Source organism: [Mycoplasma] gypis (assembly GCF_016924775.1).
GTDB lineage: Bacteria > Bacillota_I > Bacilli_A > Mycoplasmatales > Metamycoplasmataceae > Metamycoplasma > Metamycoplasma gypis.
In genome coordinates, this window is the sequence record NZ_JAFFTD010000001.1 from 1 (window position 1) to 57,671 (window position 57,671).

General features: G+C 27.8%; 44 protein-coding genes, 1 rRNA gene and 1 pseudogene (1 of these 46 running past the window's edge). 37 read left to right on the forward strand and 9 right to left on the reverse strand.

Features of this window, described 5'->3' with window-relative positions; genetic code table 4:
- Positions 1 to 227: 227 nt before the first annotated feature.
- The 13 genes from lgt (at position 228) to JV175_RS00065 (ending at position 18,273) form a co-directional block, all read left to right on the forward strand.
- The gene (gene lgt / locus JV175_RS00005) at positions 228 to 1,223 is read left to right on the forward strand and encodes a prolipoprotein diacylglyceryl transferase (protein ID WP_205498116.1); all 996 of its coding nucleotides are present in this window, start codon (positions 228 to 230) and stop codon (positions 1,221 to 1,223) included.
- Positions 1,223 to 2,149, forward strand: coding sequence for an NAD(P)/FAD-dependent oxidoreductase (locus JV175_RS00010; RefSeq protein WP_205498118.1), 927 nt, complete (start codon positions 1,223 to 1,225; stop codon positions 2,147 to 2,149). Before lgt ends, JV175_RS00010 begins: the two co-directional genes overlap by 1 nt.
- 155 nt (positions 2,150 to 2,304) lie before the next feature.
- Positions 2,305 to 4,509, forward strand: a complete 2,205-nt coding sequence (gene mip, locus JV175_RS00015; RefSeq protein WP_205498120.1) for an Ig-specific serine endopeptidase MIP — start codon at positions 2,305 to 2,307, stop codon at positions 4,507 to 4,509.
- A gap of 14 nt (positions 4,510 to 4,523) precedes the next feature.
- Positions 4,524 to 7,751 (forward strand): putative immunoglobulin-blocking virulence protein, encoded by a 3,228-nt coding sequence (locus tag JV175_RS04220; RefSeq protein WP_205498121.1) that lies wholly within the window; start codon positions 4,524 to 4,526, stop codon positions 7,749 to 7,751.
- Positions 7,738 to 9,141, forward strand: a complete 1,404-nt coding sequence (locus JV175_RS00025) for an MSC_0624 family F1-like ATPase-associated membrane protein (protein WP_205498122.1) — start codon at positions 7,738 to 7,740, stop codon at positions 9,139 to 9,141. The genes JV175_RS04220 and JV175_RS00025 overlap by 14 nt, the downstream gene beginning before the upstream one ends.
- Positions 9,131 to 9,646, forward strand: a complete 516-nt coding sequence (locus tag JV175_RS00030; protein ID WP_205498123.1) for an MSC_0623 family F1-like ATPase-associated protein — start codon at positions 9,131 to 9,133, stop codon at positions 9,644 to 9,646. Before JV175_RS00025 ends, JV175_RS00030 begins: the two co-directional genes overlap by 11 nt.
- A 1-nt stretch (position 9,647) precedes the next feature.
- Positions 9,648 to 10,565: an MSC_0622 family F1-like ATPase gamma subunit gene (locus JV175_RS00035; RefSeq protein ID WP_205498124.1), complete on the forward strand. Its 918-nt coding sequence runs from the start codon at positions 9,648 to 9,650 to the stop codon at positions 10,563 to 10,565.
- A complete protein-coding gene (locus JV175_RS00040) occupies positions 10,552 to 11,025 on the forward strand; it encodes an MSC_0621 family F1-like ATPase epsilon subunit (protein WP_205498125.1) in 474 nt (157 codons plus the stop codon). The genes JV175_RS00035 and JV175_RS00040 overlap by 14 nt, the downstream gene beginning before the upstream one ends.
- Positions 11,012 to 13,081 carry an MSC_0620 family F1-like ATPase-associated subunit gene (locus JV175_RS00045; protein ID WP_205498126.1) on the forward strand — a complete coding sequence of 690 codons (2,070 nt, stop codon included), beginning with the start codon at positions 11,012 to 11,014 and terminating at the stop codon, positions 13,079 to 13,081. The genes JV175_RS00040 and JV175_RS00045 overlap by 14 nt, the downstream gene beginning before the upstream one ends.
- Positions 13,081 to 14,619 carry an MSC_0619 family F1-like ATPase alpha subunit gene (locus tag JV175_RS00050; RefSeq protein WP_205498127.1) on the forward strand — a complete coding sequence of 513 codons (1,539 nt, stop codon included), beginning with the start codon at positions 13,081 to 13,083 and terminating at the stop codon, positions 14,617 to 14,619. The genes JV175_RS00045 and JV175_RS00050 overlap by 1 nt, the downstream gene beginning before the upstream one ends.
- Positions 14,619 to 15,980 (forward strand): MSC_0618 family F1-like ATPase beta subunit, encoded by a 1,362-nt coding sequence (locus tag JV175_RS00055; RefSeq protein WP_205498129.1) that lies wholly within the window; start codon positions 14,619 to 14,621, stop codon positions 15,978 to 15,980. Before JV175_RS00050 ends, JV175_RS00055 begins: the two co-directional genes overlap by 1 nt.
- A gap of 50 nt (positions 15,981 to 16,030) precedes the next feature.
- A complete protein-coding gene (locus JV175_RS04225) occupies positions 16,031 to 18,058 on the forward strand; it encodes an MIP family Ig-specific serine endopeptidase (RefSeq protein ID WP_205498131.1) in 2,028 nt (675 codons plus the stop codon).
- Positions 18,059 to 18,072: 14 nt separating this feature from the next.
- Positions 18,073 to 18,273 (forward strand): hypothetical protein, encoded by a 201-nt coding sequence (locus tag JV175_RS00065; protein WP_205498132.1) that lies wholly within the window; start codon positions 18,073 to 18,075, stop codon positions 18,271 to 18,273.
- A 196-nt stretch (positions 18,274 to 18,469) separates the two neighbouring features.
- Here JV175_RS00065 and rrf read toward each other — a convergent pair.
- A 5S ribosomal RNA gene (gene rrf, locus JV175_RS00070) occupies positions 18,470 to 18,573 on the reverse strand.
- Between the two features lie 127 nt (positions 18,574 to 18,700).
- Between rrf and JV175_RS00075 the strand changes: the two genes are divergently transcribed.
- Positions 18,701 to 19,609 carry a hypothetical protein gene (locus JV175_RS00075; protein ID WP_205498133.1) on the forward strand — a complete coding sequence of 303 codons (909 nt, stop codon included), beginning with the start codon at positions 18,701 to 18,703 and terminating at the stop codon, positions 19,607 to 19,609.
- A gap of 38 nt (positions 19,610 to 19,647) precedes the next feature.
- On the opposite strand, the gene JV175_RS00080 is transcribed toward JV175_RS00075, so the two are convergent.
- Together JV175_RS00080 and JV175_RS04230 are read right to left on the reverse strand one after the other, a co-directional pair.
- Entirely contained in the window at positions 19,648 to 20,307 is a 660-nt protein-coding gene (locus JV175_RS00080; RefSeq protein WP_205498134.1) for a uracil-DNA glycosylase, read from the reverse strand.
- Positions 20,297 to 21,136: a methionyl-tRNA formyltransferase gene (locus JV175_RS04230; protein ID WP_205498135.1), complete on the reverse strand. Its 840-nt coding sequence runs from the start codon at positions 21,134 to 21,136 to the stop codon at positions 20,297 to 20,299. The genes JV175_RS00080 and JV175_RS04230 overlap by 11 nt, the downstream gene beginning before the upstream one ends.
- A 283-nt stretch (positions 21,137 to 21,419) precedes the next feature.
- On the opposite strand from JV175_RS04230, the gene JV175_RS00090 reads away from it, so the two are divergent.
- The 8 genes from JV175_RS00090 (at position 21,420) to JV175_RS00125 (ending at position 31,443) form a co-directional block, all read left to right on the forward strand.
- Positions 21,420 to 22,646, forward strand: a complete 1,227-nt coding sequence (locus tag JV175_RS00090; RefSeq protein ID WP_205498136.1) for an AEC family transporter — start codon at positions 21,420 to 21,422, stop codon at positions 22,644 to 22,646.
- Between the two features lie 92 nt (positions 22,647 to 22,738).
- The gene (locus tag JV175_RS00095) at positions 22,739 to 23,707 is read left to right on the forward strand and encodes a lactate/malate family dehydrogenase (protein WP_205498137.1); all 969 of its coding nucleotides are present in this window, start codon (positions 22,739 to 22,741) and stop codon (positions 23,705 to 23,707) included.
- A 269-nt stretch (positions 23,708 to 23,976) separates the two neighbouring features.
- Positions 23,977 to 26,091, forward strand: coding sequence for a P68 family surface lipoprotein (locus tag JV175_RS04235; RefSeq protein ID WP_205498138.1), 2,115 nt, complete (start codon positions 23,977 to 23,979; stop codon positions 26,089 to 26,091).
- Between the two features lie 2 nt (positions 26,092 to 26,093).
- Entirely contained in the window at positions 26,094 to 27,071 is a 978-nt protein-coding gene (locus JV175_RS00105) for a thermonuclease family protein (protein ID WP_205498139.1), read from the forward strand.
- A 12-nt stretch (positions 27,072 to 27,083) separates the two neighbouring features.
- On the forward strand, positions 27,084 to 29,333 hold the full coding sequence (locus JV175_RS04240; protein WP_205498140.1) for an ATP-binding cassette domain-containing protein: 2,250 nt from the start codon (positions 27,084 to 27,086) through the stop codon (positions 29,331 to 29,333).
- 1 nt (position 29,334) lies between these two features.
- Entirely contained in the window at positions 29,335 to 30,366 is a 1,032-nt protein-coding gene (locus JV175_RS00115) for a carbohydrate ABC transporter permease (RefSeq protein WP_205498670.1), read from the forward strand.
- Positions 30,308 to 31,291 (forward strand): carbohydrate ABC transporter permease, encoded by a 984-nt coding sequence (locus tag JV175_RS00120; protein WP_205498142.1) that lies wholly within the window; start codon positions 30,308 to 30,310, stop codon positions 31,289 to 31,291. The genes JV175_RS00115 and JV175_RS00120 overlap by 59 nt, the downstream gene beginning before the upstream one ends.
- Before the next feature lie 2 nt (positions 31,292 to 31,293).
- Complete coding sequence (locus tag JV175_RS00125) at positions 31,294 to 31,443, forward strand: hypothetical protein (protein ID WP_205498144.1); 150 nt, start codon at positions 31,294 to 31,296, stop codon at positions 31,441 to 31,443.
- Between the two features lie 85 nt (positions 31,444 to 31,528).
- Here the strand turns inward: JV175_RS00125 and JV175_RS00130 are convergent, their stop codons facing one another.
- The 3 genes from JV175_RS00130 to JV175_RS00140 form a co-directional block, all read right to left on the reverse strand.
- Positions 31,529 to 31,939 carry a DUF4231 domain-containing protein gene (locus tag JV175_RS00130; RefSeq protein WP_205498146.1) on the reverse strand — a complete coding sequence of 137 codons (411 nt, stop codon included), beginning with the start codon at positions 31,937 to 31,939 and terminating at the stop codon, positions 31,529 to 31,531.
- Positions 31,914 to 32,387: a DUF4231 domain-containing protein gene (locus JV175_RS00135; protein WP_205498148.1), complete on the reverse strand. Its 474-nt coding sequence runs from the start codon at positions 32,385 to 32,387 to the stop codon at positions 31,914 to 31,916. The genes JV175_RS00130 and JV175_RS00135 overlap by 26 nt, the downstream gene beginning before the upstream one ends.
- Before the next feature lie 90 nt (positions 32,388 to 32,477).
- Positions 32,478 to 32,888, reverse strand: a complete 411-nt coding sequence (locus JV175_RS00140) for a hypothetical protein (protein ID WP_205498150.1) — start codon at positions 32,886 to 32,888, stop codon at positions 32,478 to 32,480.
- A gap of 89 nt (positions 32,889 to 32,977) precedes the next feature.
- On the opposite strand from JV175_RS00140, the gene hrcA reads away from it, so the two are divergent.
- From hrcA to JV175_RS00170, 6 genes are all read left to right on the forward strand, one after another.
- Positions 32,978 to 33,976 (forward strand): heat-inducible transcriptional repressor HrcA, encoded by a 999-nt coding sequence (hrcA, locus tag JV175_RS00145; protein ID WP_205498152.1) that lies wholly within the window; start codon positions 32,978 to 32,980, stop codon positions 33,974 to 33,976.
- A 3-nt stretch (positions 33,977 to 33,979) separates the two neighbouring features.
- Positions 33,980 to 34,813, forward strand: coding sequence for a nucleotide exchange factor GrpE (locus JV175_RS00150; protein WP_205498154.1), 834 nt, complete (start codon positions 33,980 to 33,982; stop codon positions 34,811 to 34,813).
- Between the two features lie 103 nt (positions 34,814 to 34,916).
- Positions 34,917 to 39,386 carry a PDDEXK-like endonuclease domain-containing protein gene (locus JV175_RS04245; protein WP_205498156.1) on the forward strand — a complete coding sequence of 1,490 codons (4,470 nt, stop codon included), beginning with the start codon at positions 34,917 to 34,919 and terminating at the stop codon, positions 39,384 to 39,386.
- A 208-nt stretch (positions 39,387 to 39,594) separates the two neighbouring features.
- Complete coding sequence (gene adhP / locus JV175_RS00160; protein WP_205498673.1) at positions 39,595 to 40,632, forward strand: alcohol dehydrogenase AdhP; 1,038 nt, start codon at positions 39,595 to 39,597, stop codon at positions 40,630 to 40,632.
- Between the two features lie 205 nt (positions 40,633 to 40,837).
- Positions 40,838 to 42,652: a molecular chaperone DnaK gene (gene dnaK / locus JV175_RS00165; protein WP_205498164.1), complete on the forward strand. Its 1,815-nt coding sequence runs from the start codon at positions 40,838 to 40,840 to the stop codon at positions 42,650 to 42,652.
- 115 nt (positions 42,653 to 42,767) lie between these two features.
- Positions 42,768 to 43,631: a Cof-type HAD-IIB family hydrolase gene (locus tag JV175_RS00170; protein ID WP_205498166.1), complete on the forward strand. Its 864-nt coding sequence runs from the start codon at positions 42,768 to 42,770 to the stop codon at positions 43,629 to 43,631.
- Between the two features lie 629 nt (positions 43,632 to 44,260).
- Here JV175_RS00170 and JV175_RS04250 read toward each other — a convergent pair.
- Positions 44,261 to 46,354 carry a DUF262 domain-containing protein gene (locus JV175_RS04250; protein ID WP_205498168.1) on the reverse strand — a complete coding sequence of 698 codons (2,094 nt, stop codon included), beginning with the start codon at positions 46,352 to 46,354 and terminating at the stop codon, positions 44,261 to 44,263.
- A gap of 120 nt (positions 46,355 to 46,474) precedes the next feature.
- Positions 46,475 to 47,668, reverse strand: coding sequence for a phosphopentomutase (locus JV175_RS00180; RefSeq protein WP_205498170.1), 1,194 nt, complete (start codon positions 47,666 to 47,668; stop codon positions 46,475 to 46,477).
- 72 nt (positions 47,669 to 47,740) lie between these two features.
- On the opposite strand from JV175_RS00180, the gene pyk reads away from it, so the two are divergent.
- The 3 genes from pyk (at position 47,741) to JV175_RS00195 (ending at position 51,384) form a co-directional block, all read left to right on the forward strand.
- Positions 47,741 to 49,135 (forward strand): pyruvate kinase, encoded by a 1,395-nt coding sequence (gene pyk, locus JV175_RS00185; protein WP_205498172.1) that lies wholly within the window; start codon positions 47,741 to 47,743, stop codon positions 49,133 to 49,135.
- A 1,293-nt stretch (positions 49,136 to 50,428) separates the two neighbouring features.
- Positions 50,429 to 50,662, forward strand: coding sequence for a hypothetical protein (locus tag JV175_RS00190; protein WP_205498174.1), 234 nt, complete (start codon positions 50,429 to 50,431; stop codon positions 50,660 to 50,662).
- Positions 50,663 to 50,697: 35 nt separating this feature from the next.
- Complete coding sequence (locus JV175_RS00195) at positions 50,698 to 51,384, forward strand: hypothetical protein (protein WP_205498176.1); 687 nt, start codon at positions 50,698 to 50,700, stop codon at positions 51,382 to 51,384.
- Here the strand turns inward: JV175_RS00195 and JV175_RS00200 are convergent.
- The gene (locus tag JV175_RS00200) at positions 51,365 to 51,709 is read right to left on the reverse strand and encodes a YigZ family protein (protein WP_205498179.1); all 345 of its coding nucleotides are present in this window, start codon (positions 51,707 to 51,709) and stop codon (positions 51,365 to 51,367) included. The genes JV175_RS00195 and JV175_RS00200 overlap by 20 nt on opposite strands.
- A gap of 83 nt (positions 51,710 to 51,792) precedes the next feature.
- Between JV175_RS00200 and JV175_RS00205 the strand changes: the two genes are divergently transcribed.
- The 6 genes and pseudogenes from JV175_RS00205 to fusA all read left to right on the forward strand — a co-directional run.
- Positions 51,793 to 52,698: an RluA family pseudouridine synthase gene (locus JV175_RS00205; RefSeq protein WP_205498180.1), complete on the forward strand. Its 906-nt coding sequence runs from the start codon at positions 51,793 to 51,795 to the stop codon at positions 52,696 to 52,698.
- Between the two features lie 67 nt (positions 52,699 to 52,765).
- Positions 52,766 to 53,704 carry a hypothetical protein gene (locus JV175_RS00210; protein WP_205498182.1) on the forward strand — a complete coding sequence of 313 codons (939 nt, stop codon included), beginning with the start codon at positions 52,766 to 52,768 and terminating at the stop codon, positions 53,702 to 53,704.
- Positions 53,694 to 54,734: a hypothetical protein gene (locus JV175_RS00215; RefSeq protein WP_205498184.1), complete on the forward strand. Its 1,041-nt coding sequence runs from the start codon at positions 53,694 to 53,696 to the stop codon at positions 54,732 to 54,734. The genes JV175_RS00210 and JV175_RS00215 overlap by 11 nt, the downstream gene beginning before the upstream one ends.
- Before the next feature lie 171 nt (positions 54,735 to 54,905).
- The gene (rpsL, locus tag JV175_RS00220; protein WP_205498186.1) at positions 54,906 to 55,325 is read left to right on the forward strand and encodes a 30S ribosomal protein S12; all 420 of its coding nucleotides are present in this window, start codon (positions 54,906 to 54,908) and stop codon (positions 55,323 to 55,325) included.
- 59 nt (positions 55,326 to 55,384) lie between these two features.
- Positions 55,385 to 55,855, forward strand: coding sequence for a 30S ribosomal protein S7 (gene rpsG / locus JV175_RS00225; RefSeq protein ID WP_205498188.1), 471 nt, complete (start codon positions 55,385 to 55,387; stop codon positions 55,853 to 55,855).
- A gap of 20 nt (positions 55,856 to 55,875) precedes the next feature.
- Positions 55,876 to 57,671 (forward strand): annotated as a pseudogene (fusA, locus tag JV175_RS00230) (elongation factor G) (it continues 375 nt past the right edge of the window).

Here is a 57,671-nt window from a genome sequence, read left to right on the forward strand (position 1 = left end):
GACTTAATAGAAAAATTTATGATAAGTTTTCCAAATATAACAGAGCAACGAAAAATTGGTTCATTATTCCAAAAACTCGATAGACTGATTTAACTCTATGAATTAAAACAACAAAAGCAAGAAGCAATCAAAAAAGCTTTACTTGAAAAAATGTTTGTGCATTAAAATAATATATTTTTTTTAAATGTATAATTATTTTTATATTACTTTATAAGAAAGGAGCGTTTATGGAAGAATTTAAAGGTTATATTCCTGATAATGACAGTCAAGTTTTAAAACTTGGAGATATGCGTCTTTACTCATTTTTAATGATGTTAGGAATGCTTTGTGCTATCCTTACTGTTTTTTGATTCTGAAGACGTGAAAAATATAAATTTGAACTGTTTGTTACAGTTGTTATTATCACTCTTCCAACCTCAATTTTAGGAGCAAGACTTTTCTTCATTTTTGAAAGAATGTCAGTTGGAGACTGAATCTTTTTAAAATCTAATTGATACAAAATTTGAGAAGGGGGACTATCCATCCAAGGGGGTGTTGTAGTTTCAGCAATTTGTGACTTAATTTTCTTAAGTTTCAAACGAGATTTAGTTGATTTAAAGAAATGTTTTTCAATTATTTTACCAACTGTTTTTATTGGACAAGCAATAGGACGTTGGGGAAACTTTGCAAACCACGAAGTTTATGGAAAAGTTGTTGATGCAAATGATTGATCAATCGCTTTTCTTCCTTCATTTATTAAAGAACAAATGTACATTTTTGCTCCCGCTAATGGTTCAGCGGAATCAATTTCAGCTTATCGTGCACCTTTATTCTTCTATGAATCAGTCGCAAACCTTTTAGGTTACGTAGTTTTAGTTTGAGTATTAAACAAATGAAACTGACTAAGACCAGGAACAACTGGTGGGCTTTACTGAGTATACTATGGTACTGTTCGTTTCTCAATGGAAAATCTTCGTGAAGAAAGTTTTACATTCTATAACGTTCTTTCAATCATTTATATTGTTGTTGGGGTTTTATTAGTTATTTGATTTAACTTCACAAGAAATACTCGTTATACTGTTTACAAAGTTCCAAATTTCGAAAATCCAAAATGAGCTAAAATTTTCTATTTTATTGTTTGAGAAGATTCTATTCATTACATTAATCGTCGCAACCAAGAAAAACAAAGAATGAAAATTCTTAAAGAAAAACAAAATAATGTACAAAATATAGGAGTAAATTAATGACAAATACAAAAACTGATTATGATGTTGTTATTATTGGTGGGGGTCCTGCGGGATTAACTGCTTCAGTATATACAACAAGAAGTAATTTAAAAACAGTTTTTATTGAAAAGAAAGTTCCTGGTGGGAAACTTCCATTTCAATCAAAAATTGAAAACTGACCAGGCGAAACAATGATTACAGGGGCTGAATTAGCAACTAAAATGTTTTCACAAACACAGGCTAATGGCGCTGAATTTGTTTTTGGTAACGTTGTAAAAATTAATAATGTAGAAGATTTTTACAAAGAAGTTATTTTAGAAGATGGACAAATTCTAAAAACAAAAACAATAATTGTAGCTAGCGGAATGCTAAATAGAATTCCTAAAGATATTAAAGGAATTGAAGAATTTGATGGTAAAGGTGTTTCATATTGTGCTATTTGTGATGGTCCACAATATAAAGGGCATCCAATTGCTATTATTGGTGGGGGAAACTCAGCAATCGAAGAAGGTGCTTTCGTTGCTTCATTTGCTTCTAAAGTATATGTTTTTGTTCGTGACAAAATTATTGCAGAACAAAAACTTGTTGATGAATTAAAAGCTAAAAGCAATGTTGAAATCCTTATGAATTCACAAATCTTGGAAATCATTCCAAACGAAGAGGGTGTTGTAGGAAAAGTTAAAGCTTTTGTCGAAGGTGAAGAAAAAGAAATTCAAGTAAGTGGAGTTTTCCCTTATATTGGTTTCATTCCTGCTACCGATTTCTTAAAAGATTTTGAAGGTGTATTGGCACCAAATGGTTTTGTAATCACTGACGAAAATATGGAAACAAAAATTAAAAACGTTTATGCTGTTGGTGATGTAAGGATCAAAGACATTCGTCAAATAACTACAGCTGTTGGTGATGGAACAATCGCAGCCAAACACATAACAAACAAACTATAATAATTTAAAATTCACTGTTTTCCCTTTAACGGAAACAGTTTTTTTTATTTTTTATAAAGATTTTTTAACTGAAAAATATAACAAAAATCTTATTGTTTTATATTTAAATGCTAATAATGATATAAAAAAACAAAAAACTAGTACAATTTCAAGTTATGAATAACAAAAGATATTTTAAAAATTTTTTATACTCTATTTTATTATTTTCGGCATCAACAATGACTATCACATTTGTTGCTGCAGCTTGTGATAACAAAAATAAAGATAAATTTAAACCAGAACAATCAAATCCAAAAACACAACCAGAACAACCAAATTCAAATCCTGAATCCATCATTCCTTCGAATCCTGGTGTGTCTTCCCCCACACCTAATCCAGGTGATGACGTTGAGACAGAACCTTCTACTTCGGGATTTAATTCTTCAAATACACAACCAGTAAATACTATAAATCCTACTGGACCTAAAGATGAAGAAGCTTACAATAGACTCTCTCAAAAAGAAAAAAACACAGTGGATGTAAATAATTACGTATCAGCATTACGTGCTTATCTAGAAGAAAGAGGTATTAAACCTGCTCCGGAAGCACCTTTTAGTAATTACAATGCTAAAGCAATTCAAAATAATCAATCGACATGAGAAGATGCTTACTATCGTAATTTTAGCATTTACCAAAAGGATGGGATTTATTTAGAACCTTTAAATATTTCTACACCAGTAAAAGCCTATTGGAAAGCAACGCCTAATAACTATGGTAAAGCACGCTATTTACCTAATGAACTTTACAAAAAAATTGCCTTACAAAGTTACCAAATTGAAATTGTTAACTCAAATAAATTGATTGATCCTAATTCGTTAGAAGTTGAAAAAGGTACTGCATGAATTTTAGACTATAAAACGGAAGAGGGCAAAGAATATCCAACTACTTGGTATTTAGCAACTAATCTTCACGTTGCTCAGAGAATTATTAAATCTCAAGAGGATAAACAAACGAATTACACAAATATTTCAAAACTCCAAGAAGAAAAAGATAAAATTACACCGATTAAAGAAAAAATTAAACAGTATGAAGAAGAATTTAATCATATTAAAGAAACACAAGGCGAAAAGGCTGCTTTTGAGTCAAGTGCAATTATGAATTATAATAAATACTCTAATGAGCTTAAAAAGTTATTAAAAACAAATTTTGGAGAAACTGAAAAAATAAATTTATATCACTTTAATGAAGATACACCACTTAATCAAAAATTAGATGTTACAAATTTAGCAGTTACTGTTGATCGTTTTAGTTTTGAACCATCTCAAGTTAAATTAATATATGCCGCAAATAATTTTATGAATACTAGCCCTTCTGAATATGTGTCAAGTCTTTCAAAATATAAAAATTATGAAGAAGCTGCTGATTTTGCTGTTTTAGAATTTAAATTTGATCAAAGAAATAATGAATATAAATATTTTTCACAAGATAAAAACTCTGATGTTAGCGTTTCTAATGCTTCTGAACTAGCTAAAAAAGCAACAGCTAACTATGCAAACTGAGATTCCAGTGAAAAAGTTAAATTTGCAAGTTCATCTGTATTAGAAGATTACGAAAAATTGAGCACTGAAAATGTCAATGTTACAATTAATGACAATAAAACAGTCAGTGTTCCTAAAATAAAAGTTGATTTTCTTGCTTTAGGATTTCCCAACGCACAATATGACTATCAATTAACAAAAGAAGATAGGGCAAGGATTAACGGGGATTCTATTTTTGGACAAGGCTCAGATAAATTGAAATATACAACAAGCATTTGAATTAATAAACCAAAAGATTTGCCTAAGATTTTTACTAAAGATTTAGGTTCTGGACTTTCAAGTTTTATTGGTTACCGTACATTTACTAATAACCCAGGAATTACTGATATTACCCTTTCTGTTCCAATAATTGATTCTTTGGGAATAGGCGGAGGAACTTTTAATATTGGGAATGTTAAGGACAAAACATCTAATTATAAACAATCAGAATATATTAACTTTGGACTTGGGTATAATCTTTCGAACTGACAGCCCCTTCAAGGTGCTAGTGGCTCAAGTGTAAGAGATGTTAATGGTTATCTTTATGGTATAAACTTCGCAACAGCAGATAGTTCATTAACAACAATTACTCAAGCTTTCCGTTCTGAAGGAAGACATTATGACGGATTGTATGGAAAATATAATCTAGCACAATATGATTTGATTTACGGTGGTGGAAAAGACCAAAGAACTTCATATCGTCAAGCTTTAAAAGATGCATATGGAAAGAATTATAAAACAGCTTTATTTAGTAATGGAACTGACGATGCTTATGTTCCCGTTGAATATAGATTCATGAAATAATTAAGGTGCTATAAATGATTAAAGCTAAAAAATATAAATTAATTGCTACCACAGTAGTACTTACCTCTGTTGCATCAGTAGGAGTCGTTATAACAGCTTCTATCGCAACCACAACAAAAAATAGAGAGCTTAAAACCGGATTAATAAATTTTGAAAAAGGAATAAATTCAAATATTACTGATAAAAACATTATTGATGATGTAAACGCAAATTCAACATATGATAATAATCTTGCTATTAATAAATTTGAAATAAAAATTATTTTTAAAGAAGAAGCAAAAATAATTTCTTCATTCACACTTAAAGTCGAAAATCCTGAAAGTGTAAATATTACTGAAATAATACCTGATGGTTATGAATTGAGCGATAGTTCACTGGACCAAACAAAAATGAATTTAGATCCAAATATTGATAATGTTATTGCTATTAAAAAAATCACTGTACATCATACAACTACAGTGCATTTTGTTACTGCCGAAGGCAAAGAAGTAAAAACTGAAACAATTCAAACAATTAATGATGAAGAAATAAATATTGTTGACCACTTACCTGAAAAATACAAACTTGTAAATCCTAAACAACAAATAGAAGTAGGTGTAGAAAACACTGTTACTGTTGAAAAAATTATTGAAAAATTTATAACACAAGTTACATATAAATTTAATAACGTAAACATTGCAACTGAAAACATTGTTTCTTTTGATGAGCAAAAAGTTGATTGACAATCAAAAATGCCAAAAGGTTATAAATTAAAAGAAGGAAGCCCAACCCCAAACATTACTCCTGGTCAAGCTGTCACAATTCCTATTGAAAAAATTGTTATTGAGTACACAACAACAATTAACTTTGTTCTTGCTGGACAAAGTGGAGTTTTCAAAAGAGTAAAAATTAAAACCTACGATGATGAACCTGTTGAATGAGAATCGAAAATACCAACAGGTTATAAATTATTAAATGAAAATAGAAAACCATCAGTTACCCGTGGACAAACAGTAAATATTACTATTGAAAAAATAAAAGTAAAAAAAACAACTAAGATTCAATTCTACAGCGGTTCTCAAAACATTGGTAAAGAAGTTAGTGTTATTTCATATGATGATGAAAAAATTAATCTTGCTCCATTAGTTCCTGCAAAATACAAATTAGTAAACTCCAACCCAATTATCAACATTGGTGAATCTAACCGAATTGAAGTTGCTAAAATTGTTACTGAATATCGAACAACTCTTGTTTTTGAAGATCATGGAGTTTCAATAGTAACAAAAACTGTTGTAACTCACGATGACGAAAATGTTGAATATAAAGGTTTAGTTCCAGAAGGTTATCGTTTAACATCAGCTTCTGAAAATTTAACTATTCAACGGGGAACAACCAATAAAATCGCAATTGAAAAAATTCCGAAAACAATTGAAAAACCAGAAGAAAAAGGTCCAGAACCAGAAAAACCAATTGTTGTCAATCCAGAAAAACCTAAAGACCCTATTATTGCTCCAACTGAACCAGTAGTTCCTTCAAAAAGAGAAGAAGAACTCAAAAAAGTTAATGAAGTTATCAAAAAAGCTGGTGCAACAGTTAATCCAAATAACGTTAATGTACCAGATCCTTCAAGAATAAAACAACCTTCAAGCGGTGGAAGTATTTCGGCAAAACAAGCAGCAGAAATTAAAAACTCTATTAAAAATATTAAAGAATTCGCTAAAATGAAAATTAACGGTTCATTAAGTGAAGCTCAAATTCAAAAACTTGTTACTTCATTTAAAAGCCTTTATGATTTAGATCAAACTAACCAAGGAATTGCTTTTAATGAAGAATCTTTACGTAATTATTTAAAACTTGTTGAAAATAATGGAAAAACAACCACTCAAAAAATAAAAGAAATTGGTTTTGTATTAGGTGGTAGAGAATTAACTGATGCAGATGATCTTAATAAACTATTTCAAACACAACTAGACATAATCAGTAGAGAATTAGATAGCCAACTAAAAAAAGGTATGATACCTATTTTAAACTATGGGGGCACAAATCTTGGTGGAGTAGTTTGAGGTTTTGCTGATCAAAGTAAAAACCCAGTAAGAAATAAAATGATTAGTGATAATAAAAAACGTGTTCTTGCAAATGATGGAGAATGAAACAGAAATCCTTCAGAAGTTTCAAACATGGAATATAAAGGTTGAAATAAAAATGATACAACCAATTCATACTCTAGTGCAGGGGCGAGTTCTTCAAAAGGAATCACAGTTTATGAATATACACCTGATTCAACTAATAAAGTTGCAAAACCAGGTGACAAAATTATTGTTGCTGTTTTAGATGCTGCAAATCCAGCTGGTTACAGAGAATTTACAGACTTCTTAGCAAAAGTAAAACAACAAGGTAAAAAACTTGATGGGGTAACTATTAAAAATATGGGATACCGTGATGAACGTCAAGACTTTAGAGAAATTTTAAAAACAATTCCTGACCATATTAAGAAAGTAACTTTATTCTTTGAAGGTTACAACACAGATTCGTTAATCGGGTTAACAAACAAGACAATTGATGAACTTGAAGTTGTTTCAAGTTTAAACAACTTAAGCGACAAATGAGCTATTGATCCAAGAGCTGTTAATAAAGTTAAATACTTTAGCTTTGATTATAACAATAACACAATGAATAATGGTGGTGGTGTTGCTGCTTCAATCGTTTTCAATACTTTAAGATTTGCAAAAGATTCAACATTAGACCAAGTTAATGAAAGTATGAAAATTGCTTTTGTGGATAAAGCTGATCAAAGAATTTTCCAAGGTGCTTTTGGAGATGGTTCATGACCAACATATTTAGATCTTACACAAACACCACAATTACGTTCATTAAAAGGTATTAATCTATATAGCAAAGTATTCTTTAAATTAAAATTATGAAATTCTACACCTACATTTACTGTGGAATTAAAAGATATTGATAAACAACAATGAAATGCTTTAATCGTAAAAGGGCCAAGAAGAGCTGAATTAGATTTCGAAGGAGCAGATGTCAATGCTGTTTACCTAAAAGGCTCAATTGATGAAATTCCAAATAATTACAACCAACAGTTATATGGATTATTTGAAGCCGGAAGAAACGCTTTTAGAACAGTTTATGTTGACTCAGAAGCTGTTGCTAGAGTAATTAATAAAACTCAAGCAGCAAGAAAATTCGGAAAACAAGCTGTTGTAAAACCAGCAGATTTTAATCAGGGAGGAGAAATAAGTGGTTTCGAATAGTATTAAAAAAAGTATTTTTCCAATACTTAAATATTCAAACCTAGCTTTGGCTTTTGTTGAATTGTTTATATTCTTAATTTTGGCAAGTAGACTTATTAATGTTGATAACTACTTTTCAACAAAAGATTTATTTTTAAACAATAGTTTTGATGCTAGTGCCAAGAACTTTAATATTTTGTACAATATCGCTTTATTTTTTAGTCTTATTGTATTAACAGGATTTTACAATTATCGGAATATACACAAAAATTTGGCTCCAACTCTAAAATATATTCCATGATTTGTTGTTTATGTTTTATTTTCAATAATCAGTTTAGTTATTCCATTTGTTTGAAATGATCTAAAACTAATTACCCTATTTTATAAATCGTTTTTATTTATAATCTTATTTTTAATTAATTTTGCTTACGATTTTTATACAAAGATTATTCAAAGAAAAACATCGCCCATTTCAAAAAGAATTATTCTTTCATTAATAATTTCACAATTGTTTAAATTAATTAATATTTTAATTTTATTAATGTGTTTATATGTTTTTGTTAACAACAGAACAGATGGAGTTGAAAATAATCTTTTTGTGTCTAATCCTCTAATTGATGGTTTTGAAAATACTTTCTTCCAAAAAGGTGGATTAGGCTATGTACTATTGTTTTTATTAATAATTGCAATAATATTAATGATTGCAATGTCACAGTTTTCATTTATTTATGAATATAACAAAAAACAATACATTATTTCATTATTAAAAAACACAAATACTTACTCGATCTCAGTATTATTTTCAATAATGGCGTGATACTTTGTGAAAATGTTTAGTAATGTCTATACAGAAGGTATTATTATTTTTCAAAAACCTAATTACTGATTATGAATAATATTTACAATGTTTTCAGTATTGGTTATTGGTTTCTTGATATTTGTAAAAATCAAAATTAAAAATAAACAATTACTTAATAATTATTTTTCTTCAATAGGATTTTCATCATTTCTTATTGTTCTAATTTTTAGCTTAATATTAAGAATTTTTGTTAATGATAAATTAACAAATACAGTGATTTTATTGATGGTTGTAATCACAGCCTTATCTATTTATCAAATAGCTCGGACAATTTACACAGTTCCGAATATTATCAGAATTTCAATATACATTCTTACTTGAATTATGTTGCAATTTGTTCTAATTACTCAACAATTAAACATCGAACTTTCACATTTAGACAATACATCCATGTCAGTAACATCAACAGCATTTAATCTTCCTGATATCGGTATCATTATCATTTTATGTCTGTCAGTTTTATATTTAATAATCAAATCATCTACATGAATTTATGCTTCTGTATTTATTTACAAAAGAAACAAAAAAGGGGTAAAAACATATGAAATTTAGTTTAAAGAAAAAATCCGCTAACCTTGAAAAAAATAATCTTGTAAATGAATATCAAAAAATAGCTTTTGCAGAATTTAATAAACTAAAGAACAGTGAAAAGAAAGTAAGTTTTCAAGAAATTAAGAACCAAATTATTATTGAATTAAATTCACCTAAAATTCAAGAACTTATGGATAACCTTGAACAAGATATTAATAAAGCTATTTCAGAAAAAAAACAAATTCTTTTCGAAAACTTTTATCTTGATTGAAACCGTAATGAAAGATTTAGTCTAAACATGTTAATTCCTATCATAAATCCAAAAATCAATTCTAATTCATTTGCTTTAAACTTAATTCAAAGTGACAACATTGAAAAAATGGAAGTTCTTGAAACTTTAAATTCATTAATTGACAATACTTTTAAAACTGGAAAACTTTTTGCATATAATAAAGATTTAATTTTTGCTTTTGATAAACAAACTAAAAGTGTAAAAGTTTTCTTCTCTGAAAACTTTATAAAATAATATGAACTTAAAAAAACTACAAAATAAACTTGCAAGTTATACAAATATTTATAAAGTAATTGAATCAGAAAAAAATATTACTTTAATTAATATTCTTAAATTATCAAAACAAAATAATTATTTCTTAAGTCGTTCAATTCAATCTAAACACTTCATTGAACAAATTACTCAAAGATATGAAGTTAATAATGAAATAATTAAATCTTCAAAAAAAATTCAAAATAAATTTTTACAAAAATTAAAATTAAATACTAAAACTCCAAAGTTATGAGTTTATATAACTGAAAAAGAAAAATACGAAACTGACTCATACGCTAAACATGAAGAGTCATTGAATAAAAATGCCGATTTTAAAAAAGATATTTTTATTTCAATAGGTGAAAGAGCAAATAATTTTTGTAAACAAAAAAAAGCTAATGTGGTTTTTGAATATAAAAAGAACGATGTTGCATTTTTATCAAATTTTTTGCCTAAATATATTGAAAATTTCATCGAAAACAACGGTTATCACGATATTAACTTTATTATAAATTCAGCAAAAATTAAAGATTCTTGACTATCAGTTTTACCTATTGAAAAATTCAACTTAAGACTGGATGAAGTTAACAAATTTATTCCTAACGACATAGACTTTAAAAATATTAAAATCTATCCTAATATTGATAATTTTATCGAAAGTGAAGTTCATTCTTATTTAACTTACATTACATTGACTTTATTAAACGAATCTTCGATTGTTAATGAAAAATATAATCTAATCGCCCAAAACAAAATTATCAATGACTTAGAAGATCGCTTATTTGTTTTGAAAAAATTTGTAAACCGTGAAAAAAGACAGCTTGAGGTTGAAGAAATTTCACTGCTTTCATATAAAAAAGATTTAATTCACCAAAGAAAGGGAAAAGATGATCAAAAATAATTTATTGATGGTTTCTCAAGAAGGTGTAACTAAAGAATTTAGTATTTCATCATTGCAATTAAATATAAATGGTAATGACTCATGAACTAAATTTGAAAATAATTCAATAGCTAGCTATCGAACATGTTTTTTTAGAATTGTCGAACAAAATAAAAATATCAAATATTTTATTTTAAATAATGTATTCATTAAAAATAACGATAATATTATCGAAATTACATACAACGATCGTTTTCATTGATATTTTCAAGATCAAAAAATTTTTGCTAATGAAAAAAATCTAATAAATAAATATCAAAAAATTTCTAAGGAAAAAAGCGAATTGAAAGCTTTAGATTCTTTAAATCTTTCAAGCTACAATCGTACTGAAATTGATCAATTAAATAAAGAATATAACAAACTAAAATTACAGATTGATTTTAGTCTCGTTGAAGGAGGGCAAAAAAATGAAGAAAAATAAAAAACTTTTTCTTTCAATAGGCCCTGTCCTTGCGACACCTGTGCTAGCGCTTACATTTTTATCAGCTGACACAAATGTTTCAAATAATGGAGAAGAAAATCCAGAAAATCCTGCTCCAGCCGTTTCTGATCCAGAATTTAGTACTTTTTCTTCAAAAATGGATGCTTTTATTCATGATTCACTTTCGGAATTCATAGATAGTTCAATTTCGGAAGTGAATAGAAGAATTAATAAGCTTCTGGAAATCGAAGATGAAAACTTTAATAAACAACTTTTAGTTAAGGTTCTTTATTATAAAAAATTAGCGGCATTTTTTAAAGATAATAAAGATGCTATTTTAAAAAATCCACAACAATATGGATTTAATATTGTTTTCCCAAGAATACTTAGTGATGATGCTAATTACTTTCATGGAGAAATAACTTATCAATCACAGACTTTTGATAACATTATTATCGGTAATAAAGCTCCTAATGATTATTCAAATCAAATAAACTCAGAAAATGGGTCAATTACCAAATCACAAGATCAAACATTAAATACAATTGATTGAAAAAATCTTTCTGAAACAGGAAATAAATATTTTTCACAACTTAGTGGAGAATTTGAAAAAATCTTTACAAGTCCTGACGATTTACCTGATGAAAGTGTAAAAATTATCAACCCTGAAAAAGGTTTTATTGATATTGAAGCTCCTTCGGGCTTTGCTAGTTGAAATCAATACTTAATTAGCAAAATTTCTCCAAGATTCACGCTTTTTGATTTACAACAAAACCAAGATTTTAATGATAAACACAAAGAAGAAGAGCCTCAAGCCGAAATTCCCCCCTTACTTCCTGAAGAAAAAACTTTAGAAGATCCGATTGAAAGCGATGTGGTTCAAAACATTTCTCGTTTAAATCCTTATATTGACTGACAATTTTTAAATTCTTCTAATTCAGATTTAATAAATCCAGTCAATATTAATCAACATTTTTGATTTAATAACCCAATTTATACTAGATTTGAATATAAAGTGTTAGAGGTTAAAGAAGAATCTGGACAATTGGTTGCAAAAATACAATTATCAGATCGTTTAAAACCTGAAAAAATCAACATTTATAAAAAGCCGGTTGTTCGCTTTACTTCTGTACAAGTTGCAAAAACAACACAACTCGCTTACTACATTATTCAAAAAACATTCAAAAGATTATATGATGCTTTGGGTGTAGGTTCAAATATTGAACTCTTAAAATTAAGATCAAATAATCTTGCTAATTCAGTGTATAAGATGATTCAACAAGCAATTAAATTAACAAATAATTCAACATTTAAATTCAATGTTAATGCAATCATAAACAATTACACATCATTAGTCGGGAATCAAAACTTTAGTAGTCTAGAAGATGGGTATAATAAATTGAAAAATACAAATTTTGCCCATGACATTGATTCACTTTTCACAACAGCTTTAAAAATTTCTTTAATTAATAACGCCCACTACTGACAATTTTTATCAAATGCATTTAATAATCTATTTTATGCAATGAAAGAAAATATTATCAGTGTTGAAAGTTATGTTAAAGAAAACTTAAAAAATTCAAATCACAAAATTGAAAATCTTGAAACAGCTCTTAATGTTTTAAGAGATGATATTAATATATTTAGCGGTATTGCAAAAACATCAACATTTGATGCAAACGCTCAATATAACTCAATCATTGCAATTATTAATAAAATTCATACACAATTCCTTAATATTGGAACAATAACAATTAATAAGGATATTGATTTCGGTTCAGATAATGCTGAAGCTACATCTTATAATAATGCTTTCAAAGAACTTCAATATAATTCCTTTTTACAACCAGATAGTTCTAAACATTTACTAACAGGTTCAGCAATAGCTGTAGCAATTCTTGCATTATTTTTCGGATTTGTTGCAGTAATGTTAAAAGTCTTTAAAAATAAAAAAATAAATAATGAAAAAAATAAAATAATAATTAGTTCAGTTATTTCAATAACAAGTTTAGTTGTTGCAATTATCTTACTAGTATTAGCGATAGGAGTCTTATAATGGCAAATAATAAAATTGTTGTTTCATCAATTCTTGACTACGTTGTTGAAATAACAGGTGAATATGACTATAAACAAAATGAAACATTTACAATAAAAAATAAACCAGAAATTAAATTATTCTTGATTTCTGCGACAAGTGATAAAGCATATTGTTTAACAAATGCTCAAGATGGTCAAATCAACGTTGATGATGTTGTTGAAGTGCGTCAAGAATCTCTAGAAGTTAAAACTTCAAAAGACATGTTTGGAAAAATTACTGATATTTGGGGCAAAGCTATATTCAGTAAGGAAAAAAATTTAAAATTAGAATCACAATTCTATGACTCAGTATCTAAACCATTTAACAAACCTAATTTATTATTAGATTATGAGCCAATTAATGAACAATTAATCACAGGATACGTATCAGTTGATTTATTAATTCCTGTAGGAAGAGGACAAAGACAATTAATTATTGGTGATAGAAAAACTGGTAAGAGTTTTATTGCTTTAAATACAATCATTAACCAAAAAAATCAAAATGTCAAATGTATTTATGTTGCAATTGGTCAAACTCAAGGTAATGTTGCAAATGTTTATGAAACCTTAAAACAAAATGATGCATTAGATTACACAATAATCATTAACTCATCAGCTAATAATCCTTTTGACCAATATTTAGCTCCATATATTGCTATGGCACATGCTGAAAATATTTCAAAAACAGAAGATGTTTTAATTGTTTTTGACGATTTAACAACACACGCAAATATCTTCCGTGAAATCGCTTTATTAACTAATAAACCAGTTGGTAAAGAAGCTTTCCCAGGAGATATGTTCTTTGCTCACTCAAGACTATTAGAACGTAGTGGAAAATTTAAGGGACGCAAATCAATAACAGCATTACCAATTGTACAAACAGTTGACAATGACATTACGTCTTTAATTGCTTCGAATATCATTTCAATTACAGATGGACAACTTGTTACAAGTAGTGATATATTTGCTTCTGGAAAATTACCGGCAATTAACATTGATTTATCTGTTAGTCGGATTGGTGGAAGTGCACAAACAAAACACATTGCGAAAGTTTCAAGCGAAATTGGAAAAATTTACAAAGCATACCGTCGTCAAATTAAACTTGCATCCTTAAAATATGATTTAAACGATCAAATGTCAACTTTAATTCAAAACGGAACATTAATTGATGACATGTTTAATCAAAGAGGAGTATCTGTTTATAATCAAAAAAGCATTTATCTAATTTCAAAATTAATTGCTTGAAATATTTTAAAAGGTGTTAAAAATATTCCTGAAGCAATGAAATTTATCGACATTTTAATCAACAATGATGAAATTGCAAAAAAATCATTTGAAAGTTTAATAAATAATACTGCTACTGATTCAAATATTATTAGAAATTACTTTGCATTTATGCTAAATCAATACTCAGAATTTAATAATTTAGATTGAAGAATAAATGTTGAAAAAGAATTTGTAAAACCAGAACAATCTATAATGCAAAAATACACAAAATTAACTAAAGGAGAAAAATAATGAGCTGCAAAATTACAAAAATTTGAACTGATGTTATTGAAGTGGCTTTTGAAAATGAAGAAGTTGCAAAAGTCAACACAATTTTAGCTTCAGAAAATCAAAATTCAATCCTTTTAGTTAAAAAAATCACTGATTTTAACTCAGTATATGCAATGGTTATTAAAACCGATGAAGAACTATTTGTTAATCAAAAATTAGTAAACACCAATAAAACATTTGTTGTTCCTGTTGGACAAAAAGCAAAAAATAATATTTATAACATTATGGGTGAGTCATTAACAAACCCAAAAAACAATTCTGAAAAAGTTGAAATGAATTCCACTATTCAAACCAATAATAACTTTAACTGAGAAAATAAAGTTTTAGAAACAGGAATTAAAGCAATTGATTTCTTCATTCCAATCATCCAAGGTTCAAAAATCGGAATTTTTGGTGGAGCTGGAGTTGGAAAAACTGTTTTAATGAAAGAAATTATTTTTAACCTTTCAAAATCACAAGAAAAAACTTCATCCATTTTCATCGGTTCTGGTGAACGTTCAAGAGAAGGAGTTGAATTATATAAAGACCTTCAAGATTCAGATTTGATGAAAAACTCAACAATGTATATTTCACAAATGAATGAATCAGCTGGATCAAGAATGAATATTGTTCCTGTTGGTTTAACAGCGGCTGAATATTTAAGAGACCAAGAAAAAGAAAATGTTTTACTTTTTATTGATAATATTTTCCGTTTCTTACAAGCAGGAAATGAAATTAGTGCTTCAATGGACAAAAAGCCATCAATTGGTGGATATCAATCAACTTTAAATACTGATATTTCATTGATTGAAAACAGAATTTTTGCTAATGAAAATGGATCAATTACTTCTTTCCAAACTGTTTTCTTACCAATGGATGATTTTTCAGATCCTTCAGCGGTTGCAACATTTAAACACTTGGGAGGAAGTTTAGTTCTTTCACGTGATATCGCCGCAAAAAATATTTACCCAGCTTTTGATCCCCTTGCTTCAACATCAGCTAGTGTTGATCCAAACATTATTGGTTCAAAACATTACGAAGCAATTATTGAAACAAAACGTATCCTACAGAGATATAAAGAATTAGAAGATATCATTCTTATTTTAGGATTTGATGAATTAGATAAAGCATCAAAAGAAGTTGTTAAAAAAGCCTTACAACTTCAAAACTTCTTTTCACAAACATTTTCAATGGCACAAAATTTCACCCAAAGATCAAGTGTTTTTGTTAAAGTAGAAGACACAGTCGACTCAGTTAAAAGAATTATCGATGGTGAATTTTTAGATCACGATCCTGAAGAATTTATGTATATTGGTTCAGTTAATGATTTAATTACAAAATAATACCAAAAAATCAAAAAATCTCTTGATTAAAATTTATTTCGTTAATTAGTGTGGGTACTGTTTTTAGTTTACCTTTTATTGCAGCTTCTTGCAGTAGCAGTTCTAAAGATGAAACTGATACTAAAAAACAGTATAATGCAGTTGAATTAATTGAAAAAATTAATCAAATTAAAGATTTGAAGAATTTCAAAAGATCTGAGACTGTTTTAGAACAATTAACAAATTTTATGAAAATAAAAGTGTCTGAAAATACATATTCTAGTCAAGAATACACAAATTTTCAAACCGCTTTTAACAATGTTGTTAATACATCTAAAAACAGTCTTTTTTCTTTTTTAAGTTCTCTAGAATCAAATTCATTAACCATTTTACTAAATCATGAACAAAATGAATATACTGAAGCTCTTTTCAGTCAATTTAGACAATATAAAGATGCTGCTAATGCTGAATTTCAAAGTATCTTAAATAACAATCTAATCGATTTAGGTTTAGATATTAATAATTTTGATACTGAACAACAAAAAGTAAACACATGATTAAATAGCCCAGAATATAATGAAGACATAAAAGAAAATATAAATCAAAAAATCACTGAAGTTAGTCAATTATCTACAAAAATATTGCTTAATGAACAAAATGAAAAATCATTATTATTTTGACTTTTTAAAACAAGTATAGATTCAATTATTAAACAATCAGAAGATAATAAAACTATTAACTCAGATGTGTCACACGAAGACAGTAACCAAGGTACACAAGGCACTGAAGAAAATCAGCCACAAAATTCTGAAACAAATAATGATGGAAATCAGGAACAAGATTCAACAAGTAAAAATAATTCAGAAACTAATAATAATCAAAATCAGCCACATCCTCCAGTATTTCCACCAAGCTTTAATTGAAATACACCAGCAAATAATACAGATAATCAATATCCAGATTTTGTAAATGAATACAAAATAGTGGATGATAACAAATTGTATAGTGATATTTATAAAAGAACTTTTGCTGTTGCTTATTCAACAAAATTAAAAGAATTAGAAGGCGAACAAAACGACAAAATTATTGAAGGACAGGGAACATCATGGTTGCTTGACTATCATAAGTATATAAATGCAAAAAATAAGTATAAATTATTCTTTGCAACAAATCTTCATGTTTTAAGTTATTTTAGCAATGCTATGAGTTCAGAACTATTAAAACATTTTAATTATCAAGACCCTACTGGTAATCAATTAATAGGTATTGCTCTTGGAAAAGCTCAGCATCAAGAAAAAAATTCTAAAGCTATTTACTACGCAAATTATACAATTTTTACTGATTCTAATTTTGATTCAAGATGGGCTAACAAAACTCAATACACTCAAGGAATTACAAATCCAAGACTTGTTTTTGCAGCTTTTGATTATATGGATCAAGCATCTACAAAGCAATATCAGGAAATAATTAAACAAAGATATCAAGAATTTATTGAACACAAAGATTCGAACAACGAAAAAATTATTAAGTTAAATGATGGTAGCGACATTCCCTTTTATACTGATTTTGCAGTTTTTGAAGTCGATATTGACTTAGACAAAGTTGATTCTACACTTACAAAATGAGTAAGGGAAGCAATTGAATCCTTAAATAATTACGCTCAATATAATACAGAGCATAATCAACCGAACACAACTCAATCACAACAATTGTGACAAAATATTGATTATTACAGTGCTTCGCAATTAAATATTGATCACATGCTTACAAATGCTAAAGATATCTACATTGCTGGCTATCCATCAGATAACCAACAAGGACAAGCCTGAATGCAAAATAATCCACTGCAAAGAAACAGCGATGAATTTTCATATTTTAGAAGCCCTAAAAATAAAGATGCTTTTGCGTTTGCGACAAATAATGTTGAAACTGCAAGCATAAACATTTATACAGCGGTATGAAATCGTTTAATGGCAAGTTATTATGGTGTAAATTATAATATTCGTTTTTCATCATTATATTATGGAGCTAGTGGTTCAATGGTACTAAATCAATTTAACCAATTAATTGAATTTATAATGGTGTTAGTTCTAATGTAACTTACGGAGACTTAATGAAAAGAGCAACAATGGCTCCAATTCAAGTTTCACGAGATATTAAGATTAACGACAATAATACAATTTACTCTTATAACTTAATTGATGGCACCAAACATAAACATCAAAAAGCAAGTTATCTTCAAAACCTTAAATATATTTACAAAGACGGATTTGAAGATGGGGACTTCAAAACATTCTTATTTAATTTAAAATAATAATATTTCAATCAACATATAGATTTTTAAACGCAAACCAAAAACAGGAATGCGTTTTTTATTTTAAAACATTTTAATATTGTCTAAAATATCAAAAAACCACAAGAAGTTTTAATTTCTTGTGGTAAATAAATTTTTGCGAAAACAAAAATTAAATAGAATTCTAATGTTTATTTATCATTAAAAAAAGTATAAAAAAAAGCAACGTCCTATCTTCCCATACGGTATTGTCGGCGATGAAGGGCTTAACTGCTGAGTTCGGAATGGGTTCAGGTGGACACCTTCTCTGTGGTTGCTACATTGAATATTGTACTATATAAACAAAAAAAGTCAAATATTTTTAATTATGAAAATTTTTATGGTTTTTTTGACTTCTTATTTATGAGGAATATAATTTTTTATATATATTTAATTTTAAGGAAGAGAGATGAAAAAGACTAAATTAGGATGAGCTTCAATAGCTTTTTTAGCAGCAACAACAGTTCTTGCAACTCCTTTGGTTGCTGCACAATGTAATCAAAATAGTAAAGAAGTGGCTGAAATTAAAGTTACTAGCGAAAGTGATTTATCAAAATTAAATAATGATAAAAAAATAGAGAATATTGCAACAAAACTTTATGATCATGTTTTTGCTTTAACAATTGATTCATTGAAAAATGATGAAAACTGAGAAAATTCAATTCGTAATATTTCGGAGTTTAAGGTTTTAGACTCAAAAAATAATGTTCATGTAATTAAAGAAGAAAATATTGTAGATCTTTTAAAAGATCAACTTTGACATTTACATTATTTAAATGATTCTTTTGATAAAAATTCAATTATTACTCAAATAAAATTACACTTAATTAGAGAAACAGTTCCAAGTATTATTGAAGAAAATAATGATTTTTATTTAATTCTATCAACTGCTGTTGACTATTTAATAAGCCCTAAAATATTAAGTGATTTATCGAGTAAAGAAAAAGTAGATAACTTAGTAAAAGTATTTACACGTGTTCAAAATTATTTCATAAATCTTGACATAGCAATTTGAGACACTGTAGAAAAAAATAAAGACGAAAATAAAAGACAAGAACTTATTGCAAAAGTATCTCTAATGTATCACAAAATTGCTACAGAAATTACTTCTAAATTAGGAATAGAAATAGAAGGTTTGAATAACATAATAAGTAATTCTGGACACCCTGTTCCAAATATGAAGTTAATTTTAAAAATCAAAAATCAAAAAGATTTCTTAACTAAATTAAATGCCCTATATAACGATATTCAAAACAACAAAAACTTTGCCTTTAAATTTGAAAAAGAAATTAATGATTTACTTAAAGAATTAAAATAAAAAACAAAAATGTAACGATTTAATGCGTTACATTTTTTTTAAATTAATTTAGTTGATCAATCAATAGGGTTTTTATTTTTTTGGATCAAATAATTATTTGCTTGTTTAAAAATGTTACTTCCGATAAAACCACGATAACAGCTTAAACCTGATGGATGTGAAGTTTTAAGAAAAAGATTGTTTGGGTATTGTTTTTCTACTGGTTTTATGAATTTTTGAGCAAAATTTCCCAATAAAAGAAACACAATATTTTTATGATTTTGACATATTTGCTTAATTGATGATAAAACAAAAATGTCTCAATTTCAATCCTTGCAAGCAAGAGCTTCATTTTCAAATGTGGTTAAATAGGTATTAAGCAACAAAACCCCTTGCTGTTTTCAATATCTTAGTGAATTTGTTTCAAAAGTTGACTCAGGGTAACAATTTTGAATTTCTTTGAAAATATTTTTTAAAGAGCTTGGTGTTTTATTAAGTTTGCTACTAAAGGCAAGACCATCAGCAACAAGAGGCTGATAATATGGATCTTGTCCAATGATAATAACTTTTAAATTATCGAAATCTAAATCATAAGCATTGTATATATTTTCAATTTTGGGTGTAATTTTAGAGATATTTTGGTTTATTTTGTATTCAATATTTTGAAAATATTTTTCTTGTTTTTGATTTTGTAAAAAATCTTGAAAATTAAATTTCATGTGTAACTTTTTTCTTACCTTCCATTTGGTATTCGTATAAGTAAAGAGTACCGTCTTTAAAATCTAATTTCATAGGAGTTGAAATCTTAGTATCAGTAGCGCGGAATATTTTTAACCTTTTATTGTTCATGAAAATAAAAGCTCCAGGTTGATTGTTAAACGCTTTTATTTTTGCCAATGCATCAGAAACGGAATCAGTTAAGAAAAGTTGTGCGTCTTCATTTGAAATTTTATTTGCAAAAGTAACTTTGGTTTCATCTTGTTTGATTGCTTTGATAGTTTTATCTTTTAAACCTTCTAGTCAAGAGTCAATATTTTTAATTGTAATATTAGCCATTTTCTCGTATGCTTCTAATGCTGTATCTTCTTTTTCAACATCATAACTTACTTTTGCTATTATGTCGCCAGCATCCATTTCTTTTGTCATATAAATAAAAGTAACACCCATTTGTTTATCTTTATTTAAGAAAGCGTGTTGAATCGGTGCTGCCCCCCGATATTTTTCTAGTAGGGAACCATGAACATTTACTGAAGCGATTTTAGCAAGTTTTAGAATTTTTTCAGGAATATATTGTCCGAAAGCAGCAGTGATCAAAAAGTCAAAATCTAGTTCTTGTAATTGGGAATATATCTCTGAAATTTTTTCAGGTTGAAAAAGCGGAATATTAGCATCTTTTGCAAGCTTTGCTACTTCTGTGTCAATAAGATTTTTTTTGCGATCATATTGACGATTTGGCTGAGATATTATCGCAACAACATCATGATTTGCAATAAGGTGTTCGAAAATTTTTTTACTAAAACGGATGGTTCCAGCGAGTACTAATTTCATTTTTTTCTCCTTTTTTTGATTTTTTTATGGTTTTTCCATATTAAAAATTAAAAAGTAAAAAATAACTTTTTCAATAAATAATTCAGTTTTTTTATAATTTTTTCATTTTATACCTTCTAAAGCTATTTTTTTAGCGTTATTTATTAAATAAGGTAGAAGAAATATATTCATGTTATTAATAATAATTATGTTATTATTTAATTGAGGTGGAAACACCTAAATAGCTAGAAAAAATCTAGCATTTGTAAAAAATATTAGTTAGTTATTAAAAAAAGGAAACAAAATGGAACATTTTGTAAAGGTTATTTCAGCCCAAGGGATGTGAGGTGGTGTTCTTGCTACTTTAACATTCGTTGTTATTGGGTTTTTAGTAACAAGAATGGGTCTTTTTACTAAAGAAACAAACCAAAAACTTTCTCAATTTACATTAAAATGAGCCTTACCATTTTTATGTATCGTTGCATTCATGCAACCAGCAAATGCACAATTGGGAAAAGAAATTGGTATTGTTGTTGGAATTAGTATTGTATTTTACGTTCTAGCAGCAGTTATTTCCGAATTAATTGTTAAATTCGGTCCTAAAATGATGCCAAGAGCAATTCAAAGAAAAGCTTTAGAAATGTACGAAGCTTCAGATAAATCTCAATCTTCAGAACACTTCAAAGCAGCAGCAGTTGCTAAATATGAAGCAAGATTATTAACAATCGTTTTAATGCTTTCATATGGATCACTACAATTCTTTGCATACCCAATGGTTATTGCAATGTCAGGTTCAATTTTTGACGGTAGTGCTTTAGCACTTGCACAAGTATGATGTATTCCATATATGATTGGTGCATTCTCATACGTAATGCTTAAATATTCAGGAACAAAAGTTTCTACAAAAAACATTAAACCAGTTATAAAAGCTGTGTTTAGTCCAATGATGTGCTGTCTATACTTCTCACTAATTATGTGAGCAATTCAATTCGCAGTACCACACAAATATGCAATAGTTGATGGGAAACCATACCAAATATCAGATGGTGGTAAACAATTCTGAGCAGGATTTAAAACAAACTTACCAGCTATCGGTAAAGTTCTAGATTCAGGAGTTGGAATTATTTCACCACTTGCATGATTAGTAATTGGTGGAACATTAGCAAATTCAAACATTAAAAAAGCTGCAAAATCAGCTACAGTTTGAACAACAACAGCTTTAAAATTAATTTTAATGCCACTAATTATGTTATTCATCGGAATGGCATTAGTAGCAGGAGGATTAATTACAACAAGTACAGGAACACTTCTAGTATTACTAGGAGCTACTCCTCCAGCAGCTGTATGTATTATTTTCTCAGTTGCAAACAACCACCCAGAAACAAGCTTAACAGCTGAAGTTTCAGCACTTTCAACATTACTATGTTTAATTGCAATGCCAGTTTGAGTAATTATTGGTTATGTTGCAATGAAAGAAGTTGCTCCACAAACACATGCAGCAGCTTCAATGCTTTCAGTAGCGTTAGCTTAGTTAAATATTAGGATCTTAAGAATTCTAAAAATACCAAGGGTCCTTTCGGGGACTCTTTTATATATAAAAACATTTAAAGTGAAGGAATTATTATGAAAAAAATTATCGTAGTAGGAATGGGAAATGTAGGATTTACATTTACAAATATTGCTGTTAGTCGCGGACTACAAGCAAACTACGTATTTGTTGATATGAATGAAGACATTTGTGAAGCACATGCACACGACTTCCAAGATATGGTCGCATTGATGCCAAGAAACAATTCAACATTCAAAAAAGGAACTCTATTAGAAGACTCAAAAGATGCAGATGTTGTTATTATTACAGCTTCAATTCCTATGAAAAAGCTTACAGACCGTCTACAATTAGCTGCTGATAATGCTCTATTAATGAAAAAATTTGGAGACGATTTAAAAGCTGCAGGATTTAAAGGTTGTGTTGTTGTTGCCGCAAACCCATGTGATGTTATGGCTGCTGCAATTCACTACGCATCAGGACTTCCATTTAATAAAGTTCTTTCAACAGGAACATTATTAGATACAGCACGTATGAGAAAATTTGTTGCCGCAAAATTAGGTGTTACAGCTGATTCAGTTCTAGGTTATACACTAGCAGAACACGGAGCTTCATTAATGGCTGCATGATCAACTTTAAAAGTTGGTGACACAATGATGTCAGATTTAATTAAAGCAAACAAATTCTCAAAAGAAGAACTAGAACAAATTCTAAAAGACACTGTTGCTGAAGGACTATACATTTATTCACGTAAAGGTAATACACAATTTGGAATTGGAACTTCACTATTTGAAATTACTGACGCTATTGTAAACAATAAACGTTCAGTACTTCCTTTAGGAGTTAAATTACCAGAAGAATATAAAAATTCAGGAATTTATACATCTATTCCAGTAGTTTTAGGTGAAAATGGATACGAATATTTATCAACAAAACCATCATTAAATGAAGAAGAATGACAAGCATTTGAAAAATCAACATCATCACTTGCTAAAGTTCATGAAGATGTTTTAAGATTAATTGGAATCGAAAAATCATTTAAATAATAATTTTTAAAAAAAATGCGAAAAACCCTTAGAAAAAGAGTTTTTTCGCATTTTTTGTATTAACTTTTGTCTTTTTTAAAAATTCAAAAAATAATATTTTTTTATATTTGTTTTTTTTAATACTTTTTTTAAATTTATATTAAAATTAGAGATGAAAATATATTTATGAAAGCAATTAAATCAATTACTAAAACAGACCATACAATTAAGGCCTAAGTGCCTCTTTTGAGGTCTGTTTTTTTAAAATAATTCAACCTAAAGGAGTGAATATGAAAAAAGTCACTAAATTTCTAGCGGCAACAGCCGTTTTAGTAGCACCAGTTGCAGGATTAGCTGCAAGTTGTCAAGCAGGAAGATTTGATCAAAATGATGATGGAAAACTATTAATTCTATCACCATGATCAGATTCAAACAGACAAGGACAGATTTTACGTGAAGTTGTTGATTATTACAACAAACACCAAACAAATGCAGAAGATTTCTTACCAGTAAATATCGAAATAGCTGGTAAAGGATATCAAGATACAACTCTTCAAGCAAAACTAAACGCACGTGATAAAGGTACATTAGCAAACGTTGTTATTCAATATCCAACAGTTGCATCAACAATCCTTTCCTATGATATGCAATTACCATTTGATGATTTAAAAGATACAATAAATTCAATCTTTTCAGAAACATTCTTAGATGTTAATTCAACAATTTCAGGTAATAAAGATAATCACCTATTAACAATTCCAATGACAAAATCAGGGGAAATGTTAACAATTGATAAAATTTTAGTAGGAAAATTTGCAACAGAATTAGTTGCTTTAGGAGCAACACTTGATCCAAACGCAACATTAATGAAATCATACGTGGATTACTACAAAAAACCACACACAACTGGTGAAAGTGGTGAAGTTGACAAAATCTGAGAATCAGGAAAAATTAAAGATTCTGAAGTTGAATATAAAAACGAATTAAAATCAGAATTAGCAAACTACACAATATCTGACAGTATTTTTACTTCTTATGAAGAACTTATTAAATTCTCAAAATATGCAAAAAAAATGTATCCATATTCAACATACTACGTTTTAGGATTAGACTCTTTCCCTAACCAAACATTCGTTGCTGCTGATTCATTAGTTGGTTCAACCAATGATGCATTAGTAAACAAAGATGCGTCAGAAGTTGTTGATGGTGGATATAACTTTAAATCATTCCACACAAGCGGAACACCACAAAACAAAACTCTTAAAGCCGTTTATGAATTATTTAAACCAGGATTTGAAGCAAATGCTATCTGAGTAGGTGGTGGTGGAGCATATGGTTCAAGTTCATTAACTGTCCAAAAAATGGCATTTTCATTAGGTTCAACAGCAGGATATTCACATACATTCTATAAAGATAATGCAGTAGTTAAAAAATTCCACTTTGCAACAAATATTCCAGAATTAAGCGCTAAAAAGAATGTTTTTGACAAAATTACAAGTATCTCAAATGTTGGTTCTAAATTAGCCCCAACTGATGCACAAAAACAATGAGCCATCCTTGAGGGTGAACAATACAAAAACCCAATTTTAAAATCAACTGAAAAAAAAGTTGGAAAACACGACTATATTTTAAGTGACAAAAATGCAGATGCTAAATTTGCGGAAATTCAAAATCAAGAAGGTTTCTTGGTTTATGGAACTCCTTTTGTTTATGATGAAAGTAAAAAAGTTGTTAAATATAAATTTGATGATGATGCTGATTTCGAATTTAATAAAGAAGTTAAATATCTTGGACAAATGAAACAAGGTCCAAGTGGTAAACTATACGACTTATTCTTCTTACCACAAAAATACTTAATAAAATCAGTTTCAAGTGGATCTGGAGTTGTTAATGAATTAGATGCTGACTGAATCGCTGCTCCTTCAAAAGTTAAATCAACAGATACAACAAATTACTTCTTAACACAAGGTCCTTCAATTATGGGGGTTCATGCTAATGACAAAGAAGATAAAGCAACAAAAGCATTTATTAAATGATTAATTTCAGAAAGAATTACTTTAACTGTTGATAAAAAAACTTATGAAAATTCAACACCAGTTGAAATTATTGCTGCATATGGTTCATATATTGCACCTACAAAAAATATCTTAAGTTTAGATAAAAATTCAGAAGCCTACAAAAAACTAAAATTAAATAAAGCGACTGAAATAACATTTGATGCTTTAAAAGATGTCTTAACAAATCCTAACAGTAACAAATTAGTAGAAGATCCAGCCGCTCCTAAATCTCAAACATTAAGACAAGGACTTGAAGCAGCAGGAAAAAGTTTCATGACAACAACAGATCAAGGTAAAGAAATGTCATTCAACCAATTTGTTCTAAAAATTAAACAAGCGGTTAGATAATTATGCTTAAAAACAAAAAAAGAATATTATTTTCTTTGCTAGCAGTTAGTGCAATAAGCACTACTGCTTTTGTTTCACTAGCAACAAGTTGCCAGAATAGTGAATATAAAGAATTCTTAGATAAACAAAAAGAACAAATTTTAAATTTTGATCCTGCCCATGTTACACAAAAACTAAATCAAACATTTACTTTTGAAAAAAAATTAACTCCAACTTCATTAAGAAAAACAAGAGTTACAGAAAGTTATTGAGATCTATTTAAACATTATGAAGGTGAAGTTGTAAATGTTTTTGATGGTGATACTTATACTTTAAAAATTAAAGTTCCAAATCCAAATAAACCAAATGAATTTAGCACACAAAAAGTAAAAGTTCGTTCATGAGGAATTGACACACCAGAAACAGAAAGTGACAAAGTTCAAAGAGTTAGCCAAAAAGAACAATCATTTTCAGATAGAGATACTGAATTTGCAAAATCTTTATTAACACCACATAGAAAAGTTATTTTAATTGCTGACTTGAACGTAAAATCATACGATAGAGTTATTGGAATAACCCTGTTTTCTGACAAAGAAAATCCTGAATCGCTTTCAGATTATAATCACATTTTTGAAATAGAAATGCTTTACAATGGATTTACAGTTTCAAGAATAAATTCAACCGATGTTTCAACTGGTAAATACGAAAATCCACAAATTAAAGAAAACCCTGATGAACCAGCCGAAACATTCCAACAATTATTTTTATGAGATTTTGCTTACGCATGAAATAATGCAATCTTAAATCGTAAAAACTTCTATAATAATTACCGTTATCCATATCAATTACAAGATGAGGTGTATGGAAGTCATGGAGATGTTATAACATCAGATGTTTTACTTCCAGAATTAACAAGATATCCAAAACAAACAACAGCCGAAAATAATATTTTTAAATTCTTAAAACAACAGTTGGATGAAAAGAAAAAAGATAAAAACTAGATAAGGAGTTATATGCCAAATAATATTGACAAAGCGCAAGAAAAAATTTATCAATATTCAAAAGAAAGATATATTGCAAAAAAAACAACCCCTGCAATCGAAATTAAAAACTTAGTTATTGATTTTGGTGATGCAGTTGCAGTTGATAATGTTTCATTTAATATTGAAGAAGGAGAATTGGTTACTTTACTAGGTCCTTCAGGAAGTGGTAAATCAACAACACTAAATGCTATTTCAGGTTTATTAAGACCATCAAGTGGAAAAATCTTTTTCCGTGGGATTGATGTTACAAAATATTCTCCACAACAAAGAGAATTAGGGCTTGTTTTCCAAAACTATGCTCTTTATCCACACATGAGTGTTTATGATAATATTGCCTTTCCTTTAACTAATGATGAACATTGAAAATCAGAAACAATCGAAAATTCAAGAATTGCTCAACATAAAATTTACGAAAAGTTATTACAATATTTCAAAGCTCAAGATAATCAACTTACAGAATTAAGAAAAATATTTTACATGACAATTGATAATCCTAAAGAGGGTTATAAATATCTACTGGAATTACAATCAACAAAAAGCAATATTTCTGAAAAAAGCTCAAATGAATTCAACCGTTTACAAGCTAAAAAAATTGCTGACTCTAATACTTTAACTGCAAAAGTAATTAATACTTCTAAAGAAATTCGAAACCAATACAATATTTCAAAAACAGTTATTGATTTTTCAATTGATCCTGAATATTTAGGTGCTAAAGAAAAAGAACAACAAATTATTAATGAACTAAATTCAGAAGTTTCAAAATTTATTGAAACCGAAAAAACTCTTCGTGCAGAAGAAAAACAATCAATTCATGCAATTAATGGTCAAATCCTTGCTGAATTTGAAGAAATAATGGCAGGCTGAAATAGTCATCTAAGTTCTTTAGAATTAAGAAAAAGCGCAAATGTTTTAGATAAATTAAAACTAAAAAAACTTTACGCTAAATACAAAAAAAATGAATTAAAGTTACCATTAAAATTAAAAATTTACGAAGAACAAGAAAAAAGACTTGCGAATATTAAAAAAACAGTTGTTGATATTCGCGAAAACTACTCAACATTAATGCAAAATGTTTTTAAAGAAATTCAAAGTATTGAAAACAGAAACATTATTTCTCACGCTTTCTTAAAAGCTTATGATAAAGCTTTATATAAAATTTATAAATTTGAATATTCAACTTCAAAACAAAAAAATATATTAACTCTAGCAACTTGAGAATCAAGATACAAATATGAAAAATTACTAGAATCTAAACACAAAATTAATGATGATATTAGAGCAACAAAACAAAGAAATGCAAAAATAAAAGCAGATATCTTTGAAAAATACAAATCAAACATGCAATTAGTTTTTGACTCAATTTTCTTATCAAACAAAGTCAAAGCTAAAACATTTAGTGGAAAAATTAAAGAATTAATCACTAAATTACCAAAATCAGATCAAGAAGAAATTCATGAATTAGCAAAAGATGTTTTATCAATTTCTGATGCTATAAATCGTGATGTTCTAGAAGTTGCTCAAAAAGTTGAAATTACTAAAAACTTATACAAAAAACCAACTCAACTAAGTGGTGGGCAACAACAACGTGTAGCTATTGCTCGGGCAATCGTTAAAAAACCAAAAATTTTACTACTTGATGAACCACTTTCAAACTTAGATGCTAAATTAAGAATTTCAACAAGAAAATGAATTAGACAACTTCAACAAGAAAGTGGAATAACAACAGTATTTGTTACCCACGATCAAGAAGAAGCGATGTCAATCAGTGACAGAATTGTATGTATGTCAACAGCGCAAGTTCAACAAATTGGTTCTCCAATGGATCTATATGAACGTCCTACAAACGAATTTGTTGCTAAATTCTTAGGAATGCCAGAAATGACAATCGTTGATGCTGATGTTGTCGATGGTTATGTTGTAATAAATAATACAAAAATTAGAAAAGTTAAAGATTACACAAAATCAAAAATTAGAGTTGGTTTCAGATCTGAAACATTATCAGAAATGGATAATGGTTTCATTAAAGGAACACTAAAAGTTGTTGAATATCTAGGAAAAGAAATTCAATCACAATTAGAATTAGAAAATCTTAATACAATCGCCAACGTTTACTTAACTCAAAAAGAACGTTACGAACTTGGTGAAGTTATTACATTAGGTGTTAAAAAACCAGAAAAATTACATTTATTTGACATTGAAACAGGAAAGAGAGTTGAATAAAATGACTAACTTCTTCAAAAATTTATTTTTAAAGAAGTTTAGAATTAAAAAATCGATTCAAGGTTTAAGTATTTTAAACAGAAATGAAAAATTCTATAAGCCACTTTTATTAATTCTTCCTTCTTTATTAACCATTTTATTATTTACATTAATTCCTTTTATTATTACAATTTCTAATGCATTTACTAAACAAGTTGGTTTCCATGCATGAGAAACTGTTCCGAGTTTACAAAACTTTCCCGATATTTTTTCAAATCCATGATTTTTAGTTGGAATCAGAAATTCAATCGTTTATTCATTAACATCACTGCCAATTTCTTTATGTATTTCAATTATTATTTCATCGGCAATAGCTCATGTTATTAGAAAATGAGCAAGAGGATTTTGACAAACAATTTTCTTCTTACCATATGTAACTAGTGCGATCGCAGTTAGTGTTACATTCTTCTACATTTTTGATACAAATGCGGGGATTGTTAACTCAATTTTTGGAGTTAAAATACCATGATTAACAAGTGGTTCGGACTCATCATGATATCCATTTGTTGCTATTTTAGTTAACGGTGTTTGGGGAAATCTAGCATTCCAAATTCTAATTCTAACTTCAGCAATGCTTTCAGTTAGTCCTATGCTTTATAAATCAGCTTCTATTGATGGTTCATACAAATTTAAACAGTTTTTTGCAATTACACTACCATCAATTAGAAAAACAATTTCTTTCTTAATTACAATCGGAATTATTGGGGGAATTAAAACTTTCCCACTAGCTTTATTTAACAACCAACCAGTTGAAGCGTTCTCAAATGGTGGTTCAACAATCATGTTATATATTTACTACATGGTTCAAAGTGCCCAATTCTATAAAGCTGGTGCAGCTTCATTAGTATTATTCGTTTTAGGGGTAATTATTTCATTCGGGCTAAGAAAAGTAGTTTCAATTTCATATGACTTGAGTACAAAATTAGGGGTAAGACGTGTCACAAACAAGATTAAGAATCAAACATCATTTTCAAAAAAAATCTTTAAAATCTAAACAACAAAACCTTACTTCTCAAGTCGAAACTAGAAACTTAGTTGCACAAATTCTTTCACTTGCTTTCAAAATAACCATTCTCGGTTTCTTTGGACTAATAATTTTATTCCCTTTCTACTTCATGATTTCACAATCACTTGTACCAGCTGCATCATCTTCAGATACTCAAACTATCTTCTATTATCCACACTCAACTACATCAAGTAAGTTAGAATTAGATTGATCAAACTTTGTTAATGCCTTTCAAAAGGGTTACTTCAATGCAATCTTATTCACTGCAGGTACTACTGCATTAAGTGTTACATGTCGTATCTTCTTTGCTATGACATTTGGATATGCATTTAGCTTAAGAAAATGAAGATTCAAAAATCTTTCATGAGCTTTCTTCTTAGCGCTACTAGTTTTACCAGAAACAGCTTTACTAGCTGGACAATATCAAGTTGTTGTACGTTTAAACTTCCACGTTGGTTCATGAAAAATGGTAGCACTTACAATGCCTTTCGTTGCTAGTGTTTTCTCAGGATTTATGTTTAGAAATGCTTTCGAAGCGATTCCTGATTCAGTTAAAGAAAGTTCAATGATTGATGGAGCAAGCGAATTAAAATTCTTTGTTAGAATTGCAATTCCAATGATTAAATCAACACTTTGAACAGTATGTATTCTAACAGCTCTTGCTTCATGAAACTCATTCATTTGACCACAATTAATTTTAGGTTCTAAAGGTGATGGTGGTTATACAGTAATGAACGTATGATTATTCACTACAGGTAAAAATGAAATGAACCCTGAAGATACTCAAATTGTTAGAAGTATCCGGATGGCAGCAACAATTCTTGTTATTCTTCCTATGTTTGTTACATACTTTATTTTCAGAGGAAGAATCATGAAAGCAATTTCAAGACAAGGTAGTGGACAAAAAGGATAATTATGAAAAAAACTTTAACCAAAACTGGAAAATTTTTAAAAAGACATTGAAAAACAATTTTTGTCGGAATTATTTTCGTAATTGGAATCGCTTTTGCAATTATCGCTCTTTATGGACTAGTACTACTACCAATTAACTGAGTTTCAGCTTAAAACAAACAAAAACTGACTGAAGAAGTCAGTTTTTTATTTATTCTTTTTCTAATATAAATATTAAAAAAGTTGACATTGTCAACTTCTAATTTTGATTTTTAGATAAATCATAAATTTGATTAGCTAATTTTGTTACATTAACAACTTCTGGATTTTCAATATACTGTTTTTTGAGATTTTGAATATTTCTTAATTTAGTCATATTTGCATCGCGATCGCCCTTAAAATCAAAAAATAACATTATTGATTGAATAAATACAACAATTGCTGATAATATGGCAATAATTAAAAATAAAAGTTTTAAAGTAGGATCTTCATTTCAACGAATTGCAAATAAGTTTAAAAGAATTTGTAGTGATGAAATAATCATAATAAGAAGACTGATTGCAATATAAATTAGTCTTGAAATAACATATTTTTTCCGATAACGTTTATGTTTTTCTTCGTAGTCAGTTAAAACGCTTAAATCTTTATTGTTGTTTGTCTCTTGTTCCATAGCTTATTCCTTCATAGTTTAATGAACAAATTTCACAGAAATTTTTATAAAAGTTTAAATCACGCTTTTTGTGGCGGTATTCACCTAATCTTTGATTATATAGCACTAATTCGACATTAATTTTGTCGAGTCTGTCACGATATTTAATTATTTTTTTACGGAGCGAAAAGAAAGACATAATACTTGTGAAAAAAGTAGTTCCAGCAGTTATTCCAGTAGTAATCAATAAGTATTTCGATCAGCTATCTTCTCCAAAAGCTTTAAAATTGTAGTAAAGCTGAATTGACCCAAGAATAGAAAGCACAACAGTAATAATTAAGATTAAAACATTTAGTAAAATAAATCAAAAACCTCACAAGTTGATTCTTCTTTTCATTTTGCTTGTGTATCACTGCACAAAATCATTTAATTCTTTGTATTCTTCTAATTTCGGCGTATTTCTACTCATCTTTTTCACCCTTTAAAGTATTTAAAATAATATTTTTGATACTTTGATTAGCTTTATTTTTTTCTAAGTTTTCAATTTTTTGTTTGTTTTCTAAATAGTCTTCTTTACTGAAATCTTCATCATATTTATAAATATTTTTGAGATATATTCTAATGATTCATACATTTTTTTATAGGTATAAGTTTTCGCAAAAGATTTATAAATTGATTGAATAATTGCGAAAATAAAAATTAAAATTGTGAATACAGCAACAGTGATTGTCAAAACAATAGGTTCATTAATTTTTTCACTAAATTGTCCAGCTTCTTTAAGGGATTCTATTCTCTGTCTACCTAAGTGAATTGCATAACTTGCAATTCCAATAATGCTTAAGTTAATTAAGATAATTATTGCATCAAAAAGTGATTGAAAAAATACATCAATTTTAATCTTTTTTGATACTTTTTTACTTTCAGCATCAAAATATTCAATTAATTTTTCATTTAATTCTTTTTTTTCCATAAAAACAATTATAACAAATATATTTAGCACTCAAAATATAAAAGTGCTAATGAATGCTAAAATTAGTGTATAATTTTTAAGAGGTTATTATGAGTAATTTAAATCCAAAAGAACGTGACATATTTAAAAAAATTGTTGATAGTTATATCGAAACAGGAAATCCAGTAGGTTCAAAATATTTGTGTGAAAGATATCATTTACAATGTTCGCCAGCAACAGTTAGAAACATTATGTCTAATCTAGAAGAAAAAGAATATATTGAAAAAAATCACACTTCTAGTGGTCGTATTCCTTCTTCAAAAGGTCTTGAGTTTTATGCTAAATTTTTAGCTTATAATCCAGAAAAATATTTCAAAGAAAAATTAGAAGATATGCTTGCAAAACGTCGTTTGTCAATTGATACAACAATTGAACAAGCGGCTAACGTAATAAGTGAAGTTGCTGGACTTACTCTTGTTACAGTTTCAGAAAATTCTGATGAGGTCTTAAAATCAATTCAATTAACTGTCTTGGGCGAAGATAGTGCAATTATTGTTTTAGTTACTTCTAGTGGTAAAGTTGAATCAAAAGTATTTAATTATGATAACGAAAAAATTCAACTTGATGATGTAAGAATTGCTGTTCGTTTGTTTAAAGACAGATTAATTAACACACCTTTAATTGAATTAAAAGAAAAAGCAAAAGCGCTCGCTCCATTACTTGCTGAAAAAGTCAAAAATTACGAAATTTTAATGCAAGAATTTATTAAAAACATTTTAACTTTTGAAAGCAATTTCAAATCAAAAATTTATAATAAAAATCAAATCATTCTTTCCCGTGATATTTCACGTGAACAAATTACTGAAATATTTGAAATGATAGAAAACCATTCTGTTTGAGAAGCCTTAGAACAAGACTTAGATGAAGAATCTGCTATTAAATTTGACATTAATAATGATCAAAATGTTAGTCTTATTTCAAAAAAAATTGAATTTCAAAATTCTGATAATATTAAAGAAATATCGATTGTGGGACCAAAAAGAATGAATTATGAAAAAGCAATTGAAGCAATGTCAATTGTTGAAAAGCTATTAAAGAAAGGATATTAGTTTATGAATGAAACAAAATTATTAATTGAACAATTTGATACATTAACAGTTTCTTTAAACACTAAAACTGATAACAAAAAAAATGAAGAACTTTCATTTGACACAAAAAAAGTTATTTTTGGTTTTAATCAATTACCTAGTGAACTTGAAAAATATATTTTGGAAAATAATGATAAATTAAACCTAAATAAAGAAATTAAATTTGTGAGTGAAAACAAAAAAAACGTGTATAAATTTAAAATCTTAAAATTAAAAAAAGCTTCGCAAACTGAAAAAAATGATAAACAAATGATTTTAGATTTAAGACAAAAACTTTTAAAATCAGAATCTAGTGAATTATTATCTAATGTAAAAATAATGAATTTAGAAAAAGAAAACAAAAAAAATATTGAAGAATTTAAGAAAAAAGTAGAAGCAATTCAATTAAAAGCTCACGAAGAATTAGAAGCTCAAAAATCTAAAAATTATGAACATCTTCAACAAGAAAGTGCAAACTTTAAAAAATACGCAACTCAATCATTCATGGAAGATTTTGTTGTCGCTTTTGATCAATTAGACTTGGCAGTAAAATCAGGATTTAATTTAAATAATGATGTAGTACAATCATACGCAAAAGGATTTACAATGCTTCTTTCAAGAATTGAAAAAATTCTTGAAGAAAACGGGGTTCAAAAAATAATTCCTGAAATCGGTTCTGATTTTAATCCTCATACACAACAAGTTTTTGAATTAGCTGATCAGGGGCAGCCAAAAGATAAAATTCTAAAAGTAAAAAGCAATGGATATAAATTACATGATCGTGTTATAAAACCAGCTTTAGTTATCGTGCAAAAATAATTTGAAAATCAGGGGTTCCTGATTTTTTCATTTATTTTTACTTTTTCTTAAGTTTCTTAATCTTATTTTTTATAATTTATTAAATCATTATTAAGGGGTGTGTATGCAAAATAAATTTTCTGAAAATATCGATAAGTTAAAGAGTAAATTATTAAACCTATCAGCTAAAAATAAAGCGATCAACATTGTTTCTGATTCTTCAACGATATCATTACTAACTTCATCTAATCAAATTATTTTGATGAATAGCGAGAAAAAATTATTATTAGGTTCACAAAGATCTGATGGAAATATTAAAGCTTCACAAAAACAAGAAGATTTTAACAAGGTTGTTAAAGAACTTATTACAAAGCAAAGTTTTTACTCAGAGGAATACGGAATTGAAGTTTTATATCTTACTTTGGGAATTTTAAAATGAAATGATAAAAGTGCAAGAGAATATCAATCACCTTTAATTTTTATTCCGATAAGAATAAAACAAGCCATAGAAGATACAAAATATGAAATTTATTTAGATTTTTCGGAGTTTGAAATTAATTATTCTTTAATAGAAAAACTTAAAATTGAATATCGCCTTGATATTAGTGAAATATATAAATTCGATTCTCTTGAAGCAGAGCAATTTCAACAGTTTATTATTAATCTTCAACAAAAAACAGAAAAAATAAAATTTTCTGTTTTAGATAAAAGTTTTATTTCAAATTTCTATTTCAATAATATAAATCTAATTAAAGATATTGAAAAAAATTATCAAAATCTCGAAAATAATGAGTTAATTAATTCATTATTAAATGGCAAATCTTATATAAACGTACCAATATTAACTTCTTTTCAAGCGCAAGAAAACATTAACATCGATAGTTACTATCATCCTCTAAATAGCGATAGCTCTCAAGAAGTGGCAATTCAATCAATGATAAATGGTTCATCATTTGTTTTGCAAGGTCCTCCTGGTACTGGAAAAAGCCAAACCATTATTAATATGATTTCTGAAGCTGTAGCACGAAATAAAAAAGTTTTATTCGTTGCGGAAAAAAGAGCTGCAATTGATGTTGTAAAACAATGATTAGTTAACTTAAATTTAGGTGATTTTATTTTTGATATCTACGATGTAAATGAAAGCAAAAAACTAATTATTGAACAATTAATAAACACCCTAAATAAAATAGACAATACACAAAGTGAATACGCATCAAATTCAATTCAAAAAATCACTTATAATCACAAAAATAATGAAAAACTTATTAAAAATTATTTTAATGTTTTAAACAAAAACGTTTATTTAGAATTTAATTTATATGAAATTATTGGTTTGTATCAAAACATTGCTTCAAAATATAAAACAGATTTTATTTTCGAATCTCCAAATAAAATGAATTTACATTTTAATGAGCAAAATATTAATTTATTTAAGCTAATAAATCAAAAGCTAAAACTAACTTCTAATTATTATGAAAAACCTTTTTCAAATTTTAAAAAAGCAAAAATTTCACTAGAAGATACACAAAGATTACAAAAAGAATTTTTAAACTTGTTGAATTTAGTAAACGATGTTAAAAAATATTCTGCAACTCTCCTAAAACAAAACTATGCAAATTATAGTTTTAATGATGTAAATCGTTTCATCGATTTCATTGAGCTTTCAAAAAAACATGAATTCGTTAAAACATTTAGTCTTCATGACTCTATGTTAAGTGGATTAATCGAAAATCTTTTAAAAATTCATAATTTGAGCAAAAGATATGAAAATGATAATTACTTATTAGCACTAGATAATGACAAGATGGCTAATGTTACAAAAGTTATAAACAAATCTAACGTTTCAATGACATTCAGTTATAAATATCAAATTATTAAGAAAATTTTAAAAGAATATGGTATTGATTTTAAAAAACAAGACTTGTATTCAATTAATGATGATGAAGTAGAATATTTAGAATATAAACAAAATATTCAAACAATAATCAAACAATATAACATGTATATTGATTTTAAAGATAAAGAGGATTTATACAATTGAATTTCTTTTGCTTTATTTATGAAAAAAACTAGAGAAATATTCCTTGATAATAAATTTTTAATTCAACACAGTTATAAAGACTTATACGATTTTATTAAGCTAAACCTTAATGATGGAAACTTAAACAATTTTGCTGGTCAATATAAACAAAGCATTGAATTTATTCACCACTATTTTGATTTTGATTTAGATCTGTCTTTTGACGAAAACATGAAAAATATTCAAAAGATTTTAACCAACTGAACCAGTGTTATGAATATTTTTGATCTTAATAACTTTGTGTTAAATTTTGAAAATAGTGAAGTTAAAGAATTTGCGCTTAAACTTCTTGAATTACAAAAAGAGGATGATTTCGAAGTTTATTATGAAAAAGCTTTCTATCAATCGCTGATTACACATTGCTTAAAAGAAATTAGTGATACTGAATATAAATTTTTAGATTTAAAAATTCAGGAATTACAAAATCTACATCATTCTATTTTAGAAATATCTAAGTCTAAACTTAGTCAAAAAATCTGGGATGCTTTTAAAAACAATGAAAAATTAACTGAAAACAATAATGAAGTTGTTTTACTAAAAAAAGAATCAACTAAAAGTCGAAATATTCGTCCAATTAAAAAACTGCTTGAAGAAATTGGAAATTTAATTCTAGATTTAAAACCAATTTTTATGATGTCGCCTTTATCAGTTAGTTCCTACTTAAAAGATTCTGATATAAATTTTGATTTAGTTATTTTTGATGAAGCTAGCCAAGTAAAACAAGAAAGTGCATTAACAAGTCTCTTAAGAACCAAACAAGTTGTTATTGTTGGAGATAGTCATCAGCTGCCACCTACAAGTTTTTACGAAGCTAAAATTGAAGAAGAAAAAGAAGATTATGATGATATTCTAGCTTTTGATTCTTTATTAGATTCGGCGTCAGCGATTTTACCAACCATTTCTTTAAAATGACACTATCGTAGTAAGTTTGAACATTTAATTGCACCTTCAAATAAAGATATTTATAAAAATTCTTTATTTACTATTCCGAACCGTTTTGAATACATTCCGAATAATTTAGAATCGCTTCAATATGTTTATGTAAATGGTATCTATGAAAATCGTGCAAATGAAAAAGAAGCCGATGAAGTTATTAAGCAAATTAAAAACATTATAAAAAAACATCAAAACAAAAAAAGTATTGGGGTTGTAACATATAACACTCAACAACAAAAATTAATTCAACAAAAATTAAATAAAATTGCTAAAGAAGACAAAAAACTTTTAAGCATTATAAATACACAAAACAATAAAGATTATTTATTTGTAAAAAATGTTGAAAGTGTTCAAGGTGATGAACGTGATATCATTATCATCTCAACAACTTTTGGTTATGACAAAAATCAAAGAATCTCAATGAATTTTGGACCAATTAACAATATTAATCACGGATACAAACGTTTAAACGTTGCATTTACACGAGCAAAAGAATCAATGATTTTAGTGTCTTCTCTTTATCCTGAAGATATTGATTTATCAAAAACACAATCAAGTGGAATTATCTTCTTTAAAAATTATTTAGAATACGCAAGAAATCACTTAAATTTAAATAATCAACAAGATTCAAACATAAAGAGTTCTCTTTTTGCACAAACAATTTATAAGGAATTGACCAATGCAGGTTATGATGTTAGTTTAAGTATTGGTGAAAGTAATTACAAATTAGATATGGTTATTTTAGATCCAAAAACAAAAGAATTTGTTATAGGTATTGAGTGTGACGGCAGTGTAGATAAAAATTCAGATTCTATGCAAGATAGAGATATTTTAAGACCAATATTATTGCAAAACAATGGATGAAAAATTTATCGTATTTGATCAAGCTATTGATTTGAAAATTATGATCAAGAAAAACAAAAACTTTTCGACTTTATTAATGAAAATATCAATGTAAAAACCAATTCAAAAGATAAAAAAATTGGTTTGAAAATTGTTAATGAAACAAAATCATTACAACCTAAAAAATCTAAAACAACAAAACTAACTTTTGAAAAATATCCTTCATATGAAAAAACTTATAAAAAAGCAAAACGTGAATTTAAAGATAGTGATTTAGCTTTAATAAATTTTTTAAAACTTTTAAGTCCAATTAATATTGATGAAGTCAAAAAATACATTCTTGAATTTATGGGACAAAAACAATGAAGCTCACAAACTAATATCGACTTTAAGAAAATATTAAATAAACATAAAAAAGATTTTGAAATTAAATTTGACGATGATTTTATTTGCTTTGCAAACCAAGAAATAAAATTTAGACAAACAATTATCGAAAAATCAGAACGTCGTATTTTTAAAAACATTTATTGACAAGAATTACAAAATGGAATTTTAGCAATTGTTGATAACCAAGAAAAAATCGATGCTAATATTCTTAAAAAACAAATTATTAATCTTTGTGGTTATACAGTATTATCAAAACAAATGAATGAATACTTAGAAACAATATTGCAAAAAATGTCAAGAACTAGAAAGATTAGTTACAAAGAAGGACAAATTCTTAAAAAATCCTAATTAAAATTTGTATATTTTTATATCAAAATGTCAAAATAAAAATATTACTTTTGAAAGTAATACACAATTTTTTAACATTTTGATATTTTTTTATAAAAAAGCTAATAATTTTTCTAAAAAAACAAATCTTTTTCTGATTGACAAAAAATTAACCGGTATTATAATGAGGGTAGAATGAAGGAAAGAAGGAAACAAGATGTCAGAAAAGATGAAAGCTTTCGTGGTGCGTTCACCACGTAAATGAAGTATCGAGGAAGTAGATATTCCTGAACCTAAAGAAAAAGAAGTTTTAATTAAAATGGAAACAAGTGGAATTTGCCACACAGATTTACACGCTGCTAATTTTGATTGATTAGTAGAACCTAAATATCCACTTATTCCAGGTCATGAAGGAATTGGCATTATCACAAAATTAGGTCCTGGATGTACTCACCTAAAAGTTGGAGATAGAGTGTGCTTAGCATGATTACATGATGCTTGTGGGCACTGCGAATATTGTTTAACCGGAAAAGAAACATTATGTCCAACCCAAAATATGTCAGCTTATACTAAAGATGGTTCTTTTGCTGAATATGCGATTGGACATGAAGATTATGTTGGTATTGTTCCTAAAGAATTAGATTTAATTACAGGAGCTCCAGTTGTTTGTGCTGGTGTAACAACTTATAAAGCTGTAAAACAAGCTAAGCTAAAACCAGGGCAATATGTTGCTATTATTGGAGTTGGTGGACTAGGACAAATGGCTATTCAATATGCTAAAGCAATGGGATATCGTCCTATTGGAATAGATTTAACTGATGAAAAATGTGAACTAGCTAAAAAATCTGGTGCTGAATATGCATTTAATTCTAAAAAAGAAGATGTTGTTGCAAAAGTTATTGAAGTTACAAAAGGTGGTGTTCATGCAGTTGTTAATACTTCTGTAGCAACACCAGCAGCATATCAAGGAATGCAAATGCTACGTCGGGGGGGACGTCAAGTTTTAGTGGGACTACCAGCAAAAGATAGTTTAGGTAAAGATGAATTTCCTGTTTCAGTATTCTGAACTGTTCTTTGTGAAAGAGAATTAGCGGGATCAATTGTTGGAACACGTAAAGATTTAGAAGAAGCATTAGATTATGCAGCAAGAGGGCTAGTAAAATCAGAAGTAACAAAAATTGTAAAACTAGAAGATGTTGCATCAATTTTTGAAAAACTTGAAAAAGGCGAATTTTTAGGTAGAGCGGTTATTGACTTTCGTAAATAATTAATTTTTAATGACTACAGCTATTTGGCTGTAGTTTTTATTTATGTATAAGGAAGAAAAAAGAACACCAAAAATATTTTTTAAAAAAATTAGCACTAATTTAGCAAGAGTGCTAAAAATGTGGTAAAATATAGTTATCTTTGATGTTGATAACGTCATCGAGCCAAAATTAAAAATAATGTTATGTTAAATAAAGGAGAACAAAATGGCTAAAGAAGTTATTTTAGGAATTGACTTAGGAACAACAAACTCAGTTGTATCTATTATTGAAAACAAACAACCAAAAGTTTTAGAAAATCCAAACGGTAAAAGAACAACTCCATCAGTAGTAAGTTTCAAAAATGGAGAAACAATTGTTGGAGAAGTAGCAAAAAGACAACTTGAAACAAACCCTAATGCTGTTGCATCAGTAAAAAGATTAATGGGAACAAGTGAAAAAGTTAAAGTTAATAATAAAGAATATACACCTGAAGAAATTAGTGCAATGATTCTTTCTTATATGAAAGAATATGCAGAAAAAAAAGTTGGTCACTCAGTTAAAAAAGCAATTATTACTGTACCAGCTTACTTTGATAATGCACAACGTGAAGCAACTAAAAATGCTGGTAAAATTGCTGGATTGGATGTTGTTAGAATTATTAACGAACCAACAGCTGCTGCACTAGCATTCGGAATTGATAAAGAGAAATCAGAAAACCAAAAAGTTTTAGTATTTGACTTAGGAGGAGGAACCTTCGACGTTTCAGTTTTAGATATGGAAGAAGGAACATTCCAAGTTCTATCAACTTCAGGAGACAATCACCTAGGTGGAGATGATTGAGATAATAAAATTGTTAACTGAATGGTTGAACAAATTAAATCAGAATATAAATATGACCCTAGAAATGATAAGATGGCAATGGCTAGATTAAAAGAAGAAGCTGAAAAAGCAAAAATCATGCTTTCATCATCATCAGTTGCTTCAATTTCGTTACCATTCTTAGCAGTTACAGAAGATGGACCAATTAACGTTGAACTTGAGTTAAGCCGTTCAAATTTTGAAAAAATGACTGAAGATTTACTAGAAAGAGTTAAAAAACCAATTCTAGATGCACTTAAAGAAGCAAAAATTTCAGCTTCAGACTTAGACGAAGTTTTACTAGTTGGTGGTTCAACAAGAATGCCAGCAGTTCAAGAACTAGTTGAAAAAGTATTAAACAAAAAACCTAACCACTCAGTAAACCCAGATGAAGTTGTTGCAATGGGAGCTGCAATTCAAGGTGGAGTTTTAGCTGGTGAAATTGATGATATTTTACTACTTGATGTTACACCATTAACATTAGGTATTGAAACAGAAGGTGGAATTGTTGCACCATTAATACCACGTAATTCAAAAATTCCAGTTTCAAAATCACAAGTATTCTCAACAGCAAGTGACAATCAAACAGCAGTATCAATCGTTATTGTTCAAGGTGAAAGACAAATGGCTTACGATAACAAAATTTTAGGTCAATTTAATTTAGAAGGAATTGATCCAGCTCCTCGTGGAGTTCCACAGATCGAAGTAAGCTTTAACATTGATGTTAATGGAATTACTACAGTAACAGCAAAAGACAAAAAAACCAACAAAGAGCAAACAATTACAATTCAAAACTCTTCAAAACTTTCTGAAGAAGAAATTGAAAAAATGGTTAAAGATGCTGAAGAAAATCGTGAAGAAGATAAAAAACGTCGTGAAGAAATTGAAACTAAAGTTAGAGCTGAAAGTTTTATCAATCAATTAGAAAAATCATACGAACAACAAAAAGATAAATTTAATGAAGATCAAAAAACTAAAGCACAAGCTGAATTAAAAGAATTAAAAGATTTATTCGATGAAAAAAAATGAACTGAATTAAAAGAAAAAATAGATGCTTTTGAAGCGCAAATGAAAGCTTTCCAAGAACAAATGGAAAAATCAGGAATGAAACCTGAAGATTTAGAAAACATGATGAATAACATGAATAATTCTTCAAAAGATGAAGAAACAGAAGCTAACTAATAAAATTTTCTAAAAATAATAAAACCCTTAATGCTAATTGGTAAGACCCATTCAATTAGCATTTTTTTATTCTTTGGGTTAAAATATTTAATATAAATAGAGAAAGGGAAATAACATGAATAAACAAATTAAACCATTGATTTTCAGCGATATGGATGGAACCCTATACAACACAAGTTTTAAAGTTCTGGACACAACCAAAAAAGATATTGATTTTGCAATTACTAAATCATCTGAAAACTTTAACCCCGCTGATTTTAATTTAGCAACAGGTAATCCTTTATTTGAAAGAGTACATAATATTGCGAATTATTTAAATGCAAGATTTATTATTGCTTCTTCAGGAGCTCAAATCTATGATAATGTTGAAAAAAGAATGATCTTAGAAAAGTATATTGATGATGAAGTTTCACAAAAAATTATTGCTTATGCACAAAACAAAAAATTAAGATTAATTTTCTTTAATTCGCAAGAATATTTTTACTTAAATTGCACTCCTGAAGAATTAGTGATTGTTAAAAAATATCACTTTGATACTGAAGAAGGTGCAAGTATTGTTCAGGAATACAAAAATCAAAAAATTGAGAAAATTGCAAAATTTGAATTCTGAAACGACACAGAAAAAAATCCAGATGTTATTGCAGATCTTAATAAAATATATGACAATATTGTTGTAACTCACGGAACTATTGAAATTATGCCAAAAGATATTTCAAAAGGGCAGGCTATTGAATACCTTTTAAAAAACTTCTATCCAGCACACACACTAGCAGATGTTATGGCAGCTGGAGATAGTGGAAACGATATTAGTATGCTTTCAATTTGTGGTTATTCATATGCAATGGCAAATTCACAACCAAAAGTATTTCCTTATGCAAAATATTACACTTCAGCCGTTGAACAAAACGGACTTGGCGAAGCGATAATTGATTATTTATATCGTTTTGATAATATCATCAAAAAATATTTACTTCACTAATATTAATACTTAATGCCACCCTAATTAAGGGTGGTTTTTATTTAAAATAATGTTGAAAAATATTTCAATATGCTGAAAGAAAATTATTATGCATACTACTGAAATTTGAAATCTTCATTCCGAAAAAACTTGGTTCGAAATTTTTAACTGAACATTATTAATAGACTTAATTATTATCTTGATATTACTGGTAACTTATGTAATATTGTCAACAAAAAATATTGGCACAGTAGATTTTAATACAATTATATTAAAGGGAGAACAAATTTAGTATAAGTACAATGACACTTTGAGCAGTACCATATGTTTATTTAATAACTGGGTATATTATTCAATTTATTATTCTTGTTTTTAAAAATAACAAATGATATCATTGCTTGATACCTTTATTATTTTTTAGAACCATATTTTCAGGCACATTAGATGCAGTGATGTTTTCAGTATTTTTAACAATCTTCTCATTTATGATATTATTTTGAAAAACAAAGTTTTTACTGAAAATATAAACAAAACATAGCAAAATTTGTAACTCTAGTAAGTTGCACAAAAAAAGCATTCTGTTTAGAACGCTTTTTTTGTGCAAAAATACAAAATCTAAAAAAATATTTAACATTTTTATTGTTTCGAAATTACTTTTTTGATTTTATTTCAATTTTAAAGTCTTCTAATAACTTTTCGTCTATTTCTTTTATTAAGCTTATCGTTCTTCTTAATAATTCTTTAGAGCTTCCATGGAAGTCTAAAAGAACATTTTTATCTAAGTTGCAAATAACCTTGCTGGTTTTGTCTAAATTTTCAAAAAATTCTTTTGTAATCAAAAATTTACATTCATCACTTTCACATAATTCTTTAAACTTTTCTGGATAATATTTGTATAGCTCTTTTGCAACAGATTTGAAAAAAAGCGCTACTGAAGGTTTATCTAAATAAAATCATTCATTTTTAATTTTAGATATTTTAAAACCTGTAATATTTTCATCCGCTGTATTAATAGTAATTGTTTTGTCTAATGTTTTTTCTTCCCTTTTTACATTTTTTAATTTAGGTACAGGGTATATTTTTGTTATTTTATCAACAAGCAATTTTGTTCGATTTTTAATTTCATTCTCTGTTCATTTATTTTTATTTAAAATAGAATTATTGATATTTGAATATTTTGATTCTTTATATAAAGCTTTCTTTTTAGCAAAAGATTTGTTGGAAATTTCTTGATTTTTTGCGGTTAATGTTATGTTTCCTAGAAGGTGTAAATTTTCGTTGTGAATCTTTTCTCAATCGATACCCAATTCATTTTTTCAAATATTTTCCTTATCTAATATTCTTGGCATTATATGTTCTAACTGTATATCATCATAATTAAGAATCTTAATTTTTTCTTGGCTTTCAAAGGTTTCGATCTTATTGAGAATGAATTTAGCAAATTTATTAGATTTTTTATCAACATAAAAAGGAACTACTTCTAAGTAACTTAATAACTCATCATCACTTATTAGCTTTGCATCTCTATAACCACGTTTTTCGATACTGTTTCTTAAGAAGTCTGATAAAAAATCACTTAGTAAAATATTTCTTTTTTTGTTAGAATCATCATTTTGCTGGCTTATTTTCATTTCTGTTTCGATAATTTCATCTAGTTTCTTAAACAGGAATTTAGTGTTAGCGTTCTTTCCTGAAAGTTGAATTCTTACTTGATATGAAGTTATTAAATCTACAATTCTTGTAAACTCTTCTTCATCTATTTTTTTGTTATCATATTTTTCCATGACTTTAATTAAAAACGGAGCTGCATCAAACATATTGACTTCTCTTCAATTTTCCAAAGAATTATTAATTCTTTCATTATATTTATCATATTTTTGATTAAGGAGAATCTTATACATTTCGAGATACTTATTTAAATTATTTAAAATAAATGTTTTGTTTTGTTTTCGATATTTGTCAACATTTAGGAAATAGTCATATGTTTTTTTAATATTCAATTGTGAAGCGTTATCATCATAAACTAAATAGTTTAAAAAGAACAATTCTTTATCTTTTGTGTCATTTTTTAATATGTTGTCAATCTTTTTTCATTTTTCAAAATTTTCGTCATTTATATCATTCATTAATAGAAAGTTTTTAATTAAATCTACTTGACTAAGTTTTTTTCCGGTAGCATTTATTGTACGATAAATTTCAGAAGGGTTATCATCATTTTCTTCATCATCCAATAAGATTAAACCCATTTCGATATTTTTTATTTTTTCAACAAGAAAGTGTGCTTCTTGGTAGTTTGATACTATTTTTTGGTAATAGTTTTTAATAGTTAAAAATGCATTCTCCATAAAATTATTTTTAGGAACAAACAAGTCAATCACTTCTTCTTTGTTTTTCATTTTTTTCAGAATGTCATTAATATTTTTAAATTGTGTATAATCATTTTGATTTTTAAAAATAATATTGTAATGATCATTGTTGGCAATGTTTTGAAAGTTTATTAAAAACAACAAAATAAGAAATAAAGTAGTTAACCTTTGTTGACCATCAATAATAGAAAATGTATCATCACCTTCTTTTTTTAAAGTAATCATTCCTAAAAAAATATTCTTTTTAGATTTTTGAATCTTTTCAAATATTTCTTGAATTTGTTGCTCTTCTCAACAATAATCTCTTTGGAAAGCGGGAACTATAAGCTTTTTTCATGTATCCAAGTATTTACCAAGTGTAATTTTTTTTATTTCCATAGTTATTTAATTATATATAACCTAATAAATTAATATTTAATTTAATGCTTTTGTTTAAACAATTTGTCTATTTTTGCGTTTTTTAATAAAAAAATAAACCCAGTGAAGGGTTTATTTAAATTATACTAATTGGTCAAAAATATCTTCACCTGTTTCAATTAAAGGACAATCAAAGTTACGAGCAACGATGTTACCTGCTGTTCCAAGTCCCATTAGAGGTTGCTTGAATACACTTGGTTTTTTAAATGATTTAGAAAAGACTGTTAATGGCAATGCTTCTCTTGTGTGGTCACTGCCTTTTCATGATGGGTCGTTTCCGTGGTCAGATGTCATAATTAATAAGTCATCATCTTTCATTGCATTAATTAATTTTGCTAATTTAACATCTAAATGTGAAATATTTTCGCTGTACCCAATTGGGTTACGACGGTGTCCGTAGTGACTATCGAATTGAACTAAGTTAACAAAAACGAATTGATTTTTTGATTCTGAAGAAGCAATATCAATTGCAATATCCATATTTTCATCGTCACTTGCAGGTCCGTAAATTGTATCGATACCTACTCCTGAAAAAATATCTTTAATTTTACCAACACCAATTGTCTCAACACCTTTTTCTTGTAAAAATTCTAAAAGTGTTTTTTTAGGTGGTTTGTTTGCGTGATCATGACGGTTAAATGTTCTTGTAAAGTCACCATCTTTTCCGATGTAAGGTCTTGAAATAACTCTCGCAACGTTTCAGTCAGGATTTGATGAACAAATTTCACGTGCTTTTTTAGCATACTCATTTAATTTATCAAGTCCTAGAGTTTCTTCGTGTCCACAAATTTGTAGAGTTGAATCGGCAGAAGTATAAACAATGATTTCACCTGTTTCCATTGAACGTTGTCCAAGTTCTTTAAGAATAACTGTTCCACTTTCCGCACGATTACCAATTAATTTTCTTCCGTCTCATGCTTTTGAAAGCGCATCTAACATGTCTTGTGGGAACCCGTTTTCAATAAATTGTGGGTTAGGTTGAGTAGTTAAAATACCCATCATTTCTCAGTGACCTGTTAGTGTATCTTTGCCGTTTGAAAGTTCGTGTATTCTTCCGACATACGCTAAAGGATTTTTATTTCTTGCAACATGACCAGCCATTTGAGCAACTTCAGTTATCCCTAATTTTTTTCATGTTGGAATATTAAATGGAAGAGCTTCAGATGCGTGTAAAAATGAATTTGCACCCTTATCCCCGAATTCTTCTTGTCTTGGTTCAGGACCAATTCCTAAACCATCAGTAACAATCATAAATATACGATTAAATTTTGGCATTTTTTCTCCTTATTGTATTCTAATTTTAATATAAAACATGTAAAATAAAAATATCAAATATTTAGGAGAAACATGAACGAAAATCAAAAAACAAAAATCGTTGCAACTATCGGACCCGCTTCTGATAATTATGACACTTTAAAACAATTAGTTCAAAACGGAATTACATGTATTAGAGTTAACTTTAGCCACGGTAGTGGAAAAGAACACAAAATAAAATATGACACAGCAAGACAAGTGGCTAAAGATTTAAATATTAATCTTTCATTATTACTTGACACAAAAGGTCCTGAAATTCGGATTGGTAAAATGCAAGACGACATTCAATTGATTGAAAAAAACCAAACTTTAAAATTAATTTGTGACTCAACAATTTATTCAACATTTATTGGAAATAACAAAGAAGTTTGTGTGTCTTATGAAATGCATAATGACTTAAAAGAAGGCGATGTTGTTCTATTAGATGATGGTAAATTGAAAACTGTTGTAACCAGAATTTATGACAATGTTGTAGAAGTTCTAACAAGTAATTCACACAATTTAAAAACTAATAAAAGAATTAACATTCCTGGTGTAGACTTTTCACTACCGTTCTTATCGCAAAAAGATAAAGATGATGTTTTATTTGGAATTGAATACGGTGTTGATATTATTGCGGCAAGTTTCGTTAACTCAAAAGAAAACATTCAAGAATTAAGAAGCTTCCTAAACGAAAATGGAGGAAGCCATATTAAAATTTGTTCAAAAATTGAATCACAAACAGCTATTAATAATATTGATTCAATTATTGAAGCAAGTGACTCAATTATGATTGCACGTGGTGATTTGGGACTTGAAATTCCTTATTACATGGTGCCAAATGTTGAAAGAATGATTATTAAAAAATGTAATAAACTAAACAAAGAAGTAATTGTTGCAACTCAAATGCTTGATTCAATGGAAAAAAATCCATTACCAACAAGAGCAGAAGTAAGTGACATTTACTGAGCTAACGTTTTAGGTGCTGATGCAACAATGCTAAGTGGTGAAACAGCATCAGGGTCTTGACCTGTTGAAGCAGTTAAAATTATGAATAAAGTCAATCAGCAAGCAATGGAAGATTTATTTAATGATTCAAAAAACTATACAGAATATTTAGACAGTGTATTAGAAATTTCAGATGAAGAAGAACAATGAGCCTATGATTTGGCAAAAGAAATATATTCTTCAAACGAAGAAGCAATCATTATTGCAACAGATGATTTAAAAGATTTAAAAGTAATTTCTAAATATCGTCCAAAAGCAAGAATAATTGTAATTTCTAATGATGAAAAATTAAAAAACAGTTTAGGTATTATGCATAATGTTTTTGCAAGTAATGTTGATTCAGATAAATACGAAGACTTTTTAGAAAATGAAGATTTCTGAAAAGAATTTGAAAGCAAACACAACTTAGAAGATAAAGAATATACAGTTTTAATTAAATAAAGCAGTATTGCTAACATATTATTTACATAGCGGTTGAAAAATCGCTATTTTTTTATCTAAAAGCAATAATCTATTGTCTACCAATTCAATATTTAATTTCTTTTTCTCTTTTTATTATTAACTTTCTTTTCGTTGTTATTTTATTTATTTCACAAGTTACTTTTTAGAATAAATTTAATACGAAACAAAAATAATGACTGTTATTATTTCAAAAACATTTTGAAAATAACGAATAAAAACCAATAAAATAAATATCCATTTTTATAAGAAATTGAACTATTTTTAACGTTATACTGTCCATAAATTGTGTAGCGGCTTTGCGGTTATCTTTAATTCGCATTATGATAGTTTGAATAGTTCTGATTTAGTTACAGAAATCAATAAAACACAAATAAATTTTGAATATCAATAGGTGTTATATTTATTTTATTTGCTTTTATAAGTCCATGATTTTACATTTATTTTATTAGCGGAATTTTGTAAAAAAAATTTCATTTTGTTAAAAAAAGTCAAAAAAATATTTAAATATTAAACATTGAAAAACAAATGAATAAAGAAACGAATATTTTTTACGATAACGAATCATAAAAAATACATAAAAAATTAACATAACAAGAAAAAAAGAAAACAAAACTTTTAATCGTTATTTTTTTTAATAAAGAATTGCCCCTTTTGAAAAATATATATATAATATAAAACGATAAAAACACATTTTTATTCAAAAAGGAGTTCAAAATGGGAATTTTTTGTAAATTTAAAAAACTTTTCAAATGTAAAAAATCTTCATGTAAACAAGATTGTTCAAGTTGTAAATGTGAAAACAACTCTGAAACATCATGTTCATGTAAATAGTTGTGATAGCGATTTCTAAATCGCTATTTTTTATAACCTAATATGTCACAAAATAATTAATAATTCAAGAAGATATTTTGTTTTTAAAAATTCAACTTTAATTATTGTGTTTTTATAGATAATTTACATTTATAAAAAAATATCATTGTCAATAAGATTGGATATTGTGATTTTTTTCTAAAATCAGAAATAAGTTTTTTTGGAAAAATCCATAATATTATTTATTTTCATTTTATTGTCACTAAAATATACAATATCAATATCATTTGGAATTCTATTTATGAAGTTTTGTGTTTAATGAGATAAACTAGCATGAATAGCGATGTGTTTTTTAATTCTGGGTATATTAAATCTATAATTTCATAAAATAATTCAATGTTTTGCATATAAATAAATTACAATTTCTTATGTATTTAAATATATGAAAAATTAAGGAAAAAAATGATTATTATAGATTTACCAAAAATACCGGATAAACCTTCTTTCGTCAATGACAACAAAAAAGACAAACTTCAAAATGAAAAATTTTTAAAGTTAAAAAAAATTCTAAAAGGAATAAAAAATAAATTATATTGATATAACTGAGGTACAGCCGTAGTCAATAGTATGCTAAAAATAGTTGAAAAGAAAATTCAAGAATTTCAATCAAGACCGATTACAGTTGTAATTAATTAAGAATACTTATCATATTAATTATTAATAATATTAAGATGTTTAGACAAAAAGTTTTATATTTTTTTAATTTGCTTTTATTAATTATTTGCTGCGCAACAAATTTCTTGGTTAGTTATACAGAAATTGATTTGTATGTACAACTAAATTTAGCAATTTTTGGCTTTGTTTTAAGTTTTTGCTTATGAATGATTGGTATTTTTTTAACAAGAAAAAACAGGAGAAAAAACATTGACTTTGTTATTAAAAAACAAAAAAAAGATTTACTAGATAAATATTTCTTAAGAACTAATTTTTTTAACAAAAAATATTTCAGTGCATATTTAAAAAGTAAAGATACAAAAGTTACACCAGAGGATTTAAAAAAAGCTAATCAGCGAGCTAAAATATCTTTATTTATATTTGTTCTTGTGATTTTAATATCACTTCTAATCATTGTCTGCAGTTGAATTTTTTTAGTTGCGACAAAATTTAGTTCAAAATATTCCTTTATTTTGTCAATTATTACAATCAGTGAAGATATTTTGATTTTTTGAACCATAATTTTATATCCACTTGTTTTAACATTTGAAATGGCATATTGAAAAATGTTTTCAATTAATCCTGAAATGATTAAAAAAGATAAAATGAGTTTCTTCTTTTTTAAACTGTTTTTCTTTAATCAATCAATATTATTTAGTGACTACGAAAAGAAATATCAAGAACTTAATCAAGTTCAAGTTTAGCGCTTTTTATGTAAGCTCCAGGTAATTTTGAACGACCAAGCAAAATTCCACCAAAATATCTAATAACAAATACTGCTATGTTTTGTGCTTCTTTATTTCTTAATAAAGTTAAAAGTGGCAAACCAGCAGTATTTTTTGGTTCACCATCATCAAAACCTTTTTCGTATCAACGTCCATTATCAAAAATTCTGTATGCATAGCAAACATGACGTGAACGTTTGTGTTCTTTTTTTAATTGCAAATATATTTGTTGAACTTCATTTTCGCTTTTTACATTGTATTTTATTGCTATAAAGCGAGATTTTTTAATTTCAATTTCTTTCATTAAATAATATTTTAAAAAAAATTAGTTTTAAATTCACAAAATCATATAAAAAATTAGTTTTGTTATTTTGTTATAATTTCTCTATGCTAAAAATCGAAGTAAATTACAGTGAAAGAATAGATAAATATATAACTAATAACTCAGAAATCACCAGAAATGATGCTCAAGCCTTAATAGCAGAAGGTGCAGTAAGTGTTGATGGTGTAAAAATTAATAAGAATAAATTTGTCGTTAATGAAGGACAAGTTATTGAAATTGAAAAATTAATTGATAAACAAGTTAATATTGAAGCTCAAGACTTGCCAATTCAAATTATTTATGAAGATGATTATTTATTAGTTATTAATAAGAAATCTGGAATGGTAACTCACCCAGCACCAGGTAATTATAAAGATACATTGGTTAATGCATTAATGTATCATTTTAAAAATAATTTAAGTAACGAAAATGGTTTAAATAGACTTGGGATTGTTCACAGACTTGATAAAGACACAAGTGGTTTAATGCTTGTTGCAAAAGATAATCAAACCCACCGTTTTCTTGCTGCTCAATTAAAAGACCATAAAATTAATCGTCGTTACTTAGCAATTGTGGATGGTGTAATCGAAAATAAAATTACCAATATTGATTTGCCAATTGGTCGAGATCCTAAAAATCGTCAAAAAATGGCAGTAACAAAACAAAATTCAAAACCCGCACAAACCAAAGTAACAGTTTTAGAATATGTAAAAATTCGTGAACAAGAAAAAACATTAGTTGAATGTGAATTGAAAACAGGTCGTACCCATCAAATTAGAGTTCATTTAAGCTACATTGGTCACCCTGTTTATGGCGATCCTGTTTATGGTAAAGATATTGACCATTTCAAGCAAAGACTACATGCTTACAAAATCTCATTTACTCATCCAAATGGTCAATATATGGAATTCGAAGAACCTATGCCATGAAAAATGGATAAAGATATTCGTCTTAAAGGATATGATGAATAATTAGCAATTTAATTATTAGAGTGCTAAATTAGTGTTATAATTTAAATTAATAAAAGAAAGGATTTTAATGTTTCCATTTTTAGAAAACGTCCCTACCAAAGAAGAATTAATGAAAGACGAAAAAAGTAAAATTAGACCTTATTTCGTCCTTTATTTCATTATCATATTGATTGGTTTTGGTTTAGCACTTTTTTCTGCTATTTACATAACTGTTGAAAAAGAATTTTATATTGACAAAATTTCTATATTTTTACAAGATCAAAAAAATTATTCAGCTCAATTAACTCCAGAAAATCAATGAAGATATAGTTTATCAACAAGCTGAGTATTTGTGTTGTTGTTAACAGTAGTAATTTTCTTCTATGTTAAAAACTGAATGCAATCAATGAAAAAGAAAAATTTTAATGAATTCAGTTCAGGATTTTACCTTGGTCTGTTTTCAGTATCATTTATTTTCTTTGTATTTAATTGACAAGTATTTAAACAAATTAGTATTATTGGTTCAAATGATTTAAGCGGAATAGCATTGGTATGTTCAATGGTCTTACTATCGTTGGCATACTTTGTTTTCGGAAGAAAATGTGCAAAAATTTCTAAACAATTTAGACTTGCAGAAGCTGCACAAAAACAAAAAGAATTTCAAGAATTTATTGTTAAAAACCAACAAAATCAAAATACTGACCAACAATTTCCATTTTTCCCATTTCAAACTCAACCTCAAAATACTGTAAATAATGAACAACAATCAGCAGAATTTCAACAAAAAAACTCTGCATCACAATATTCAAGCGAAGAACAAGAACTTTTTAACGAATATCCACCTTTAAAAGATTCAAAATATTGAAAAAAATTAAAAGATATTTCGCGTGAAGATTTATTAAAAATGGCTTCAATGTTAAATATTTTTGAACCCGAAAATATGAGTGATTTAAAATTAAAAGCAAAAATAGCAATGATTTACATTGAAAAAGATAATCAACAAAAAGGAAAAGAAGATGTTAACTAATTTTCAAGAAACAACAGAAGCATCAAAAAACAGCCAATCTTTTTATGGCGCTAATTCAATGTACTTAATCGCATTAATTTTAATTGCTATTCTCTTTTTTATATCAATTAAATTTGTGATGAATTACAAAAAAAGCATTTGAAAAATTAAAAATGTTTTGGGTGATAAATTAAAAAAACCATATATTTATGGTTTAAAAGGTAAAGATAGTTATTTTGTAAATTTAATTTTATTAATAGTATTCGCACTTATATGTGTTGCTGTTGGAATTTATTTTTTAGTCGCTAAAGCGGATTTTAAAAATAACAAAGTTGTAGACATTGTTGTTTATACATTATGAATTAGTTTGCCAATTATTTTATGCTTAGCATTATTTATATATTCATTTATTGTTTATAAAAAAGAATTTAGTGATAAAAAATACAATGATCCAAACTGAAATAAAAAACTAAAAAACGAAATTTATACTCAATATTCAACAGAAATTCCAGCTAATATTAATATTGAAAACTCTTTACTAAGACAAAGAAATAGTCAAGTATTTAAAATGTTTTCATCTTACTTAAATACATATGAAAATTTAAATAATATCAATACAAAAGATGCTTATAACTTCGCTTTAAAGATTGCTTTTATCAGCGGTTATTATAAAGAATATACTCAAAACTTTACTCTTTATGGCGACGTTTTTAGCCAAAATGTAACTCAAGAAATTGATTACGATCGCGATTATTCTTCAACAATTGATAATCAAATTAAATGAATGGAAGCGGTTGATTCAAAAAATCAAGTTGTCAAAGAAATTCAAGCAAACAATATTCAACCAAGAACATTTTCACCTTATTCAAGACAAAGTCGTCGTCGTTCAACATTGAGCTTCATTAATACGACAGAAATGACTTTCTTAACAAGTGATCCAATTGGAAAATTTAATTTCTTAATTGATAATCAAGAAAAACAATTAACAATTTGAGAATTTCTTGAATTACTTTCAGCAAACACTTGAATAAAATTGCAAAAAAATCTTTAATTAATAATATTAAAAAGCGCGTAGATCTACGCGCTTTTTTTATTTATAAATTTTAAAGAAAAAAATATAAAAATAATTTGGTGCACCGGGTATGTTGTTGTATAATTATGAATATTTATTTTGCATAAATATCGATTCATAAAATATTAAATTAAAAAAGGAAAGGAAAAAATGCCTACAATTAGTCAACTTATCAATAATGGGCGTAAAGATAAAGTAGTTAAACCAAAAGCTCCTGCTTTATTATTCTCATACAACTCATTATTAAAAAAAGATAAGAAAATACCTGCACCATTCAAACGTGGTGTATGTACAAGGGTTGGGACAATGACACCTAAAAAACCTAACTCAGCAACTCGTAAATATGCTCGGGTAAGACTTTCAAACGGAATGGAAGTTACAGCATATATCCCAGGAGAAGGACATAACTTACAAGAACACTCAGTAGTTCTAATCAGAGGTGGAAAAGTTAAGGACTTACCAGGGGTTCGTTATACAATCGTTCGTGGAACACAAGATACAGCAGGTGTTAATAACCGTAAACAAGGTCGTTCAAGATACGGTGCTAAAAAACCTAAAGCAGCTAAATAGTAATTAATTTAGTAAATATTTAATCAAAAATTATTATTAAAAAATATTAAGGAGAAAATATGTCAAGAAAACACTCAGCACCAGTTCGTGATGTTTTAGCAGATCCAATTTTTAACTCAAAAATTGTTACTAAATTAATTAACGGAATTATGTTAGATGGTAAAAAATCTATCGCTGAACAAATCTTATATTCTGCATTCGACATTGTTAAAGAAAAAACAAACAAAGACCCAATGGAAGTTTTCAATCAAGCTATTGAAAACATCACACCTCAATTAGAAATCAGATCACGTCGTATTGGTGGAAGTAACTACCAAGTTCCAGTTGAAGTTTCAGCTAGAAGAAAACAAACACTAGCACTACGTTGATTAATCCAATATTCTCGTCTAAGAAGTGAAAAAACAATGGATTTACGTTTAGCAAACGAAATTATTGATGCATCAAACAAAATTGGTGGATCAATTAAAAAACGTGAAGACACACACAAAATGGCTGAGTCAAACAAAGCCTTTGCACACTTTAGATGATAATTTATTACTAAGGATACAAAATGGCAAGACAAGTTCGTTTAGAAGACTATCGTAATATTGGAATTATGGCTCACATTGATGCCGGAAAAACAACAACAACAGAAAGAATTTTATTCCACACAGGAAAAATTCACAAAATCGGTGAAACCCACGAAGGGGAAAGCCAAATGGACTGAATGGTTCAAGAACAAGAAAGAGGTATTACAATTACTTCTGCTGCTACAACAGCATTCTGAAAAGGTAAAAGAATTAATATCATCGATACACCAGGACACGTTGACTTTACAGTTGAAGTTGAACGTTCACTACGTGTACTTGATGGTGCTGTAGCAGTTCTTGATGCTCAATCAGGAGTAGAACCACAAACAGAAACAGTTTGAAGACAAGCTACAACTTATAAAGTTCCTAGAATTGTTTTCGTTAACAAAATGGATAAAGCTGGAGCAAGCTTCAAAGAATCAGTTGCTTCAGTTCGTAACCGTTTAAATGGTAACTGTCACGCAATCCAATTAAACATTGGAGAAGAAACACATTTTAACGGAATCGTTGATCTAGTAGAAATGAGAGCATACGAATTCGATGGACAACCAGAAGAAAAAATGAAAGACATCGAAATTCCTGCTGATTTACTAGAAGAAGCACAAATCATGCGTCAAGAATTAGTTGAAGCAGTTTCAGACTTCGACGAAGAAATCATGATGATGGTTTTAGAAGGTGAAGAAATTCCTGCTGAAAGATTAAAACAAGCAATTAGAAAAGCTACTTTAACATCAGAATTCTTCCCTGCAGTTTGTGGAACAGCATTCAAAAACAAAGGTGTTAAATTAATGATTGATGCCGCTGTTGACTATCTACCATCACCATTAGATATTCCTGCAATTAAAGGACACAATGGTGATCAAGAAGTTGAAGTTCACCCATCAGATGATGAACCTTTTGCATCACTAGCATTCAAAGTTATGAATGACCCTTATGTTGGAAACTTAACATTCTTCCGTGTTTATTCAGGAGTACTTGAAAAAGGAAGCTACGTTAAAAACTCAACAAAAGACCAAAAAGAAAGAATTAGCCGTATTTTACAAATGCACGCTAACTCACGTGAAGATATTGAAGAAGTTAGAACAGGAGATATCGCTGCTGCTGTTGGTCTAAAATCAACAACAACAGGAGATACTTTAATCGCTGAAAAAGCTCCAGAAATCGTTTTAGAAAAAATGGAATTCCCAGAACCTGTTCAACAACAGGAGATACTTTAATCGCTGAAAAAGCTCCAGAAATCGTTTTAGAAAAAATGGAATTCCCAGAACCTGTTATTTCTCAAGCTTTAGAACCATCTTCAAAAGCTGCAACAGAAAAACTTTCATTATCTCTACAAAGACTTTCAGCAGAAGACCCAACCTTTAGAACATACACAGATGAAGAAACAGGTCAAACAATTATCGCTGGAATGGGAGAATTACACTTAGACATTATCGTTGACCGTCTAAGAAGAGAATTCGGTGTTGACGTTAACGTTGGAGCACCACAAGTTTCATACCGTGAAACAATTACCAAAACAGCTGAAGTTGAAGGAATTCACAAGAAACAATCAGGTGGAAAAGGACAATACGGACACGTATGAATTAAATATGAACCTAATCCAGATGGTGGTTTTGAATTCGTTGATAAAATTGTTGGTGGGAAAATCCCTAAAGAATATATCAAATCAATTCAAAAAGGTCTTGTTGAAAAAATGGAAATCGGTATTCTTGCTGGTTATCCAATGATCGATATTAAAGCTACCTTATTTGATGGATCATACCATGAAGTCGATTCA